53 protein-coding genes and 1 tRNA gene (2 of these 54 only partly in view) are annotated in these 57,671 nt (G+C 38.3%); 24 read left to right on the forward strand and 30 right to left on the reverse strand.

All coding sequences use genetic code 11. The features are described from left to right. Both ABFX33_RS06965 and ABFX33_RS06970 read right to left on the reverse strand, forming a co-directional pair. Window positions 1–7, reverse strand: partial view of a SusC/RagA family TonB-linked outer membrane protein gene (locus tag ABFX33_RS06965; RefSeq protein ID WP_346085126.1) — the 5' end (the start) only. Its footprint begins 3,311 nt before the window's first position; 7 of the gene's 3,318 nt are visible here — the first part of the coding sequence; the start codon lies at window positions 5–7; its stop codon lies beyond the left edge, outside the window. A gap of 32 nt (window positions 8–39) precedes the next feature. Beyond that, complete coding sequence (locus tag ABFX33_RS06970) at window positions 40–1,068, reverse strand: FecR family protein (RefSeq protein ID WP_346085128.1); 1,029 nt, start codon at window positions 1,066–1,068, stop codon at window positions 40–42. 431 nt (window positions 1,069–1,499) lie between these two features. Here ABFX33_RS06970 and ABFX33_RS06975 point away from each other — a divergent pair, with 431 nt between their 5' ends. Beyond that, a complete protein-coding gene (locus tag ABFX33_RS06975) occupies window positions 1,500–2,096 on the forward strand; it encodes an RNA polymerase sigma factor (RefSeq protein ID WP_346085129.1) in 597 nt (198 codons plus the stop codon). Window positions 2,097–2,184: 88 nt separating this feature from the next. Here the strand turns inward: ABFX33_RS06975 and ABFX33_RS06980 are convergent, their stop codons facing one another. From ABFX33_RS06980 to ABFX33_RS06990, 3 genes are all read right to left on the reverse strand, one after another. Then, window positions 2,185–2,517, reverse strand: coding sequence for a 2Fe-2S iron-sulfur cluster-binding protein (locus tag ABFX33_RS06980; RefSeq protein WP_346085131.1), 333 nt, complete (start codon window positions 2,515–2,517; stop codon window positions 2,185–2,187). 148 nt (window positions 2,518–2,665) lie between these two features. Then, a complete protein-coding gene (locus ABFX33_RS06985) occupies window positions 2,666–3,568 on the reverse strand; it encodes a dihydrodipicolinate synthase family protein (RefSeq protein ID WP_346085133.1) in 903 nt (300 codons plus the stop codon). A 27-nt stretch (window positions 3,569–3,595) separates the two neighbouring features. Beyond that, entirely contained in the window at window positions 3,596–4,096 is a 501-nt protein-coding gene (locus ABFX33_RS06990; RefSeq protein WP_120258890.1) for a cupin domain-containing protein, read from the reverse strand. A 101-nt stretch (window positions 4,097–4,197) separates the two neighbouring features. On the opposite strand from ABFX33_RS06990, the gene pdxR reads away from it, so the two are divergent. Next, window positions 4,198–5,619 (forward strand): MocR-like pyridoxine biosynthesis transcription factor PdxR, encoded by a 1,422-nt coding sequence (gene pdxR, locus ABFX33_RS06995; protein WP_346085135.1) that lies wholly within the window; start codon window positions 4,198–4,200, stop codon window positions 5,617–5,619. 189 nt (window positions 5,620–5,808) lie between these two features. On the opposite strand, the gene ABFX33_RS07000 is transcribed toward pdxR, so the two are convergent. The 8 genes from ABFX33_RS07000 to ABFX33_RS07035 all read right to left on the reverse strand — a co-directional run bounded on the left by ABFX33_RS07000 (window position 5,809) and on the right by ABFX33_RS07035 (window position 17,918). Then, window positions 5,809–8,211, reverse strand: a complete 2,403-nt coding sequence (locus tag ABFX33_RS07000; protein ID WP_346085136.1) for an outer membrane protein assembly factor BamB family protein — start codon at window positions 8,209–8,211, stop codon at window positions 5,809–5,811. Window positions 8,212–8,347: 136 nt separating this feature from the next. Next, entirely contained in the window at window positions 8,348–10,162 is a 1,815-nt protein-coding gene (locus ABFX33_RS07005; protein ID WP_346085138.1) for a RagB/SusD family nutrient uptake outer membrane protein, read from the reverse strand. A 13-nt stretch (window positions 10,163–10,175) separates the two neighbouring features. Further along, window positions 10,176–13,538 carry a SusC/RagA family TonB-linked outer membrane protein gene (locus tag ABFX33_RS07010; protein ID WP_346085139.1) on the reverse strand — a complete coding sequence of 1,121 codons (3,363 nt, stop codon included), beginning with the start codon at window positions 13,536–13,538 and terminating at the stop codon, window positions 10,176–10,178. 254 nt (window positions 13,539–13,792) lie between these two features. Then, window positions 13,793–14,893, reverse strand: coding sequence for a FecR family protein (locus ABFX33_RS07015; RefSeq protein ID WP_346085141.1), 1,101 nt, complete (start codon window positions 14,891–14,893; stop codon window positions 13,793–13,795). Between the two features lie 51 nt (window positions 14,894–14,944). Then, entirely contained in the window at window positions 14,945–15,490 is a 546-nt protein-coding gene (locus ABFX33_RS07020) for an RNA polymerase sigma factor (RefSeq protein WP_120258895.1), read from the reverse strand. Between the two features lie 222 nt (window positions 15,491–15,712). Further along, window positions 15,713–16,963 carry a winged helix-turn-helix domain-containing protein gene (locus ABFX33_RS07025; RefSeq protein ID WP_346085143.1) on the reverse strand — a complete coding sequence of 417 codons (1,251 nt, stop codon included), beginning with the start codon at window positions 16,961–16,963 and terminating at the stop codon, window positions 15,713–15,715. 202 nt (window positions 16,964–17,165) lie between these two features. After that, on the reverse strand, window positions 17,166–17,447 hold the full coding sequence (locus ABFX33_RS07030; RefSeq protein ID WP_346085144.1) for a hypothetical protein: 282 nt from the start codon (window positions 17,445–17,447) through the stop codon (window positions 17,166–17,168). A 12-nt stretch (window positions 17,448–17,459) separates the two neighbouring features. Beyond that, entirely contained in the window at window positions 17,460–17,918 is a 459-nt protein-coding gene (locus ABFX33_RS07035) for an energy transducer TonB (protein ID WP_346085146.1), read from the reverse strand. A gap of 565 nt (window positions 17,919–18,483) precedes the next feature. On the opposite strand from ABFX33_RS07035, the gene ABFX33_RS07040 reads away from it, so the two are divergent. The 5 genes from ABFX33_RS07040 to ABFX33_RS07060 all read left to right on the forward strand — a co-directional run bounded on the left by ABFX33_RS07040 (window position 18,484) and on the right by ABFX33_RS07060 (window position 23,119). Continuing rightward, window positions 18,484–18,861 carry a nuclear transport factor 2 family protein gene (locus ABFX33_RS07040; RefSeq protein ID WP_257088214.1) on the forward strand — a complete coding sequence of 126 codons (378 nt, stop codon included), beginning with the start codon at window positions 18,484–18,486 and terminating at the stop codon, window positions 18,859–18,861. Window positions 18,862–18,896: 35 nt separating this feature from the next. Continuing rightward, window positions 18,897–19,262: a hypothetical protein gene (locus tag ABFX33_RS07045; RefSeq protein ID WP_257097472.1), complete on the forward strand. Its 366-nt coding sequence runs from the start codon at window positions 18,897–18,899 to the stop codon at window positions 19,260–19,262. Between the two features lie 253 nt (window positions 19,263–19,515). Further along, complete coding sequence (locus ABFX33_RS07050; protein WP_346085148.1) at window positions 19,516–20,574, forward strand: hypothetical protein; 1,059 nt, start codon at window positions 19,516–19,518, stop codon at window positions 20,572–20,574. Between the two features lie 323 nt (window positions 20,575–20,897). Next, complete coding sequence (locus tag ABFX33_RS07055; RefSeq protein ID WP_346085150.1) at window positions 20,898–21,833, forward strand: alpha/beta hydrolase family protein; 936 nt, start codon at window positions 20,898–20,900, stop codon at window positions 21,831–21,833. A 128-nt stretch (window positions 21,834–21,961) separates the two neighbouring features. Beyond that, window positions 21,962–23,119: a redoxin domain-containing protein gene (locus ABFX33_RS07060; protein ID WP_346085152.1), complete on the forward strand. Its 1,158-nt coding sequence runs from the start codon at window positions 21,962–21,964 to the stop codon at window positions 23,117–23,119. A gap of 139 nt (window positions 23,120–23,258) precedes the next feature. Here ABFX33_RS07060 and ABFX33_RS07065 read toward each other — a convergent pair whose 3' ends face one another. After that, window positions 23,259–24,254 (reverse strand): phosphotransferase enzyme family protein, encoded by a 996-nt coding sequence (locus ABFX33_RS07065; RefSeq protein WP_346085154.1) that lies wholly within the window; start codon window positions 24,252–24,254, stop codon window positions 23,259–23,261. 174 nt (window positions 24,255–24,428) lie between these two features. Here ABFX33_RS07065 and ABFX33_RS07070 point away from each other — a divergent pair, with 174 nt between their 5' ends. After that, window positions 24,429–25,505, forward strand: a complete 1,077-nt coding sequence (locus tag ABFX33_RS07070) for a DKNYY domain-containing protein (RefSeq protein ID WP_346085156.1) — start codon at window positions 24,429–24,431, stop codon at window positions 25,503–25,505. A gap of 168 nt (window positions 25,506–25,673) precedes the next feature. On the opposite strand, the gene ABFX33_RS07075 is transcribed toward ABFX33_RS07070, so the two are convergent. Beyond that, on the reverse strand, window positions 25,674–26,003 hold the full coding sequence (locus tag ABFX33_RS07075) for a hypothetical protein (RefSeq protein WP_346085157.1): 330 nt from the start codon (window positions 26,001–26,003) through the stop codon (window positions 25,674–25,676). A gap of 421 nt (window positions 26,004–26,424) precedes the next feature. On the opposite strand from ABFX33_RS07075, the gene ABFX33_RS07080 reads away from it, so the two are divergent. Both ABFX33_RS07080 and ABFX33_RS07085 read left to right on the forward strand, forming a co-directional pair. Further along, complete coding sequence (locus ABFX33_RS07080) at window positions 26,425–27,147, forward strand: ferritin-like domain-containing protein (protein WP_346085159.1); 723 nt, start codon at window positions 26,425–26,427, stop codon at window positions 27,145–27,147. 21 nt (window positions 27,148–27,168) lie between these two features. Beyond that, on the forward strand, window positions 27,169–28,002 hold the full coding sequence (locus ABFX33_RS07085) for a ferritin-like domain-containing protein (protein WP_346085160.1): 834 nt from the start codon (window positions 27,169–27,171) through the stop codon (window positions 28,000–28,002). Between the two features lie 63 nt (window positions 28,003–28,065). On the opposite strand, the gene ABFX33_RS07090 is transcribed toward ABFX33_RS07085, so the two are convergent. Next, window positions 28,066–28,899, reverse strand: coding sequence for an anti-sigma factor (locus ABFX33_RS07090; RefSeq protein WP_346085162.1), 834 nt, complete (start codon window positions 28,897–28,899; stop codon window positions 28,066–28,068). A gap of 2 nt (window positions 28,900–28,901) precedes the next feature. Beyond that, window positions 28,902–29,468: an RNA polymerase sigma factor gene (locus ABFX33_RS07095; RefSeq protein WP_257088197.1), complete on the reverse strand. Its 567-nt coding sequence runs from the start codon at window positions 29,466–29,468 to the stop codon at window positions 28,902–28,904. 348 nt (window positions 29,469–29,816) lie between these two features. Here ABFX33_RS07095 and ABFX33_RS07100 point away from each other — a divergent pair, with 348 nt between their 5' ends. From ABFX33_RS07100 to ABFX33_RS07110, 3 genes are all read left to right on the forward strand, one after another. Beyond that, window positions 29,817–30,665 carry an NAD-dependent epimerase/dehydratase family protein gene (locus tag ABFX33_RS07100; RefSeq protein ID WP_346085165.1) on the forward strand — a complete coding sequence of 283 codons (849 nt, stop codon included), beginning with the start codon at window positions 29,817–29,819 and terminating at the stop codon, window positions 30,663–30,665. A gap of 101 nt (window positions 30,666–30,766) precedes the next feature. After that, on the forward strand, window positions 30,767–31,201 hold the full coding sequence (locus ABFX33_RS07105) for a hypothetical protein (RefSeq protein ID WP_346085166.1): 435 nt from the start codon (window positions 30,767–30,769) through the stop codon (window positions 31,199–31,201). 87 nt (window positions 31,202–31,288) lie between these two features. Continuing rightward, a complete protein-coding gene (locus ABFX33_RS07110; RefSeq protein ID WP_346085168.1) occupies window positions 31,289–31,618 on the forward strand; it encodes a winged helix-turn-helix transcriptional regulator in 330 nt (109 codons plus the stop codon). Here the strand turns inward: ABFX33_RS07110 and ABFX33_RS07115 are convergent. The 3 genes from ABFX33_RS07115 to ppsA all read right to left on the reverse strand — a co-directional run bounded on the left by ABFX33_RS07115 (window position 31,615) and on the right by ppsA (window position 35,727). Then, window positions 31,615–32,073 carry a VOC family protein gene (locus ABFX33_RS07115; protein WP_346085170.1) on the reverse strand — a complete coding sequence of 153 codons (459 nt, stop codon included), beginning with the start codon at window positions 32,071–32,073 and terminating at the stop codon, window positions 31,615–31,617. The two genes, ABFX33_RS07110 and ABFX33_RS07115, sit on opposite strands and share 4 nt — an antisense overlap. A 103-nt stretch (window positions 32,074–32,176) precedes the next feature. Further along, window positions 32,177–32,977, reverse strand: a complete 801-nt coding sequence (locus ABFX33_RS07120) for a 3-keto-disaccharide hydrolase (protein WP_346085171.1) — start codon at window positions 32,975–32,977, stop codon at window positions 32,177–32,179. A gap of 317 nt (window positions 32,978–33,294) precedes the next feature. Then, on the reverse strand, window positions 33,295–35,727 hold the full coding sequence (ppsA, locus tag ABFX33_RS07125; RefSeq protein ID WP_346085173.1) for a phosphoenolpyruvate synthase: 2,433 nt from the start codon (window positions 35,725–35,727) through the stop codon (window positions 33,295–33,297). A 126-nt stretch (window positions 35,728–35,853) separates the two neighbouring features. Here ppsA and ABFX33_RS07130 point away from each other — a divergent pair, with 126 nt between their 5' ends. Continuing rightward, on the forward strand, window positions 35,854–36,738 hold the full coding sequence (locus ABFX33_RS07130; protein ID WP_346085175.1) for an AraC family transcriptional regulator: 885 nt from the start codon (window positions 35,854–35,856) through the stop codon (window positions 36,736–36,738). A gap of 756 nt (window positions 36,739–37,494) precedes the next feature. Here ABFX33_RS07130 and ABFX33_RS07135 read toward each other — a convergent pair. Together ABFX33_RS07135 and ABFX33_RS07140 are read right to left on the reverse strand one after the other, a co-directional pair. After that, window positions 37,495–37,809, reverse strand: coding sequence for a hypothetical protein (locus ABFX33_RS07135; RefSeq protein ID WP_346085176.1), 315 nt, complete (start codon window positions 37,807–37,809; stop codon window positions 37,495–37,497). Window positions 37,810–37,823: 14 nt separating this feature from the next. Continuing rightward, a complete protein-coding gene (locus ABFX33_RS07140; RefSeq protein WP_346085177.1) occupies window positions 37,824–43,829 on the reverse strand; it encodes an alpha-2-macroglobulin family protein in 6,006 nt (2,001 codons plus the stop codon). A 340-nt stretch (window positions 43,830–44,169) separates the two neighbouring features. Between ABFX33_RS07140 and ABFX33_RS07145 the strand changes: the two genes are divergently transcribed. From ABFX33_RS07145 to ABFX33_RS07155, 3 genes are all read left to right on the forward strand, one after another. Next, window positions 44,170–44,251, forward strand: a tRNA-Leu gene (locus ABFX33_RS07145). A 222-nt stretch (window positions 44,252–44,473) separates the two neighbouring features. Next, window positions 44,474–44,692, forward strand: coding sequence for a PLDc N-terminal domain-containing protein (locus tag ABFX33_RS07150; RefSeq protein ID WP_120258917.1), 219 nt, complete (start codon window positions 44,474–44,476; stop codon window positions 44,690–44,692). A gap of 87 nt (window positions 44,693–44,779) precedes the next feature. Beyond that, window positions 44,780–45,226: a VOC family protein gene (locus tag ABFX33_RS07155; RefSeq protein WP_346085179.1), complete on the forward strand. Its 447-nt coding sequence runs from the start codon at window positions 44,780–44,782 to the stop codon at window positions 45,224–45,226. Between the two features lie 583 nt (window positions 45,227–45,809). Here the strand turns inward: ABFX33_RS07155 and ABFX33_RS07160 are convergent. Continuing rightward, window positions 45,810–46,550 (reverse strand): glycine-rich domain-containing protein, encoded by a 741-nt coding sequence (locus ABFX33_RS07160; protein WP_346085181.1) that lies wholly within the window; start codon window positions 46,548–46,550, stop codon window positions 45,810–45,812. Between the two features lie 119 nt (window positions 46,551–46,669). Between ABFX33_RS07160 and ABFX33_RS07165 the strand changes: the two genes are divergently transcribed. Beyond that, entirely contained in the window at window positions 46,670–47,566 is an 897-nt protein-coding gene (locus ABFX33_RS07165) for a hypothetical protein (RefSeq protein WP_346085183.1), read from the forward strand. Window positions 47,567–47,711: 145 nt separating this feature from the next. On the opposite strand, the gene ABFX33_RS07170 is transcribed toward ABFX33_RS07165, so the two are convergent. The 5 genes from ABFX33_RS07170 to ABFX33_RS07190 all read right to left on the reverse strand — a co-directional run bounded on the left by ABFX33_RS07170 (window position 47,712) and on the right by ABFX33_RS07190 (window position 51,849). Further along, complete coding sequence (locus tag ABFX33_RS07170) at window positions 47,712–48,095, reverse strand: hypothetical protein (protein ID WP_120258922.1); 384 nt, start codon at window positions 48,093–48,095, stop codon at window positions 47,712–47,714. A gap of 129 nt (window positions 48,096–48,224) precedes the next feature. Further along, window positions 48,225–49,193 carry an ROK family protein gene (locus ABFX33_RS07175; protein WP_346085185.1) on the reverse strand — a complete coding sequence of 323 codons (969 nt, stop codon included), beginning with the start codon at window positions 49,191–49,193 and terminating at the stop codon, window positions 48,225–48,227. A gap of 258 nt (window positions 49,194–49,451) precedes the next feature. Beyond that, window positions 49,452–50,192, reverse strand: a complete 741-nt coding sequence (locus tag ABFX33_RS07180) for an SDR family oxidoreductase (protein ID WP_346085187.1) — start codon at window positions 50,190–50,192, stop codon at window positions 49,452–49,454. Window positions 50,193–50,359: 167 nt separating this feature from the next. Next, window positions 50,360–50,818 carry a hypothetical protein gene (locus tag ABFX33_RS07185; RefSeq protein ID WP_346085189.1) on the reverse strand — a complete coding sequence of 153 codons (459 nt, stop codon included), beginning with the start codon at window positions 50,816–50,818 and terminating at the stop codon, window positions 50,360–50,362. A gap of 593 nt (window positions 50,819–51,411) precedes the next feature. Continuing rightward, window positions 51,412–51,849 (reverse strand): GNAT family N-acetyltransferase, encoded by a 438-nt coding sequence (locus tag ABFX33_RS07190; RefSeq protein WP_257088167.1) that lies wholly within the window; start codon window positions 51,847–51,849, stop codon window positions 51,412–51,414. A 213-nt stretch (window positions 51,850–52,062) separates the two neighbouring features. Between ABFX33_RS07190 and ABFX33_RS07195 the strand changes: the two genes are divergently transcribed. Next, window positions 52,063–52,884, forward strand: a complete 822-nt coding sequence (locus ABFX33_RS07195) for an SH3 domain-containing protein (protein ID WP_346085192.1) — start codon at window positions 52,063–52,065, stop codon at window positions 52,882–52,884. A gap of 32 nt (window positions 52,885–52,916) precedes the next feature. Further along, window positions 52,917–53,948, forward strand: a complete 1,032-nt coding sequence (locus ABFX33_RS07200; RefSeq protein WP_346085194.1) for a hypothetical protein — start codon at window positions 52,917–52,919, stop codon at window positions 53,946–53,948. Window positions 53,949–54,029: 81 nt separating this feature from the next. On the opposite strand, the gene ABFX33_RS07205 is transcribed toward ABFX33_RS07200, so the two are convergent. Together ABFX33_RS07205 and ABFX33_RS07210 are read right to left on the reverse strand one after the other, a co-directional pair. Beyond that, a complete protein-coding gene (locus ABFX33_RS07205) occupies window positions 54,030–54,269 on the reverse strand; it encodes a helix-turn-helix domain-containing protein (protein ID WP_346085196.1) in 240 nt (79 codons plus the stop codon). Between the two features lie 12 nt (window positions 54,270–54,281). Continuing rightward, window positions 54,282–54,929 (reverse strand): AraC family transcriptional regulator, encoded by a 648-nt coding sequence (locus ABFX33_RS07210; protein ID WP_306429220.1) that lies wholly within the window; start codon window positions 54,927–54,929, stop codon window positions 54,282–54,284. 338 nt (window positions 54,930–55,267) lie between these two features. On the opposite strand from ABFX33_RS07210, the gene ABFX33_RS07215 reads away from it, so the two are divergent. The 4 genes in view from ABFX33_RS07215 to ABFX33_RS07230 are tightly spaced (at most 60 nt apart) and all read left to right on the forward strand, a layout consistent with a single transcriptional unit that may run on beyond the window. Beyond that, window positions 55,268–56,317: an alpha/beta hydrolase gene (locus ABFX33_RS07215; protein WP_257088163.1), complete on the forward strand. Its 1,050-nt coding sequence runs from the start codon at window positions 55,268–55,270 to the stop codon at window positions 56,315–56,317. 24 nt (window positions 56,318–56,341) lie between these two features. Beyond that, entirely contained in the window at window positions 56,342–56,656 is a 315-nt protein-coding gene (locus ABFX33_RS07220) for a nuclear transport factor 2 family protein (RefSeq protein WP_346085197.1), read from the forward strand. Between the two features lie 60 nt (window positions 56,657–56,716). After that, window positions 56,717–57,442, forward strand: a complete 726-nt coding sequence (locus tag ABFX33_RS07225; RefSeq protein WP_346085198.1) for a carboxymuconolactone decarboxylase family protein — start codon at window positions 56,717–56,719, stop codon at window positions 57,440–57,442. Between the two features lie 4 nt (window positions 57,443–57,446). Next, window positions 57,447–57,671, forward strand: partial view of a cupin domain-containing protein gene (locus tag ABFX33_RS07230; protein WP_346085199.1) — the 5' portion only. 285 nt of this gene lie beyond the right edge of the window; only the first 225 of its 510 coding nucleotides appear in the window; its start codon is at window positions 57,447–57,449; its stop codon lies beyond the right edge, outside the window.

A 57,671-nucleotide genomic window follows, 5' to 3' on the forward strand; every position in this document is an offset into this window, starting at 1 on the left:
TTTTCATAATGTAGGGGTATTTAGATTATATTTTTTTGTTTATTCGCTCGTTTTGATTTCGAAGTGGTCTTTTTCTTCTGAAATACTAACCTTATACAAGTTGCCTATTGATCTCAATACAATTTCCTGTTCGGAGACATCTATCTTGCCACTCACTGTGACCTTCATCATACTTGAAGGAAGCCTGCCAACCACTTTCTTTCTGTAGGTTAATTCCATCCAAATAATAATTTCATTTAAAGTAGTTTTATCCAAATCGAGTATACCTGTCTGCCAACTATTTACCAAACCAGATCGTACCGGCAGTCGCTTCAATACACCCCGGTCTACGTTTACAACTTCACCTGGCTTCATAACCATATTCCGACCTTCGTAACCGGCTCTTACACTCCCTTCATCCAAAGCCACTAATTTAGTTGTCGGTGTATTGATAATATTAAAACGTGTTCCCAGTACTTCAACTTTTAAACCATCGTGTTCGACAACGAATGGTCTTCTCTGACCATTGTGAATCTGTTTTGTCACATGTAGGTACCCTTCCCCAATTAGATCCAATTTTCTACGAGATCCATCTTCCTGATAAGTAGCAGTACTCTGTTTATTAAGCCATAATGTACTACCATCTGGCAAGATAATTTCTTTCTTGTTTGTCGATGTTGCGTAAGTTTCACTCATTCTTGGTGTGGCTTGTTGCAGATAGATCCATAAACTAAACGCACTCACAGCGATCAAAATCGCCGCATATTGCAACCACTGGCGAATTTTTAATTGCCTCAATCGAGGTTGAACAACATTTTTCTCTTTATTTTCTAAATGTGCGACAATTCCTGTCCAAACTTCTGAGCAATAGGTTTCATTGACAGTTACTGTGGATTCATAATATTTTAACTCGTAAAGTTTTCTAGCCACGAGATTCACCTCTTGATACCTCGGATACTCATCAAACCAAAGTTGCCATTGCGCATCGTCAACCAAAACTTGTTGCGCAGTTAATTGCAAAAAGGAAGGTTCTCGGAACAATTCTTCTAAGAGTTGGTCGCCGCCAAACATATCTGTATTAGTTGTCATGTATCAATAATTCGGTTTACTTAATTTAAAGACACCATTTTTCCATTCTGTCACCCAAGAAAAATTAAAAAAATTCATAAAACACTGTAAATGAGATAGAATTATTTAAATTTAAAGTTCATTTCAGCAAAATATAGCAGGGAGTAATGTCAAATTGACTTATAGCTGTTGATTTCGATGGTCAGATGCAGGACTTCTATAACGAACAGTGGCAGCTATTTTAGCTCTTAACGAATTGTTTTTTCATCGGATAAAATGTATATTCTTGATGAGGATCATTTACAAATCTTCTTTTCGCAAAAAATTTTATTTTCGTTTCAACTTCCGTTTCAGGTTACAAATGGCGATCTTGAAAAAGTAAAAATAAAGGCTGTAAATCCAAACGATATACCTGTATATTTGTCTCATTACTAATAGCTAGTCATATAACGATGCAAAATGAAAACACATTAGAAATTGAATGGGAGAAGTTTCTGAAGGGAGATAGAAGCTCTTTTGAGAAAATTTATAATTCCAATTTCAAAAGTTTATTTCTATATGCCCTTCGTTTTTCAAAAGATGATGACTTAATTAAAGATGTAATACAAAATGTTTTTATCAATTTTTGGGAAAAACGGAATTATATTAAAGAGGTGAAGAACGTGACGGTGTACCTACACCGATCTGTTCGCAACGAGCTTTTAAATCGGAAAAGACAGGAGGATAAGTATGCTTTTGATGTTTTGGATGAACAGGTTTACGCGTTTGATTTCGAACTCCCGCTTGAGGCCAGAATTATAAAAAAGGAAGAATTAAAGGAAACGCGCCAACGCCTAAAACATGCATTAGAAAATATTACTGATCGGCAAAAAGAAATATTGTATCTGAAATATGTCAAAGGCATGACTTTCGAAGAGATATCTGACACAATCGGTATCACCGTTAAGGCTTCTTATAAGCTTCATGCTCGAGCAATCAGCTCCATTCGACAAAATTTCGGTAACAACCGTTATTCTATTGCTTTCCTAATATCGCTGTATTTCTCTTGACAAAAGTAAAGATAATATCTGCTTGAATAGCGACCTAAGATGTCGGCTAGTAGCTCAGACAGAATCAACTAAAAAAAATCTATTATAGCTAAAATTCGTCGTAGTTTATCTTGATTGTGTTACTTACAGGCGCCGCTACGCAAGTTAAAATTAAACCTTGCTGTAGGTGAGCTTCTGACAAAATAAAATTTCGTCTCAAACGTACTTCTCCTTTCTCTAGCTTGCACACACAAGTCCCACAATTACCACGGCAGCAGCTATGTGGTGCAGCAATACCTGCATCGAGGATAGCATCAAGCAAGGATATTTTCCTGTCCCAGCGGATCTTGCTGATAGTTTCATTCAAGGTTAATGAAACTAATACACAATCCGATGGTTCGGCATCAGTTTCGGTAGTTTTTGATTCTTCGTCCAGATTCATACTTTTTCACTTATAAAATTACAACAAATTCGGTTTACAAAGCCCGAACGCTCGCAGCGTTTCGGGCTTTAAAATCGTTATTTTAAATCTTCAATAGATGTCCTAAAGCCAATATGTTATACATTTTCATTAGCTCCGTTTTTCTGCTCTATTGATATTGGTATTCTTCACTTTTTACTGAGGCGAGTATCGTTTCTAATGTTGCGATATCATGATCACTGAGCGGTCCCAAAGGACTTTTAAAACCACCACCACCTATTCCCAAAATATCTAATCCGGCCTTAATGGAACGCGGCAACCCTTTTGCTACGATGAATTTGAGCAGGTCAACCTGTTGATAGAAGAGCTTTCTTGCCTTTTCCAGATTATTCACTTGAATTGCCTCGTACAATGCTATATTCAATTCGGGGATAAGGTTAGGAGCCGCAGTACACCAACCGGCTGCTCCAGCCGTAAAAGCAGCTAATGCTAACGGATTGGATCCGTTGAAAAAGGCAACTTCCTCTCCCAATTCTTTCCTTAAATAATGCATGCGCTGAATGTCCCCTGTACTCTCTTTGATCATGGTCACATTGGGAATTTCGAGCAGGCGTTTCAGCAATGTTGGCGACATATCAACCCCGCCTGTTGCGGGATTATTGTATGCCATTATTGGGATAGAAATTTTGGATGCCACGGCATCGTAATGCCTTACTATTTCATCGTCGGTCAATTTCCAATAACTCATCGGTATAATCATCACGGCAGTCGCGCCAGCTTTTTCTGAAAACTGTGCATGGTAAATGGTCTTTTCCGTAGTCAGATTGGAAACGCCGACTAACGTAGGGACACGCCCTGATACCTGCTTCATGGTGGCTTCAGCAATAGCTTCTTTCTCAGCGTCATTCAAATAAGGCAATACGCCTGTACTCCCTAATGGCGCAATCCCATGTGAACCCGCGGCAACTAAACGTTCAACCTGCTTTTTAAACAAAGGAATATCCACGACCTCATTGTCGTCGAATGGCGTAACAGGATAAGCGATTATCCCTTTAAATGGTACATTATCCATATGGTTTCTATTTTAATGTATGCTGAACTAAAAATCTCTTCCTTCTTCTTCGCGCAAAGCAACCCCTAGATTTTGCAGTTGTGGCGCATTTTCACAAGCGATGTATTTTGCACTTTCGGTATCACTGGTGTTTTGGTGTTGATGCCAAGCCCAGGACGGAATATAAACGGCATCGCCGGCTTCCCATTCTACAATTTCATCCTCCACTTTGGTCCAACCTTTGCCCTCGATCACATACAGGACAGTCTCATAGGTATGACGATGTAAATGCGTTTTTTGTCCGGGTAATAGCCCTCCGATCGTCAAACTGACATTTTTGCTTGGTAAGTCTACAAAGAAAACAGGATGCTTTCTTTCCGCTGAGAATTGATTGTGTACCCCAGCGTTTTCAACATTCTTATGGATAACATGTGAAGGTCTTACATAGGTAGGTCTTGCAAAGGTCTGATGAAAATCTTTAGAACTAAATTGCTTTTGTTCGGCATGAATTGATTTTTTCACTTCTGTTGATGCTTCTAATTTTGACATAACTTTAAAAATTTTAATGTTCATTGCATTATTGCATAACAAAAATATGCTAACTTTGGACTAGCGTTATGATACAGTTTTTATAAAAAGAAATAGTCCAGATGTTACGAGAGTGGGAATTTCAAATTCAATTAGATGAACAATCAGATAAGGCCATTTATCTACAGATTGCCGATGCCATCATAAACGATATTCATTCCGGCCGATTAAAGGCGGGTGATGCTTTGCCGGGCAGTAGAAATCTGGCGCAGCGACTGAAAGTCAATAGAAATACCATAGTAGAAGCATTGAGTGTACTATTGATAGAAGGTTGGCTTGTTTCCAGAGAGCGGCAAGGCACATTCGTTGCTTCGACCTTGCCCGATTTTAAGGAAACGCAGACTACAGCGCCAATCGCTGAAGCAACAAATGATGCCACGGGTGGATCTACTCAACTGCAAATTGATGATGGATACCCCAACAGCAAAATTGCACCTGTTAATGAATTAGCTCGGGCATACCGTCAAATTTTCAACCAAAAAGCGAAGTGGCAATTAATGGGCTACAGTAGCGAATTCGGGAATCTAGAATTTAGAAAGGCTGTGGTCCAAATGCTCAATCATCAACGGGGAATGCGGGTGAATGAACAGCATATCTGCATCACAAGGGGGAGCCAAATGGCCATGTATCTTGCCGCTCAATGCCTGCTTTCAAAAGGAGATTATGTGATCATTGAGAATCCCGGATATAAACCCGCTTGGGAGGCCTTTGACCAAAGCGGAGCTAAGTTGTTACCTGCGGGGGTAGATAACGAAGGTGTGATAATCGAGGATATAATAGCGCTTCTGAAATTGCACAAAAACATAAAAGCCATTTATGTGACACCCCACCGCCAATACCCAACTACGGTCACAATGAGTCTAAAAAGAAGACTGGAACTGATCAAACTGTCCAATGAATATGGATTTACCATTATTGAAGATGATTATGACAATGAATTTCATTTTGGTTATCGTCCCATTCTTCCGCTGTCAAGTTTTACGGAGCTTAAAAATTATGTGTATATCGGTACCATGAGCAAGGTCGTAGCTCCGGCGTTACGTATCGGTTATATAGCAAGTAATGATTGTACTTTAATCAACAAGGTCGCTCGTTTGCGCAAGATTATCGATGTGCAAGGAGACAGTATTATGGAACAGGCCGTTTTGCAATTGATCAAGGATGGCACCATAAAACGTCATATAAAAAAAGCAACAAATTATTATAAGACAAAAAGGGATATTACCGAAATATTACTACAAAAACACCTTGGAAATAAAGTATCTTACCTTATCCCCGAGGGTGGGCTTGCCTATTGGATCGTGCCAAAAAAGCAGGTCGACTGGGTACTGATTTCGGAAAAACTCAATATGAAAGGTTTCAGCATGATCACTCCAGAGAGCTACAGCTTTGACAAAATAATGAATGGTATGAGATTGGGATACGCATCGCTGTCTGATCAAGAATTGGAGGATTTTATCAGCGCTTTGGCAGACTTGTTTTGATAAACAGTACGGTCGATATTTAGCGTATATCTATCCCGAGCTTTATTTCAGTAAAATAAGTTGGAGAACTGGGAATTTTAAGTTCTCTATTAAGCTGGGCAATATAAAGATGAGTTGCCCAGCTAATTTTAAGATAATATTATCAAACTATTCCACCTTAGTCTAATTGTGGCTTATATTCAAAGTAATTTATTTTTTTGTTGTCGTTATATTAAAACAATAGATATTACCCGCAAAGTCCGCAACAAAGACTTCATTTCCATGAATGGAGACTTCGGCTAATATCGGTGTGCCCAGATTAACCTTTTGCACCAAAGTTCCATCTAAATTCAACACATATAAATAACCGTCTGATCCGCCGAAAAACAACTTTCCAGCCGCATAGCGGACACTGGATTCGACAGTTGCAACTTTCTTATGAAGATCAGGAGTTGAATAAGCAGAGCTATAAATAAGAGCCTCCTCAGTCTGGAAACTCCATTTTTCGGTTAATGCATTACGATCAAATGCTTTTATCCCATTAGTCGCTGTGGGCATAATCACTCGTTCCTCTGTTAACAAGGGTGAGGCCATAACCTTAAAATCATCATCAGTTTGGCTTTTAGTTAACAGGGTCCCCTTCTTTTGATCCAATCTAAAAAGATTGTTCAGCCCGGCTACATAAAGCGAATTTTCATCTGCACTGGCTCCTCCTGTTCTAAATCGCAAACCATCTTCATTTTTCTTCCATAGGAGTTTTCCTGTCTTACAATCGTGAACAAATAAGGCATTCCAATTAGCACCAGTAATTAGATATCCGTTGGTGATCAGTAGTTCTCCAGGCATCCCTTCACCACCATTCCAGTCACTATTCCGCCATACTGTTTTCCCATCTTCGACTTTTATTGCTGACAGATAATTACCTGCGCCAGTATAATAAATACCATCGCGAACAACTCCAGCACTTACGTATCCTGGAAGCCGTCCCCCACTGAGATCCTTCTTCCAAACGAGTTTACCCTCTTTTTCATCGATTGCATACACCGTACCTCCCATATCTGTAGCCAATACCAAACCATTGCTATAGGCCAACTTCTGCTTGACGGAGTTCTGGGTATGGAAAGTCCAGATGGTTTCCCCCGATTGGGCTTTTAATGCCTGAATTTTACTTTTACCACCAATGGCATCATCGATACTGGCCACATATACCCGCTGTCCCTGTACCAGAGGTGAACTCTTCCACACATTAGACCCTATGTTTTTTGACCAAGCCAATTGAAGAAAAGCGGTAGAAGTGGGTTCATTATGCCAAGCAAATTTCTTAAGCGCCTGTGTGCTGTCGCCATAATTTACTTCCAGCATAATATCATACTGTTGATCGGCACAGCGTGGAACTGTAAAATTTCCACGCCAGTTCCAGTCACTAACGGGTTTCAATTTAGCCGTTTTTATCGCAGTTCCAAATTTATTTAATAGTGTTGCATACACAGAAATAACATTCTTTTCCGTATGATACACACTTGTGCTAATTTCTATTTCTTTTCTGTTTGAAATCTGCATTTGCTTACTTTGTGGGTAAATTAACGCGATGTGATCTGACAAATAAGGATACTTTGGCGTTATTTTGCTAACCCCTCTTTTATCCACATCAATAACCAGGAATTGAGCTGCAGAATTATCTATTCCTCCTTTATTAGGAGCATTTGTGGATATAACCGCAACTCCATCTCTGCTGCCAAAACTATAATTATTGTGCCAATGGCCATACAGGTATGCTTTTAGATTATACTGCTTCAAATCGATAGAATCGGTCTTTCCTCTCATCACGAAATCCTTTCCGACAAGCAGGTCGTGGTTAATAAAAATGAGCGGTTTATCTTTTGTTTTTAGAGCGAGATCTTTTTTCAACCAAGCGATTACCTGATCCTGACTATAGCTGGGTGCATAATCACCGCCAGGCATGGGCGTCACCACAAAGTGTGCTGGTCCTGCCTCAAATGAATAGTAGACCGGACCAAATAAATCCTCAAATAGTTTTTCACCATACTCACCTTTGACAAGGTCGTGATTGCCTACTGTATAATAGGTCGGAACACCCATCAGTTCCGTGTTTACCTGTCGGGCATGAAACTGCATCCCTGGCTCGTAGCAGATGTCGCCCGTGTGCATAATCAGTGTCGCATTTTGTTGCTGCGAAAACTTACGAATATTGTCTATCCATTCCCCATATAGTGGTGTTTCGGTATCTGTAATCTGAATAAACCGAAGCTTATCCGCCTCTTGCTTTTCATCCTGGATTAGACCGAAATCATAATTTTCTCGTTTTGGATCAATCTTAATATAATGAGTTCCACTTGCTTTATAACCAGCTGGAACCCGCACGAAGAGAAATCTGGCTTTATCGTTCTTTTTTAGGTCAAAGCTTCCATCTTCAGCAGTTTTTGTCACCTCGTAGCCATCGGATAATACAATATCTTTCATTCCTTTTTCAGCGCTTTCCATCTTTTTGTTCTTATCAAGATCCAAAAAGACATGCCCCCTATATTGAGCATAAATGGCATTACTACATAGTAGTAGCAGTGATAGTATAAATTTATGTGTAAAACTTTTCATATAAAAACTCTAATTGCAAATAAAGATAGGGTGCCATCCATCGATTGGATGTACCCTATCTTTAACCTTAAAATTTGTAAAAAATAACTCTTTTAAATTAGTCTTTTAGCATATTATCTAGCATAAAACCAATTCCTTACCAAAAGTTTGTCTGTACCAACTTGCTACCATCCAGAACCATCTGACTATTAGCAACCGGATAATAGTAATACTTTGGTTTTTCAAATGTCTTCTTCTTATCTCTGGCTACAGTAAACATAATATGTCCATTGTTCCCATTTTCAAGATAAATTGAAGTATTATTACCATTGGCATCTTTTAAATAATACAGTGAAATGTTCTTCTTTTCCTCTTCTGTCAAGTCTTTAATCGGACCGGTATCCTTTGCTGATTCAAGTATCGCGATATCTATTTTACCGTCTCCGGTTACATCCATTGGGCCTAATGCCTTTACATACATCCCCTGTTGTTGATCGGCCAGGCGCTCGCCCACTTCCCAGCGAAAAACGTCCCTGTATCGCTGGCCTTCACAAGCCAGTTCGACACGTCTTTCTCTGCGGATTTCAAGGATAAGTCCCACATTGCCTCCTTTCACATTTGAGTAGTAAGCTTGCAATACCGGATCCACATTGGCATTTGCCTCGCCCAGCTGCATGCTTGGCATCCCAACACGTTGACGTAGCAGGTTGACCGATTTGTCAAGATCAGCCTGGCTCGTGAGGATTCCCAGCTCCGCTTTGGCTTCAGCAAAGATTAATAAGATTTCGGCATAACGAAATACAAATGCATCTGTATAGGCTGCCTCCCAACTGATCATATCTGCTATTTCGGGATAGAATTTGATCTGGTTGTACCCTCCGAGCGTTGGTTTGAGGCGCTGTGGTGTTGTTGCATTGACTGACTGAAACCCAGGCTTCATAAAAGTCTGCTCAAGGCGCGGGTCTCGGTTAACAAAAATTTGATCTATATTCTTCGTTTTATAATCCGCTTGGTCCGTAAAACGCTTTCCATCTTTCATCAGATAGTTTTCCATCAGCGTTTGGCTCAAGGCCCATTCATAATCCAATACCGTGTGTGTATTACGTCTTCTTCCTAAATCCTTATCGTAATCTATAAATAAGATGGTCTCAGGATTCGCCTGCAGGTTAAGACTTATAAATAGATCCCGATAAGCACGGTTAACGCCACCAGCATTACTGATTGAAAATTTATTTGACTTCATAATCTCCTCAGTAGCAGAAACCGCCCTTTGCAGAAAAGTATTGGCCGATCCGCTCAGATTCAAATAAGAGTGATATTTACGGAAAGTTCCTTCTTGCAAAGCGAACTGTGCTAATTGCGCCAAGGCTCCCCATTTCGTAACTGTCGACTTGTGCCCATCGGGTTTGATATTGGCAGCGGCAAATTCGAGATCAGCCATAATTGAATCCACAACAAGCGACCGGCTGTCTTGTTTTTTGTGCAAGAGTTCAATATCTGATGTTCCCATTGTCTGACTATACCAGGGAACATCACTGTACTGGTTGACCTTATCGATATAAAACCGTGCACGAAAGAACTTTGCAATGCCGATGTAATGGTTCACATCGGCGGCACTAGCCCCTTTCACACGCCCAGCATTTTCAAGAAAGAAATTAATATTTCTCAATGCGGACCAACTCCATACTGCTGCATTCTGCGCGCTCACGCCACCACGCATGATCTCATCAATTGTACTCCCAGAATTGTAATGTGCCAGATTATCTGTCCCAAGATCCGCTATCGGCGCACTCAAACTACCGTAGAAACCATCGGTATAAGTTTTAAGATCGTTTACATTGCTAAAAAACACTTCCGGTGTAACCGATGTCGTGGGATACCGATCCATGAAATCATCGTTACAGCTCATGATCAGGAACAAGGCCCCCAACAACGCTCCAATCTTGATAATTTTTCTTTTTATATTTTGCATGATAATAGTCATTTTAGAAATTAAAGTTTAACCCAAACGAGTAGGTCCTTTGGAAAGGATATGCCGTCCGATCGCCAACAATTTCAGGATCGAGATAATCCATTAGTTTGGTAAACTCAAAGAGGTTTTCACCGCTGACGAACAGACGTAACCGGTCTATCCCCCATCTATCTGTCATCAACTTGGGAAGCGTGTAACCCAAAGTCACATTTTTTACCCTTAAATAACCTGCATTCTGCAGATATTTGGTCTGCGTCGCGGCTAGTTCAATACCACTCTGTTCGGCCACATAGGATTTTGGTCTTGGCAAATACGCATTTGGATTTTCAGGCGTCCAATGGTCCAAGTTAAACTTAGTTAAGCTCGCCCAAGGTTGAGCATATATACCCCAAAAATAGTGGTCACCACCTGGAGGATAATAATTTCTTTTTCCGACACCTTGCAGGAACACGCGCAAATCAATTCCGTTCCAGCTTGAATTCAAATCTATACCGTAACTGTAACGCTGTCTCGAATTACCGATAATTTTATAATCTCCATGATTATCCAAGGTCCAATCCCCCCGGTTTATTTTGCCGTCACCATTGATATCAGCAAATTTGAGGTCACCCGGTTCCAATCCTCTCGTACCAGGATAAGAAGTGACATCATTTTGATTAGCATGTGCCTTGATCTCTTCCTGAGATTGGAAAAAACCCAATGTAGTTAGCCCCCACATCTCACCTAATTCCTGTCCAACATAATAATCGCTTAAGTTATTTTTAGGATTATTGTATTTTGTAATATAAGCTCTACTGTCTGCTAAATTAACTCTTGCGGAGAATGAAAACGGTTTGCTAGCCACCATAAACTCTTTATTATATCCAAGTGTTAATTCCCAACCGTTGGTTTTGAGGTTCGCCGCATTTTCAAGAGGAACCCCCGTACCAAGCACGATTGGCAGTGTCCTACCTGCTGTCAACATATCCTTGGTATCACGACGATAGATATCAAATGAACCAAAAAACTGATTTTTAAATAAGCCGATGTCCACCCCAAAATTAGATTGTGTGATGGTTTCCCAGGTCAGGGTCGATGACACTAAGCCCGGACTACCCACAATAGGTACAATCTTGCCATCCAAAATTGCTCCACTTCCTTTGGACATATTGGCAATGTAAGGGTAATAGTTGTCCCTTAGATCCTGATTTGCCAGTGAACCATACGATCCACGAAGTTTAAAATTGGACAGGGTCTCTTTAATTGGCTGGAAGAATTTTTCTTGCGAAACTACCCATGCAGCAGATACGGAAGGATTGAATGCAAAACGATCTTTTTTAGGGAATCTGGAGGAGCCATCATAGCGGAGGTTAGATTCCAGGATATATCTATCTTTATAAGTATAGTTTAATCTGGCAAAAGCCCCTCTTACCGACCAGGCATAATCAAAAGCACCAACAGAGGGAGTTTGACCAGTCGCGAGTCCTATTGTCGGTAGCGAATTGGAAATCAACTGATCCCGGGATGCCGAAAATGACTCGTATATCCGTTCTTCCTGATTGAAGCCCAGCATCACTGAAAAATAGTGATCATTGAGTGTCCGCTGATATTGTGAATAAATATTGTACACATTATAGCGCGTTTCATTACTTCCATTGGAGGCATAGCTATTGAAATTTTGCCTGTTCATCACATTTGGCCCTGTACTGTAGGCAAGCGGCACCTGAAAGAAGTGTGATTTTCCTGAAACCCTTCTAAAGGTCGCGTCCCCATTTAAGGTCCAAACATTTTTGATGAAGTCAATTTTCGCACCAAAGCTAGTCTGAAAATCGTTGATGCGACTGATACTACGGCCCCCTTCGGCTACAGCTCCGATCATATTCACCCCAGCTTCTGTATAGGTACCATCCGGATTTCGGACGGTATTTAGCGAAGGTTGACGGTTAACATTATGCCAGTAGAGATACCCCTGATCAATTGCTGAGGGCTGATCATACTTATCATTTGTAAAGGTTGTATTATTTGATAAAGTAAACCAGTCCGTGATTTTGTAATCACCTTTTGCCCTGAAATTATAACGGTCATAGGTATCGGGACTGATTCGCAGCATACCATTTTGTCTGTAGTATTCACCAGAAAGGTAAAATGAAGAGCGTTCGTTCTTCTGCGCGATGCTTATATTGTTGGTATATGAGGGTTGTATATTTTTATAGACTTCCTTAAACCAATCCGTAGATCCTAAATAGATATAAGCATTTGGATTTTGTGGATCGACGATCACACGAGGCAATGAAGGGTTTTCACTCAGCTGTTTACCATATTCGAGCATTTTCTCATCGTAAAGATTGTACCATGGTGCTGACATGATATTCCTGTATTTCATTACCTGATACGGATCATCCTCTATCTCTACTGTACGTGTTATTGCTTTTGCCGCAAAGATTGAGTTGGCCGTGACCTTAATTTCCTTCGTTGTACCCGATTTAGTCGTAACCAGTACAACCCCGAAAGCAGCGCGACTACCATAGATCGCTGCTGACGCGGCATCTTTCAATACAGTAACGCTAGCAATGTCCATTGGATTCATACGATTGAGCTCCTCGTTCGTTGCTGGAATCCCATCAATAACAATAAGTGGCCCACCACCTGACAGTGATGTATACCCTCGCACATTGATCCCTGGCGAGCTATTGGCTCTTCCAGAGGTCGGTGTAATATTAAGATTAGCCATAGCGCCCTGCAATGCTGTCCCCACATTTGTAATCGGTCTACTTTCCAAAAACTTTTCACCAATCTGATCTACAGCTCCCGAAAGATTGATCTTTTTCTGTGTACCATAACCAACAACAATCACTTCGTCTAGATGAGACTCAGCAGTTTCCATCAACACATCTACTCTGTTCTTGTCAGAGACATTGATTTCAACATCTTTATACCCCATAAAGCGAAACAAAAGGATTGTTTTCTCTGGAACACGTATGTTGTAACGTCCGTCTTTATCGGTTTTTGTTGATATTCCCGCTACCCCCAATACAGTCACGGTCACTCCTGCCATTGGTCCGGAAGCATCTTTCACAGCTCCTGATACTTCACGATCAGTCTGCTTTTTTTCTTTAATGACAATCGTACTTCCCATGATATCAAAGATCAAATTGCGACCACGCAATGTCTTTGCCAATGCAGCCCTTACATCAGATCCTGCCACAGAAATATCTACACGTGAGGCATTTTCAAATAACCTTTCGTCGTAAAACAGTCGCAACTTCGTCTGGTTGGAAATCTCTTTAAGGACAGTTTCAATTTTGGCATTCTTCAAGGACAGATTTACTTGTTGCGCATATCCAGATGCTCTAACACCTACCGTAAATGCCAGCAACAGTACACAAATCAACTTCATAGTCAAAATGACTTTAATGCTTAGGGTATAAGAATGACTTCTCCGGTCCCCCCATGCTATTAATGGAGAAAAAAATTTCATAACTTTGAATTGTTAAGGGTTTAATAATCTATAGAATTCGTACTTCGATAAATTTGGCCTTTTACAACAGGGGATGCGTCAACATCCCCTTTTCTATTGTATAGAACCTTTTGGTTAATTCGTCTGGTTATATCATATCTTATAAATTTTAATTGGTAAAAAATTTAACTGTGCTAACGAATGATTATATGCCTTCCATCTATTTCAAACTTTCGGTTTGTCGCAAACGACAGAATGTTCAACACCTCTGAAAGTCTGGATTCCCGGCTAAGCGTTCCATTAAACCTATTGCTTACGGAGATATCCTCCACATTAATAAAATCCACATTATACCACCTAGAAATTTGACTAATAATTTCCGAAAAGCTGCTACCCTCAAGTGAAAACTCTCCCCGTTGCCAAGCTGTATTTTTTTGTATGTCTGCTGGCTGTATGCGTATTTTATCCGTACTAATGATGGCTTCATTTCCTGGGAGAAGATAGGCTTCGTGCCCTTGACTTATAATTTTCACCTTACCTTCTACCAATGAGGTATTGATTTCTTTATGGTAGGCATTTACATTAAAACTTGTACCGAGGACCTCAATAACAGAGTTTTCAACTTCGATCCGAAAAGGTTTTTTGGCATCTTTGGCTACTTGAAAAAAAGCTTCTCCAATCAATTTTACTCGTCGTTCATGCCCTTCGAATTGATCAGGGTACTGTAATGTTGAAGCAGCGTTTAACCATACCTGGGTACCATCGTTCAACACAATACTATAGGTGCCCGCTGCTGGTACCTCTAATTTCAGATTCCCCTTAAGTTCTGCGGACTTTATGTTTTCGACCTGATCTTCCTTTCCCAAAGAATGTGTTTCCCCATGCTCGTTGGAAAGTCTCGCATAACGCTCACCAGGCAGAATATCATTTTTATACAGGCCTGTTGTATCCGGAGCGATGGCCGCAAGCTGTGGAGCAGGGCTCGTTTGTTCTCGTTGCAAGAATAAAACAGCAATAGTTAACACAAAGAGAACTGAAGCTGCAATGGCAATCCGTTTCCAGGTAAACACATTTTTGTTAGGTTTCATCTTATTCATCTCCCCTTCAAATTTGTGCATCAAAACATCTTTGGATCGACCTAACAACGCCTCTCTTTCATCCTTTGGCAATGTTGGTTCATCATCTAATGAATAGAACCATTTGGTTACAAGCTGTTCTTCTTCTGGATTGCACTCCCCTCTCAAATATTTTTTTAGTAATTTTTGAGCATGCTCTCTTTGATTATCTTCTGTCATATATCTATATAACCTTAGATAACGGATAGAAGTACCGAAAAAAAATGATTTTTATTTCGCCTTAAGCTTTAACCGACTTAAAGCCAGTGAAATATTATTCTTCACGGTCTGTTCGGATATTGATAGTCGAAAAGCGATTTCTTTAATGCTTAAGCCTTCGATACGGCTGAGATTAAATGCTGACTGCATTGTGGAGGGCATCTTAGCAACTTCATTATCCAGCAAAAATGAGAGTTCTTTAACCATCAATTTCTCATCGCTGTTACTTGCACCAACTGGTTCGTTGGTCAGTGGAAACACAAGTCGCTCGAAATATGAAATCCGTTTTTGATCCCTTGCCATCCAGTCAATGACTTCGTATTTAGCAGCTTTGAAAAGATAGGGGTAAATAGATTCCTCGATTTCTATTTTATAGCGTCTGTTCCATAAAGATGTAAAAACCTCCTGAAGGATATCTTCGGCATCTGTAATAGAACCAATCCGCTTTAATATAAAACTTAATAAAATATCCGCATAGCGATCAAATAACACCGAAAATGCCTGTGTATTGCCTTCTCTCACAATATCAAACAATTCTTTATCAGACAGATCTCTCATGACACATTGATTATTATGTACACTATATCAGATTTCCAGAGGATTTTTACAAAGGTATAATTGTGATGTTAATATAACATTAAATTGTACATCCTGCAAGCTACAAAATAATAAATTTTAAAATAGAGCATTTAAATTAGGTGAAGATCGAGTAAGCTTATAATGCTCCATTTCTGATCAAGTACAAGTTTTCCAAATTCTACAGTTATGCTGTAAAAAAAACTAGGAACTACTGGGAACTGCTATTATTGGGGCAGAAATAGCTTCATATTGACAAAAAACATTGTTCAGAAGTATGACTAACGAATTATTCAAGGGACTTACCAGTGTTAATTTTATGGAATTACACCCATTAAAAGTGGCAAACTTTTTTATTATTTCTGCAAAAGGCTCTACCCACAATTCGAAGTCTATAGACTGTTGTTTTTCTATATGCAGATGGATCAGTTCAAGTTGCCTATTTTTTCGATGTGCTTTGCAGTCTACTCTGCCAATAAATGTATTGCCAAATAAAATAGGTAAACAAAAATATCCGTATTGTCTTTTCTCCTTTGGTGTGTAACATTCAATTCGATAATCGAAATTGAAAAACTGCTGAACCCGATCACGATGAATAATAGCATTGTCAAACGGTGATAGCAAATTAATTTCCTCACGAACCTTAGCTATTCTTCTGTCTACTAAATCTCGGAGAACATAAACTGACGGATAGCCTTCAATAGTAACTTTTTCTATTATATCATCCTCAATCAGCGCATTTAAAACGCCATTTACATTTTTCCTGATCGTTTCGCCCGCTTTAAGATGAGTAATCTGTTTGACAGTAGTCCATCCATATGCTCTTAAATAAGTTTTCACTAAATACTCGGCAAACTCAAGTGAACTTGGCTTTGTCAGGTCGATATCATTTGGTAGCACCCTTTCTGCGATATCATAGGTCTTTTGCATTCCTTCGCGTTCAGAAATCATTAAATCCCCCTGCAGGAAAAGCCGTTCCAAAGCAATTTTTGCAGGTTTCCAATTCCACCAGCTTCCCAGTTTTTTAGTTTCATTTTCGAAGTCTCTTGCTCTTTTGGGACCTTCCGCCCGAATGGTATCTATGATATACTGCATCATTTTAGGGTCCGCATTATAGTAATGTGATTCATTTTGTTTTACTTCCAACATTCGTGGTAAAACAAAGCGAAAATCTTTCATCGGAAGATAAGATGCAGCGTGAAACCAATATTCAAATACCTGATGCTCCTTTACGAGTTCATCCAAATAACTTGTTTTGTAATCTGGGATCCTTGTCCAAAGCGTATGGTGATGGGCCCTTTCAACAATTGATAATGTATCTATCTGTAAATAACCGAGGTGATCCAGTGCATTGAGCACGGCCTTTTTTCCTTTTCCGAATGCTGATCTGCGAAGTAAGCCCTGGCTTTCCAATGTGATATTTTTCAGCTGCTGTATGGTCAATTTTCGCTGCATTTCTTTAAGTTTATTTTATTACAGAAAGATAGGTGTCTACTTCTGCACGCTATCCAACATTCGTTTAGTCTTTAACTAGTGCTAACATCGATATTAATCCCGACAACCGCTATGTATTGTTATGGCTCAATGGAAACGATCAATGAACCTTCTATGATTCAATCAAATTTACGAAATAAAGTGTGCCGGAATTACCATTTGTTTACTCTCCTATAATTTTTATCTCAAAAATAGCAGTTCGATCTTTTCTATAGGCAAAAAAGCCGGGTTCCATAGCAGAAAGAGATAACAGATCCTCATCTATGTTCAATATCTCTTCCATAGAAATAACTTTATAGTCCGATTCCCCAACTTCTCTTTCACCAATAAACTCCCACATACCATCCGCTAGATGATGATATACTCTTGTTATTTGATCTGTTTTATTCAAGACAAACGATGTTGTCAAAACGACCGCATTAGGATCTGAAAAATAATTATTCACTATGATTATCTATTAAGAGCTAAAATAAACTGGTATTCTGAATGTAGTTCTCACAAAATTGTTGTTCTTCTTCGCAGGGATCCACTTCGGCATTTTTTTGATAAGACGAATGACCTCCTTGTCACATTCTTTATGAAGGGGCTTGACAATTTTTATATTTGATAGTTCACCAGTTGGCTCTACAACAAATTCCACCAAAACATTGCCTTCAATACCCAGTTCTAATGCCTCATCAGGATATTTTAGATTGGTTTGGATAAATTTTTGAAGGCGTTCAATTCCACCCGTATATTCTGCAGGGACGTCAGGGATAACACATGTAGTGTCAGGCGATGACTTTGAGACAGGTTTGACCGTATCATTTAGCACGTTGGGATACTCCTTTTGAGATTGTCCGTTTACACCAAAAATAGTAAACAATACAATAACAAAAATTGTATTTAACCCAATCATAAAATATCTTTTTTTCATCTGTATAAATTATTTGATCATCAATTATTTTTAGATTAAGGCATTCACGCTGCCTTCGGCGGTATAAGTGTTTGTCTCATCGGTATAAATGAGCTTGTTTTACTCGGTTTGAATAAATCATGATAGTTTCATCTATCTCAATTTTTGATATTTTCAAATGGGCCAATATTTCCCCTTGGATAAAAAAGGAGGTATTACCCGTCAAAAATCACAATTATAGAGACCATTCCGCTCGAATAGATTAGTCTGCGTTTTTTAATTATGATGGAATATAAAGGTAATTTACAATAGATAGCAGGTCAGTTTACAATTCGTTAAGGAATATTTTAAATTCGATGGATTTAAAAACTAGACAAATATAAAAACGCTAGATTTTATCGAATAAAAAAAGGAATTAAAGAAACAAAATCTGTCTATAGAAATAACCTTAGAACGCTCACAATGTTTTTATTACAATTTATGATCAGGAGATTATATCTCAAAAAAGAATCTGCAAAATCGGAATAAAACAATAATGATTTATTATTTTTAAAGTAAATAATGTAATTGATTATATAACCAGTATATGGACAAAATCACTAAAGAAGACGTTTCTGAAGCAGAAAACCAGCTTTTCCAAGCTCAGCTAACAAGCAATGTAAATGCCCTTGACCAATTATTGTATGATAATCTCATTGCAGTTGCACCAACGGGACAAATGCTAACCAAAGAAATGGATTTAAATGCGCATAGAACAAAAGCAATGATTATTGAAGAGGCTTCCACAGAAATTGATGATATCAGAATAACCGGAGATACCGCGCTTTCCGTCGTTACGATGACGGCAAAAGGCAAAGTAATGGGAGCTCCATTGGAAGGAAAATTCAGGTATTTCAGGGTTTGGAAATATGTTGATGACAAATTAAAAGTCATTGGTGCAAGTTTCATGCAATTGCCGGAATAAAGATGTGATGAGTCGCTTGCATCTATAGCTCGTTGATGTTAAACCAGACGCTATATGGAACCAATCGGTATACCTTAAGAATATCATGTGACGCACTTGCTTATAATGCGATATCTGACACAACAAATGACTGTATTGAATTTAAGTTTGAACTTGACACAAAGTATTACATTATCTTATTGATTAGATTATTTGAAAACCGTTTAATCTACAATTTACTTCCTCCGACCTTTAGTGAATACAGCCCTTATCGTGCGGGGAAATGGACTTCACATAGAATAGACCGCATCCTCACACTCTTTGGGAAAATAAATGATGCCTATGATGAATATCGTGCTTATGGGGATACTTGTATGGATTGTACCGTCGGTTATTCAAAAGAAGAACTCGAGGACATGTAGGCCAGTTATATACTAAGACCTAACAAAAGTTGAGTTAAAAAGTCATCACAGTATGGAATGTTTAATTGGACTCTGCTATTTCGATAGCACAACCTGTGTATGATTAAAACCTTTCACTGATTGCTGTACCTTTAACACCCCAAAAATCGATTTTGGACATTATTTGCTCAAAATCGAAGGACACTTTAATTAAACAACTGAATAGTTATTGTTTCATTGATTGAAAAACAATATTTTTGTCAAAACCCAAATTATGAAGAAGTTTTTTAAAATTCTTAAGTACGCATTTGTTTCCATATTAGCCGTTCTTGCACTGGCTTTTAGCTATATATTTATTTCCAACAAGATTTTCATCGGAACAGTTAACAAGAAAAATACAGATTACCTCAGCTTGCACAAAGTGCAGATTGCGGATAGTATTGCAAGTAAGTTATTCGACGATAACTTCTATAATTCGGACGTCATTTTGCTTGGGGAAATCCATGGTTATGCGGATAACCAAAAACTGGATAAAGAGCTTCTTTTATACTTGAATAAAAAACTCAACATTAGGTACTATATCGCTGAGATGGATAGTACGAATGCAGACAAATTAAACTGTTTTCTTTCAAAATCCGTAAAAGATGAGGCATTGCTAAAAGAGGTTGTTACTGCTATACGCAAACGCATCCCTCAACAATCGAGTGTCGATTTATATCGTAAATGGATCGAAATATATGACTATAATCAAAAGCTAGCTGACGGTGCAAAAATCAGCGTCATTGGCATTGACAAAAGCTTTACAAACGATAAATTGACTATATCCCGAGATTCGGCAATGGTGCTGAATCTGGAGGACTATATTAAAAAGCATCATCTAGAAGGTGAAAAATTTTATGGATTATTTGGCTTCTTCCATGTATTGCAAAAAGGAAAAGATACAGCTAGCCTCCCTTTCGCTACAAGGTTAAAGAACAGCGGGCGCAAAATAACAAGTTTCGTAAGCTATACCCTTGATAGTGAAATGTATCTCCCCAAAAATCCGCAATTCCCAACGCCTCCTGACGAAAAAGTAGATTGGATAAATGCAGATGGCCCCCTGATGCTCGTGAAAGGAATTAACGATCTAAAGGAAATGAGCCAGCCGAATAGCATTTCATTATTTAAGCTAAATGCGAAGGATTCGCCTTATTTGGATTCTCAAGATCTAATATCGGTGAAGTCACGAATGTTTGGTGAAAATATTATCCCCAGCGATAAGACCCATACGACAGATTATTTTCAATATGTATTTTTATTGCGAAACTCTAAAGCGCTTAGGAAATTAGATTAGGGGCTGATTTTATTGCCAATTTGGCCAAATTTGATTATTGATAGCGGTTATAAGATTATTTTTACAGATTATATCTAGATTCAATTTAGATGGTCACTTCGCCCCGGAGACCGATGATCTAAAACCTCTAAAGATTCGGTAATCTATTACATGAGAAAAGAAAAAGTCTTTTTTTTACCGATATATTGGTGCTTTCACCGATTAAAACAAACACTTCACCTAAATAATACCAAGAAGGGAACTCGAAAATAACTAAGTTAGATGCACAAAATAATAGTTCACCATTGACATTTAAGCAACATAACTTTAAAAATAGATCCCCAATGAAAAAACACTTAAGTATAGCGTATTCTTATCATAAATCGCCGACTCAATATGCGAAAGAGAGATTATATAAAAGCGTAATTTTATTCTTACTTTTTCTATTATTTACAACCAACATAATCGCCCAGACTACAATATACACCGTAAAAGATATAAAATTTAAAAGTAAAGGGATTGAATTAGCGGGGACAATTTTCACCGCTTTAAATTCGAAAATTGGAGTTGTCATAGTCCACGGATCTGGACAAGAACTTAGATCGAATAAGTTTGCAGCACTGTTGGCTAAAAATGGGATATCTGTATTGACTTATGATAAGAGAGGGGTTGGTGAATCAGGAGGGGAATATGCCGGTCCCGAAGTTGGTACGAATAATATTGACTCAGCAAACCTCAATCTTCTAGCGGAGGATGCCAGTGCAGCAGTTTTAACCCTTAAAAATTATTTTGGAAAAAAACTAACACATATTGGTCTCTCGGGGGGCAGCCAAGCTGGCTGGATTATTCCTTTGGCATCAAATAAATCAAACAATGTGGATTTTACGGTCATTTTTAGTGGACCAGTAGTTCCTACATTGGAACAGCTCCGTTTTCAATTTTTTACCCAAGGAAAGGCAAATTTTTGGTCAAATCACACCGAGCAAGAGGTAAGGGACCATATCCGAACTGCCCCCGATAGATATAAATTTATTACAACCGATCCGCAGGTATCCCTCCGCAGTTCAAATACACCAGGAATCTGGCTTTTTGGTGGACAAGATGTCCAAATCCCTGTCGGTTTATCCATTGATCATCTCAATTTACTTAAAATTGAAGGGAAACCCTTTGAATACTGTCTATTTCCAGAAATGGGGCACTTTCTAACAGCTTCGGACTCTTCAGCTCCTATTAAAATAGCTATAAATTGGATCAAAAAGCTAAGCGAAAAAGCAAAATAGAAGCGAAAAAAAGCTCATTTCTTAAATAATTAGAAATCAACAGATCGTTCTGATAAAGTTCCACCACAGCAAAAGGTATATGTATACAAATTTTTAAGTATTTTTATTTAAAAATTATAACCGACATAATGACTTTAATAAGAATCTTGGCCCAAATCTGGTTTACAATAATACTGATTACTGTCAATTTATTACTCCATACACAAGCCGCTTCTGCGCAACAGGATTTCCAAATTATGGGGATCGGAAAGACAATGTCAGATAACGATATTATCTATCTCGTCTACAAGCAAGATGGGAAGCTTGTTATAGATTCGACAAAGGTCAAGAATAATTCCTTTCGATTTAAAGGAAAAATTGGAAACTCTCCCCTTTCCGCTTCATTGTCCAGAAATCAGAATCCTACCAATAATAATTATAATTTCATAAGTGACAGTAAGAGCATTTTCCTGGAGGCAGGGAAAATAATCTTGAGAAGCAATGACACCCTCAGCAATTCTGTTCTTTCAGGTACAGACTTAAACCGAATACTTCAGTTGAAAAATGAAAGGTTGTTTCGTATCTTAAATGAACTAAAAAGTATAAAAGACCCCTACTTTTTTAATGCCCAGGAATTGAAAGATACTATTTTGGTAAAGCAAAATCAACGGATTGTAGATTCGTTGTATTTCATTTGGAAAGATCAGGAATTGGATTTTGCCCGAGATTTTCCCGACTCCTATATTAGCCTTGATCTAGTCGACCAGATTTCAAAAATAAACAGGTTATTAGATAAAACCGAAATGGTCTTCAATGGATTGAGTGAGCGACTTAAAGCGATGCCACAAGCAGATATCGTGAGAAATAATATCAGAGAGAAAAAGAAAATAAGAATAGGAAATAACGCGCCTTTATTTGACATGAAAGACATTCATGGAAATATTGTTCAATTGTCATCCTATAGAGGGCAGTTCGTCTTAATCGATTTCTGGGCCTCCTGGTGCCTACCATGTCGAAACGAACATCCCAACCTGATTGAAATCGATAGATTATATGGGAAGCGAAATTTTTCTATTATCAGCGTTTCCATTGATCATAAAGAAGATGACTGGAAAAGAGCTGTCAAAAAAGATGGTCTCACATGGACCCAATTGTCCGATTTAAAGGCTAGCGATAGTGACGTTTACAAGCAATATGGAATTACAACAATACCTGCTAGTTTTTTGATAGATCCTGACGGAAAAGTAATAGCGAAAGATCTGAAAGGTGATGCGCTAAAAAATAAAATTCATGAAATCGTAAAGTAAATTTAACGACGCTCAATTTCACAAATTTCTACCAGTCGAGGGGCCTATTGAATATGCTTGATAAGAAAAGAGCTAAACGCCATCCCAAACAGAACGATAGGGCAATTTATCTTGGACGCGATCATTTAGCTTGTGAAAATTAGCACTTATCCCAATAATTCTTCACGATGTGTTTTAAGAAGGCCGTGTAAAAATTCAAATGTGGGGGTTGGCTAAATACAGAGAATTGATCATGAGAGGTGTGGAATCCCATGTAAAACAGCCAAAACCCCAATGAAAGATAGGGTACCAGCGCTAATTCCTCATCTTCGACAGGGCGTATAAGACGATATCCATCCAAGAAGATGCGATAGGAATCATGAGCAGCCTGCTGTGTCATCCTCCCAGTATATACATCTAAGATGAGGTGTTGCCAAAAGGTCATGATATCATTCACCAGCCAGCCGTACCCCATGAAATCAAAGTCAAAGAAAGTCACCGAATCATTTTCGAAATGAAAATTTTTGGGTAGAAAATCAAAATGGCAATAGCCTTTTGAAAATACCGATGGATCTATTTGCGACAGTTTTTGTTCAATACGATGAGCCATCTCACACAACCAGCTATATTCTCCAGCGTTTTCTTTAAAAACAGGTCTCAGTTTTTCCAAAGGCTTAAAAACTGTTGTCTCAAGATCGAAAGTCCATCTTTCTCCGCCCAAACTAACTGTGGATGAGGTATGGTGAAAACGTGCCATTTCGTTTCCCAAAACACGAAGCTGATTTTCATTCAAAGACCGGACGACCTGACCTCGCGCAAAACTGAACAACACCGCATAACGCTCCCCCTCTACTGCTTCAATTTTCTGTATTGATTCTCCCAAAATATCAGTGATCGGATAGGATATGGAAACCTTTGCCTCCTTTAACACTTGCAACAATTTCACTTCCTCTCCTATCTGGGGTAAACTTCGATGTGATGAACGATAAACCCGCAATATAAACTTGGCTTCAGAAGCTTCTACAAGATAAGTATCCCCTACCCCGCGAAGCAGAAATTTACATTGAACATTTTCAAGTCTATATTTCGCTGAAATCAGCGAAGATAATGCGATTGGACAGAGTGTAGAATAAGTAGCAAGAAAAACAGGTTTCATTTCATAAAGATACCTGAATATTTGGCAGATCACAAATACACATCCATTGCAAAACCAAATATTCCAAAAGGTTTATTGACCTAATATTAGATTTGGTTCTTTATAATTTTACAAGAAAATTCCCTTTTTTAAATTCCACAGTGTAAATTTATATAAATGAACAATATAAAGAAGATGGCATCGATTCTACCAAACAGGCAAGTGAAAAAATACTTTTTTTTCCTGGCTTGCATTTTACTCAGTTTTTGTACCTCATGTAAAGATATTGGCAAACTGGTTGATAAGCAAAAATCGAGTTCCTATTTTATCGATTCCAAAGGACAGGTAGTCTATTGTCAGAATGGCAATTGGTTTAGCTTGGGCATATTGCAAATGCAGGCTGATGCGAAATCGTTTGAGGTTTTGGCGGAAGATATAGGCAAAGACAAAGACTCCGTATACTTTCGTAATATGGCACAAAAACTGGTAGACAGGAATTCCTTTTATGTCGACAATCAGGTTCCTAAAGATCGTTTTCACGTATATTATATTGATCAGGTCTTGGGCTTTAATATCATTGAAGGAGCGGATCCAAAAACCTATGAACTAATCAGCAATCATATCAACTGGGCCCGGGACAAAGACCATTACTTCTACTCTAATGATATGATACAGGCCGATCGGAAAACTTTTGCATTCGTCAATGACTTTTTTCTGAAGGATAAAGATTCTGTTTATGTTTCGCCTAATATTGGGGACTTTAGGTCAGTCATGCCTAACACCGGAAATATTGAAGCCATAAATAAGTATTACATGAGAGTCGCAAATACAATATGCTATCCGCCTTTTCAGCAAGGCTCTACTGCCCTAACGAAATCATTTGATTCCATACATACCATTCGGGTGCTTGATCAGGATATAATTTGTGTCAACAATAAAACCATCCTATTCCGGGGCAAAGATTTTAAATACACAAATGTTGATGCCTCCTCCTTTCAATTATTTCCTGTACATGAAAAAGATGGAATATATGCAGACAACCCTTATTCAAAAGACAAGAACCATATATACTATGATCAAGAAATAGTTCCGGATGCGGATGTAAAGACATTTATACCCGTCGGTCGTGATTTCGGAAAAGACACGAAAAATGTATATTATCAGAAACAACGGCTAGAAGGTGTAGATGCAGCAAGCTTTAAGAAAGACGGGGATTTTTATAAAGACAAACGAGGTAATAAATTCAGCGCTTTAACAGGAAATAAAGTGTAAATAAATATCTCCTCCCGAGGGAGCTTGCAGGAGGGAATAAACTTTAAATTATGTTCTTTAAAAGATCAAATACTTGCTTTTGATTCGCGAAAGTAGCGTCGAAAATACAATCCTCCAATACTTACTTAAAGTTAAACTGCTGCTGCATCTATATTTAAAAAGTCTCTCCTAATTCCGAAGCAACATATTGTATGTGGCCAAATAAAACTCATCAATCAGTTGCTTAATTAAATCATCTTTTTTACAATCTACGGCCAGTCCGACCCAATTTTTGGTTGGAAGATATTTACTTCGAATCCATTGAACAGGCAATTCTACTTGCTTTTCCGTGCGCAACCATTCTAATCCACATTCGTTGAAATAGATCTTTTCATTAAATAAATCCATAACAAGGAATGGTCTTTTTTTGAAATAGAAAATACTCATATCAAGATCAGCAAGCTCATTGAGGCTGATATATTTTTTTAGATGCATATAGGCATTTATTTCGGTCAACATAACGGTCTATTTATTCTATTGGTTCATTAAATTATCCATTGGTCCAGATCACTAATCACAGTTGATTGGCTCGCTTATCAGTTGGGATTAGTTACCAGTTTCCCTCTTGGAATTTGGATTATAATTCAGTTACGAATCAAATCTAGGTGAATCAGAGCTGTTGGTTGGGGTAATTTTTGGTCTAATAGGTGGAAAAACACAATTTTATATTGCCAATTGGTTTCTTAACTGAAATGCATTTGAATATCTTGGTATTTGAAATAGTTAGGGTGACAACATCCATTCTGATAGGAAAAGCGATAGTGGTATTTTTTCAGTACAAATTTTTTTTTAAAAAAAAAGAATCTCCGCAATCCAAGCAATCCAAAAAGTCGTAAATGCTTATAAGTACAGAAAAATTATAAACTAAAAGACTTTTGTTATGAAAAAGATAACACCAAACAATGAGTCACTATTGACCTCCGATAGTGAATTTGAAAAGAAAGATCTCGGACGTAGAGATTTTCTAAAATTTGCAGGCGCCAGTGCCGCCTCACTTGCCATTCTTAGCGTGGCAAGCTGTAAAAAAGATCGCGATGACGATATGGATAATGGTGGTAAAGGCATGTACTTCGGTAGTGGGGACATAGCCATCTTAAATTATGCCTATGCATTGGAACAGCTTGAAGCTGCTTTTTACATCCAGTTGGTCAACAATCCTTATTCAGGCATTTCGGATATGGAAAAAGCCTTCTTTACAGATATCCGTGACCACGAGATTGCCCATCGAGAGTTTTTTAAAGTGGCTTTGGGAGCAAAAGCCATATCCAGTCTTGAATTCAACTTATCAGGTATTAATTTTAGCAGTCGAGCATCGGTCTTAGCTACCGCTAAAACATTTGAAGATCTGGGTGTTTCGGCCTATAATGGTGCCGGTTGGTTGATTAAAGATCCTAAATATCTCCTTTTAGCAGGTAAAATCGTTTCCGTGGAAGCCAGACATGCCGCTTGGGTGCGTGATATGATCGACAATGGTAGTTTTGCCAACCAGGAAGTTGTCGATTCCAATGGACTTGACCTGGCCAAGAGCCCTAGCGTAGTTTTGAGTGCAGCGGCACCATTTATCAAATCAAAAATAGATGTAAAGGATCTACCTACCTATTAATTCACTTAAAATCTAATTATCATGAATCTCTTAAACGTATTTGACCAAATAAATGCTGTAGATCCAGAATTTAGCGATCGCATCAGCCCACGTCGTGAAGCTATCAAAAATCTGGCCTCTATAAGCGGAAAAGTCACGCTAGCGGCAATTCCTTTTTTAATCAGCGAACTCTTTAAAAAGGCTTATGGGGCTACCGCACCCACTGACGTCAACGGTGTACTTAACTACGCCTTGACCTTGGAATATCTCGAAGCGGAATACTATACAATGGGGGTTGCCAAAGCTGGTCTTATTCCATCGGGTAGACCACTTGGTGCCATCACCACCATCCGCGACCATGAAGTTGCGCATGTCAATTTCCTCAAACAGGTACTTGGCAATAAAGCTGTTTCCAAACCTACATTTGATTTTACTGCTGGGGGTACTTTTGGTAATGTCTTTAGCAATTACGACACCTTTTTAGCTGTTGCACAAGCTTTTGAAGATACTGGGGTACGCGCATACAAAGGACAGGCTGGTATACTCCTCGGTAATCGTGTTGTGCTTACAGCAGCTTTACAGATTCATTCGGTAGAAGCGAGACATGCCTCCCACATCCGTCAGATGCGACGGGCCCGTGGTGGAGGTGCAACTGATCAAAAACCGTGGATCACAGGAAGCAATGACACCGGTATCGGCGCAGTTGTAGACCCTATATATGCTGGTGAAAACAATATTACACAAGCTGGAGTGGACATCACAGGCCTCTCTAGTACTATGGGAAAAATATCAACAAATGCGGCTACCCAGTCTTTTGATGAACCACTTTCTGCAGAAGCTGTACTTAATATTGCAGGTTTATTTATTAAAGCATAACAAAAAAAACGTAGTTTATCTGTTTAGCATGTCCTGGTTTGTTTATCGAATCAGGGCATTTTTTTAGATACCGCCCATAACATAGAGTTCACTAAGCGTAGGCACATCTTTGCCGCCTTCATCCTCCAATGTAACAGCAAAAGCTTGCGCTTTGGGTATGTCCAGCATTTTGCTTGTGCCATCTACCTTTGCATCCAATGGAAATACACCCGCATTCACCGGCTTACCATCAACCATTGCCCACAATTGATATTGCTTACCTTTAGGAGCAACAGGCATCTGCTCAAGATTTAGGTACACTGCTTTCGAAAGTTGATCCCAAAAAACCAAAGCATGAAGGTCTGGTTTATTTTCAACCCCTTTTAGCGGAATTGTTTTTATTGCAGGATTTTGCACAAGGCGCCATTTATCTTGTAAGGTGGCTAAGCTCGCTTGTTGCTGATCAAACGAAGCACTCGTCTTTGTCAGTTTATCTTTCGTTTCATTGTTTTGCTGATACAGCAACACATTAGCGCCGACACTGAGTACAAGCAACACGCTCGCGGCTATTGCCCAATTGTAGGACTTACGTGGTACAATTATATTACTCGGATCCTCCTTCGTATTCAGTTTTCTACTGTTATCTATTTCAGTCTCTTTTCCTTTGGAAAGATCATTAGCAGCAACTAGATTTTCTGTATTTAGCTTATTCCAGATATCCTCTTTTAGAGACACAGGCATAGCCATCGCTTGGATATCAGCCAACTCTTCGAGCGTTTTCTCCGCCTCGGCGATGGCCTGTTCCACTTCGACATTATTTTTTCGAATACAGTTCAAGATGCTCACTTCCTCTTCCGAAGCAAGCCCCAAAACGTATGATTCAATAATCCCTGACGATATGTATGCTTTAATATCCAAAACTAACGATACTCCTTTAATAATTGTTGTAGCTGTAAAAACGCAGCTCTGGTACGTGTTTTGACCGTTCCCAAAGGAACGTCAAGCTGTTCGGCAATTTCCTGTTGCGTATAGCCTTCATAGTATGCCATCTCGATTAAGATACGCCATTCAGGCTTTAATTTATCCAAAATATTTCTGAATCCAATAAAATCTGCTTTGCTGCTCTGTTCGATTTGAGCCTGATCCTGTTCTTCCTTACTATTTACGATATTTGAAAGCGGTTGGTTTTTTTGTTCGTTTAACACAGCCTTGGATTTTCGGTAGTCTAGGGCGGTATTCCGGGCAATACTGATCATCCAGGTGTAGAGCCTGCCTTTTTCAGCGTCGAAAAGATCCACATGCTTCCAGATCTTAACAAATACATCCTGTATCACTTCCTCGGCATGCTCACTTGAAGCCACCATACGACACACCACTCCATAGAGTGCCTCCGAATAGTTATCATAAAGATAACTAAAAGCCTGTTGGTTCTTTTTTTTCAATAAAAGAATCAGTGTTTCTTCAGGAAGGTTGTGTAAAGGACTCAAATTTTACGTTTATAACTGGGTAAAGATCAAAATTATATATTATAAAACCAAGCCGCTGTTATAAAACAAGTTAAAATACCTAACCAGCCGCATAAAATACTTAAACTGCAGATCGATTAATAATGATCTCATCCGTTTTATTGTTCTCTGCTATAATCCATTTTTCTCATCTGAAGAACATTCTAAAATAGACTTCAAATGATCAACGTTAGAATATAATATCTCTGTAAAAAAGAACAACTGATAGCTTAGTAAAAAATGTAGTGAGAAGAGGACAATGATCTGGCTTCACTATTTTAAATAGTATTTGTAATATCTTTACTTTTATTCGCAAAAAAAAATAGAAAGATGCGCATATTAGTAACAGGTTCAGCGGGAAAACTAGGAAGTACAACAGTTCAGACGCTACGTCAGGCGGGACATCATGTCACAGGAATTGATTTATTGGAAAGTAACACGACAGATCACTTTCTAGATATCCAACAACTTGATTCTGTCATCGAATTTACTGTTGGTTATGATGCAATTATTCATACGGCAGCACTACATGGAAGACATATGGATTTAAATTATATTCGACAACATTTTATAGATACAAATATTACGGGGACATTAAACTTGCTAAATGCCTGTGTAAAAAACGGTATAAAACGATTTCTTTTTACTAGCACAACTTCTATATATGGCAACGCCATGGTTGATGATGAAAAAGCGGTATGGGTTACGGAAGAACTAACAATCCAACCACGTGATATTTACGACATCACAAAACAAACCTGTGAAGAACTCTGTAGAGATTTTTTTGAAAAAGAACAAATAATGACTAGCGTCTATCGTGTAGGTAGATTCCTTCCCGAACCTGAGAATCTCATGTTAAACCATCGTTTGTATAGGGGATTAGATGAAAGAGATGGCGCTGAAGCTCTTCGACTCGGTGTTGAATTCAACTTTACAGATTTTCAGATTTTCAATGTGTCCAGTGGATCCCCTTTTGAAGTTGATGATTTAATTGAATTAAAATCTAATCCTTTGCAAATTATCACTAAGCGTATTCCCAAAGCCATTGAAATATACAAACAAAAAGGCTGGAACTTTCCAACCTCAATAGATCGAGTATACAGAAGTGATAAGGCAGCTCATGTACTTGGCTATAAGCCACAATTCACATTCATGTTTCTTTTAAATCAACTATCCTAGAATTTTAGTTATTTTCAATATCTAAAATTTCATTTAATATAGCTTAGTTTTGGACAATAATTACACAAAGTTTTATTAGTGAATTCAATCAAGGAAAAATTATGATACATAAAGTTCTCATTTTGAGTTTAGGAATTTATAGTCTGGCAAGTTGTATCTCCCAAAAGACTGTTAATACTTATGGAAAAGAAGTAGAAAGTATACATCTAACTGAGGGACAACAAAAAATATTGAAAGAATATCCATTGCAGATTAAATTCAACCGTATTGTAGAAGAAAGCCGTTGCCCCGAAGGGGTGGATTGTATATGGGCCGGAGTTGCTGTTGCCGAAATTGAATTAACGGATAAGGCTACCAAACCCGTAATTTTGAATCTCGCGACAACGGATATGCAAACAAGGGATTATCAGAAATCTACTTATTTTAACGGCTATACCGTTACATTACAGAATGTTGCCCCCTATCCCACGGCAGAACGCGGTGCACAAGATTTAAAAGGAAACTATAAAATTTTCATTTCTGTACAAAAAAAGTAAAATAAACGATGTTTAATAAGTGAATGATGATCACCGCACTGTGGGATAACAATGAACAAAAACGTGGTCTTTCAAGATATAATACGTATGCGTAAAGAAAATTCGACCAATGCCGTCAATGAAAAAGCACTCCAACAATATTGCAGTGCCTTTAAGACATTATCATTAATTAGCGGACGCTGGAAGCTTTCCATTTTATTCAAACTGCTTAAAACCGAGACAAGCTATTCGGAGTTCAAACTCCTTCTACCTGAAATAAGCGACCGAACGCTTTCTAAACAATTGAACGAATTAATGGCGGATGGATTAATTTTAAAGAATAAAAGCAAGGTTTCGTCGATATATTCATTGACAGATAAAGGCCTGAAGCTCGAAAAAATTCTAATAGACCTTTCCGCATTTCATGATCAAGATTAACCAAAATCTATTTTTTCCAGAAACTCTATCACTTCCCCATTAGGACTGTATACCAAACTATTTCTCACAGGAATAGTTTTTGTACCATTTGATAAATCTAGCTCAAACAAGCCTTGACTTAGGTCTTTGGCCCCATATTCAAGGGCTTGTTTTCTTGCCGCATCCGCATCTTTCACAACGAAACATATATGAAGCAAAGCATTTTCTATGTATTCGTCATCCGGTCTTCTTTTTCTGCCCTGTGTTGGTATAGCTGCATTTTCATCACATATCTCCAAATAATAATTGATGGCTCTGTTATGAAGCATAACACATTTTTCTAAATTGAAATCGGGTAAGGACCAGCTGTGTACTATTTCGAAACCAAAATTCTTATAAAAATCCACAGTATGCTCAAAGTCCTTAGCTTTAATAGATATATGATGAAAACCGATGATGTTATTTTTTAAATCCATATTGCTAAGTTTTGTATTTTCAAAGGTACCCATCAATAGATAGCAATAAAAGGACTTACAAAATTGTTAGTACATGAAACCAAGGGCTAAAGTATAGCAATCTTTACCTTCTTGGCTTAGGGAGCTCTTTGATCCAGATATTCTTAAAATCTACTGGTTGCCCCTCACTCTGCAAGGCGATAAATCCGCTACTCAACAACTTACCATCAATCTTAATTTTGGGGTCATACCCATTTGCTGTTCCCCCTCCGATCTGCGGTTTTGAGTATTCAAGAACGGTATCGCCGTTAATAATATGTTTAATAAGTGAATCACCCAATACTATCAATTCTCCCTTAACCCATTGATCACCATCATAGGTCTTGGAAGTCGAATTTAAACAATGTGAAGAAGCGATCTTACCCTTGTAAACCACGTTAGTCCCCGGAGAACACATATTACCTGTAGGCCGTGGCTCGCCATCACTTAATCCGCCCAAAAGCTGCATTTCTACAGAGATGGGCCAATCTTGTTCTTTCAGCATCGTGCGGGGATCTTGTGAATGAAACATGACACCACTATTGCGCAATGTATACGAAGGTGCTCCTTTGTGAAGATCACCCACAAACCGATATTCAAATTTTAAGTGATAATAAGAAAACGGTGTTTTATAATATAAATGACCAAACTGATCATTGAAATCACCATATTGATCGTATCTGATTTTAATAATTCCATCTTCAACCCTAAAGGTGTTCCCATAATTCTCACCAACTTCATGGTGATGAATTTTGACAAACCAATCATTAATATCCTTTCCATCAAATAATGGTTTCCAGCCTGCGTTATCAGACTTACCTTTTATGCCGGCACAACCACCAAACACCAGAGCGGCGGCTAAAATTATATAAAACAATCTTTTCATTGAATACTTATTTGGTTTAAATCGGATGGCAATATACGACATATTCCATTAAGCCTCATTGAACAGGCTTGTTCTTCGTATTTAATAATTGCTTTTAAACATCTTATCTTGATTTATAAAAGTTTCGAGTGTAAACAGCTCCAAGGCGACACTGCTGAAAAATTTCGAATGCTTTTCTCTGCGGAGAAGAGCAGGTATCATTTTTCCCGGATTTAGCAAATCTGACAGAATTCAAGTAACTATAGGAAAAATCACAGTAGAATAATTTTTATATAAGAGATACTCCCGAGATTTTGATCCCGAGAGCATTTTTCGCGTTAATAGGCGACCAACTTCTCTTCGATTTCCTTGACGGCTTTCACTGTTTTCATAAAGGAATCGGGTGTAACGGAAATAGAATCTATACCTTCTTCGACCAGAAACTGGGCAAAATCTGGATAGTCGGATGGACCTTGACCGCAGATACCTACCTTGACTCCCTGTCTCTTTGCAGTGCGAATAAGGTTCGCAATCATTATTTTGACCGCAGCATTGCGCTCATTATATAAACCGGAGACTAAGGCCGAATCGCGATCCAATCCAAGTACCAACTGGGTAAGATCATTCGATCCAATGGAGAATCCATCGATATAACGAGCGAACTCTTCAGCGAGGATGATATTGGAAGGAACTTCCGCCATCAGATAAACCTCCATACCCTTTTGGCCCCGTTTAAGACCAAATTCATCCATCACCTGATAAACCCGCAGCAACTCATCTACTGTACGGCAAAATGGGATCATAACAACGACATTGTCTAGCCCCATTATTTCGCGAACCCTTTTTATCGCTTTACATTCCATCCCAAAGGCCTCCTTATAGGCCGCTGAATAATATCTCGAAGCTCCCCTCCAACCAATCATTGGATTTTCCTCTCCGGGTTCAAAGTGCTTTCCACCGGGCATATTATAGTATTCATTAGTTTTAAAATCTGAAAAACGAACGATTACCTTATTTGGATAATAGGCCGAAGCGATTTTACCGATTCCGTAGGACAGCTTTTCAATGAAATATTGCTGCTCATCGGCATAACCGGTAATAAGCGAACTGATGTAGTTGCTCAATTCGATATCATTCAGTTCCCGATGTTTTAAGAGCGCCATCGGATGAATCTTGATATAGTTGTTGATAATAAATTCCTCCCGTGCCAAACCTACTCCTTTTGCCGGATACTCCGCATATTGAAAGGCGATGTCCGGGGATCCAATATTCATCATTATTGGCGTACTCACATCAGGTAGGTCAGAAAGATCATGTTCATGCTTACTATATGGAATCTGTCCTTGGTAAATGAACCCGGTATCCCCTTCTGCACATGAAACAGTAACTTCCTGTCCGGTAAGCAATGTTTCTGTCGCTCCATCACAGCCCACGATAGCGGGCACCCCCAATTCACGGGCAACAATAGCAGCATGACATGTCCGCCCACCTTTGTTGGTAATTATTGCAGCTGCCTTTTTCATAATTGGCTCCCAGTCGGGATCGGTTATCTCCGCAACCATGATATCACCTGTATTAAAGTTGATCTCTTGTATATTTTGCTTATTGACGCCTTTGAAATTATGAACTCTCCCGGAAGCAATCTTGTCTCCCACCGCAATACCTTTTAGCAGAACCTGCGAGGACCTATTTTTCGCATTGATTTTGTATTCCGTGATACAATTGGATTTTTTTAGTGAATGAATGGTCTCAGGTCTTGCCTGAACAATATATAAATCGCCTTTCAAACCATCAAGAGCCCATTCTACGTCCATAGGACACCATTTCCCTTTGAGTGCGGTATAATACTCTTCAATAATACACACCCATTTGGATAACTGAAGGATTTGCGCATCGCTTAGACAAAATCGCTCCGTGCTTTCCACTGGCGTATCGATCACCTTCACTGTTTCACTTCCTGAAACACTGTAAATCATCTGTAATTGTTTGCTCCCTAGCTTCTTTTCTACAATCGATGCGTAACCTCTTTTTAACAAGGGCTTGTATACAATAAATTCGTCCGGATTCACCATCCCCTGAACAAGAAGTTCGCCCAATCCATAGGATCCATTGATAATCACGGCATCTTTAAAACCACTTTCTGTATCAATAGAAAAAGCAACTCCTGAAGCCCCTAAATCGGATCGTACCATCTGTTGTATGCATACAGAAAGTCCGATATTAAAATGTCCAAAATTAAATGCTTCTCTATAACTGATCGCTCGATCCGTGAAAAGAGAGGCAAAACAATTTTTAATCGCTACCAACAGATCTTGCCGCCCCCTAATATTTAAATAGGTATCCTGCTGACCAGCAAATGAGGCATCAGGGAGATCTTCAGCGGTAGCAGAAGAACGGACCGCAACACCAAAGTCCTGTATATGCTCTAAACCGATAAGCGCTTCATAGGCGACCAGGATCTCCTGTTCCATTGCCGACGAGAAAATACCTTGCTGAATCAATGTTCTGATCCTAGCCCCACAACTGGTCAGCTCCCGCAGGTTTGTACTGTCAACACCCTTCAGTATATCTTTGATTTTCTGATCCAGTTGATTGTCGGTGATAAACTGAAAGTAAGCCTGACTGGTCACAATAAATCCATCGGGAATATTTACTCCTAAAGGTTTCAAATGCTGTAACATTTCTCCTAAGGAAGCACTCTTCCCTCCTACCAAATCAATATCCTCAATAGAGGCTTCAATCAGGCGCATTGTAAATCTGTTGTTGTTCATTATACCATTATTTTATACGAAGTTAGGCTGCATTTTTTGAAGTCATTTGTTAAATATTAAGACAAACTGATATTATTTTAATAATTTTATTTACATCATAAGAATATTTGTATTTATATTATATAAATGGAAAACTACTTTGGGCAGACCATCCTAACGAAAAACTCGATGTTTACCTTAGCTACGGCTGATGTTTACCATGCCGCAAACAGCTTCCATAGTCATCGTGAACTCGAGCTGATTTATATCTGTTCGGGGGAGGGAACTTTTTCAATAGGTCAATCGTCCAAAAGAATTTCCAGCGGTACGATCATCCTCATTGGCGCAAATGCGCCACACATGTTCAAATTCGAAACGAACCGCTATTATGACTATGCCATGAAGCACGGCAGGACGCCGGTACCTCTCAAGCTGTTCACATTACATTTTGATCCCAACAAATTAGGGCAAGATTTCCTCAATCTCCCTGAAAACAATTTATTAAGCAAGCTACTAACCGCTTCAAAGGTCGGATTGCAACTCGAAGGACGGACAAAAACGCTTGCAATAAGGAAGCTCAAGAAGCTAGAAAGCTGTAAAAGCTACGAACAGCTCCCTTTGTTACTACTGCTAATAAATGAAATCAGTGCAAGCCAAGATATTCCCCAGAGCTACGAAAATGACGCTATCAAACCCTTTAAGAAAATAGACGAAACACGTTTAAGCAGGATCTACTTGTACACCATGGACAATTTTTACAAAGACATCAAGCTAAGTGACATTGCCGGTATAGTATACATGGTTCCGAATGCTTTTTGCCACTATTTTAAGTCTCGTACCGGAAGAAGCTATTTTGACTTTCTCATTGAAGTTAGAATCGAACATGCCTGTAAGCTATTGCGTGACGGAAATGAGAGTGTCTCTGCCATCTGTACGAGCTCAGGATTTAACAATCTTTCGAACTTCAACCGCTATTTTAAACAGCAAACCGGAAAATCTCCGATTGCCTATCGGCAAGAACATCGGCAATAAAAGTATTGTCATAAATAGCTGCAACTCGTTATCTTTGATATAACCCTACCTGATATAGTCATGCCTGCCAGCAATAACTACGACTCTTCAATCGCCAAGATTTCCAACATTAACTTCAAGCTGATATCTTCTATCATACACAACCATTAAACAGGCACGGGATCCAATTTACATCCGATATTGAGAAAAGCATCTCTATCTTCAGGCTGTTTTTGGTAGCGATAAATAATTAGCTGATAATCAAATTGAATAGTTTTCAATTTGGAAGTATGGTTGTTATTAAAAAAATGAATTAACTTTAATATAGTCTTTTTTTGTTCATTTTAGACAGTAACCGTTATGAAGCTATCCAGTCGCAAAACCAAGTGATGATCCTCAAAATTTATCAATCAATCTAGTCGTAACCGGAGAAAATGAAAATGTCAATGCTATAACTGCCTTACGCAATAAGTTTGAGGCCTGGAAAACAGATGTTAAAAAAAGATAGTGCATAAATTTTAGTCTACCATCAATAGTCGTATGGATAGCATAAATCTGTTTTTTATCCAGCGAATTGACCATGGTTACAGACTGAAACTCTGTAAGGGTAATTTGTACTGATTTGACCGAACCTTTAATCTAACAAAGTTCCTCCATGGCGATACCATTATACGGAAGATACTGCAATTCTTTAATAGCTAATTGTTGACCATGTGCATAAATTGCCAGGCACAAGATAAAAATGAATGTTAAATTTTTTATAGTCATCTTTATATTTTAAAACATCGGTGTTATTCCATTACGATTATTATGCTTTCTTTTTTTTAGCCAGCGACCCACAGTAGTAAATACAAGGGAAACAGCAAAGGCAAAAACAACATCTATGAAAAAGTGCCAGGGGTGAAATTCCGTTAACTGTCCAATTGAATTAGTTGTTACGAAAAAAACATAGACTGCTTTATGATAAATCACTAATGGGAAACCGAAACTAAGGCTACCATCATTATCTGTATCATTATGATAGCTCAATGCACAAAGAGCTAAAAATACAACTGTGGCATACAATAACCATTTGAGCATTGTTTTCATCATCTATTTTGTAATTGTTAATTTACTTCTATTTCTTTCAGCTTTTCATTTCCATAAAAAACAGGAAAATACATCAGTTCTGCTTTAGCCGGATTCAATGTATAAGTTCCGGTATAACGTGGCAATAAGTCAATCTCAAATAAGTGTGCCCCTTTGCTCAGTTTATTGCAAAAGATAACAACGCGATCTTTGAAATGTTCACGATGTGCTTCTTTCCAATAATATCCATTTAATTTGCTCTCATAGGAGCAACCCGCTGGAATTGGCACTTCAATCTGTACATATTCGGCTTCGCCGGTTAACTCTAGCGAAACTTCGAGTTTGACCGGCTTTCCCTCTTTTAACAAATTACCCTGTCCCGAATTGCCCTTAAATCGTGTAGAGATCTTGAAACCTTTCGTTGTCTCAATAGTAGGATTCGGATTCCAAAAGCGCTGATATGCGGTAACAAATAATGGTCCTGTTCCCTCCTTACTAACTTTAACCTGATCTGATGGCGCAAATTTCTGGGTATACGGGAATGTAGTTACACGTTTGCCATTGACTATTGCTACTGGAGCTTGAAAAGTCGTCCCATTGGCTTTCAACAAATCAGGAAGGATGGTTTGTATAATACGTGAAGACTCATATATATTACTCCAACTGCCTTGTTGCCGCTGTGCGAAAAAATAGTTTCGTATTTGCTCCAGCACTGACTCTTGCTCCCCAATTGTTTTTAAAACTCGGTATGCCAATAAGGTATTCTCGGTATTAGTCTCATTAGGACGAAGGAATACTCCCAGTTGCTGATCCGCAAGCTGTCTATTCGTCCAATACATTCCTCCTAAAATAGTTTTTGACGCATATTGGAGTACAGTATCAGCAATACCGAGTTCGTTTGTAATCCCCAATTTAGAAATCAACAAAGCACGTAATAATTTATCTTTGATAGTTTTACTTTTTAGCCTTTTATCGATCGTGTAGAAATACTCCTTATAGTTTGCTTTGGGATCCAAACGATTTAGAAAAACCAAGGAACTAAACAAGTTTTCTTTCGCTACCGTTAATCTATCTTTATCTAAAAGCACCTCCAGCGAAGCTAAACTATTTTTAAGATTCAATTCCTCCTGTTCAATATATTTACTTCTATCCAGCACGGTTTTATAACCTGCATCTTCGGCATCCAATAGCACACTGACCACATAATTACTGATCCACGGAGTGGTTTCACTTTTGTTCCACCAGCCCCAGCCTCCACTCGTGTTCCTGTTTTTTCGTAATTCCTTTAAGAGACTGAGTATCTTTTTTTCCTCTCCAAAAGGTTTGCTCAAAAGAGTCGAAAGCATTTTTTTCGAAAGGAGCGCACTTAATTTAGATGCCAGTTGCTCATTACACAAATATTTATAAGTTCCTATCTGCTCGATTTCCCGTTGGACCAATTCCAATGAATTTGCTTCTGCATGCACTGTAATCTCACCTAATGCAGAGGATGTTTTTAGTTCATAAGGATTGGAATCATTGAGTACTTTAAAATCTCCCTGATGTTGTTCAAGTCCTTTCTCGCAAACAGGAATACTTCGTTTTTCGCCATCAAAGTAACCATTGGAAAGTCCAATAGAATAGGAAAGCCGCACACTGTCTCCTTCGGCAACCTGAACAGCGAAGGGATCGCGATATGATTTACCTATTTTTAGTTTCGCTACAGTTGAATTAATCCCATTATTAATGGTCCGGGATACCTCCAAAGTATCTAGTAGATAATTAACGATCCGTCCCATCGCCATAAATCGATCACCCCGAATAGCGAATCGCGGGATAGCCAGATGGGCTGAAACAGCTTTGAAGGATTTAATTTGCAGTTCCTTAGTATCTGTAAAATCTTTTGCCCCTTTAGCGATAAAAAAAGTCTTCCAGTTTGTGATATCATCAGGATAGGAAATATCAAAGCTCGCCTTACCCATGGCGTCAGTTGTTAGTTTAGGCTGCCAGAAAGCGTCATCATGAAAATTGACGCGCATGGCATTTACAGATTCCAGGTATGGCATAGTGATGGGTGCTGGCGAAACCGCCGCACTGCCACTTTTCGTTTGTACCATGATTACGCCATTCGCAGCGCTTGATCCATAAAGTGCAACCATAGACTGATCTCTTATGGTATTCAATGAAGCAATGGTTCCTGGAGCAAGGTTAGAAAGATCCCCCGTATAAGGTACTCCATCTACTAATATCAATGGCCGGGCATTTCCGCCAGTATTGCTCCCACGAATGGTCACTCCCGCAACACGTCCCTGTAAGGATTGTGAAATATTATTTTCCATATGCTGTGAGCTGATCGTCGTTACTGATCCTGTCATTGCTTGCTTCCTTTGAATTCCGTAACCTACGACAACCACCTCCTCTAAATTATTTTCAGATGGTCGCAATTCAACAAAATAATCCTTGCCAGTAGAAACCTTTACAATCGAGGCAATATAACCAACTGAGACAATCTCTAGGGTAGCATCGTTTGACTCCGTAAGATTCAATTCAACACTTCCTTCAAAATTCGTAACATATCCTTGCTTCGATCCTTGTACTTTTACTGTCGCACCTATCAGAGGTGTATCACCCTGATATACCAAAACCCTCGTTTGCTGTTTATCCTTACGTTTGGCAATAAAACCTGCCCGATCTAATTTTAGTCCTGTCTCCACTCCCGTTACTTCATACTGAATAGAATCCCGCAACGGATTTGCCACCCGCTGTATAGTGGTTTCATCACGAACAAGTTTGTAAGCTAAAGCGGCAATATCTGATGTTTGGCTCCACGAAATAGCATCTAATTTTAGATAGTTTTTACCATGAGGCTTTAACTTTACTGGTAGGCTGTATGATGTAGAATCATCTTTAACAATATGTACTATAATATCGTTGACAGGCAGGTTATTGAAATTACGTTCAGCGCCATAATACAACCTAAAATAACCGCGATCGGCCTCTTTTGCTGGCTCGATAAAAATCAATGTTGGCTTAACGTCTTTTCTGTCTGAATCCTTTCCCAGGATCAGATTTAGATTAAATACTTTGGACTTTGGGTCCTTTTTTATCGTAACAAATTGTGCCAGTCCGCCACTATTTTGCATGAGCTGAGAAAATTTATCGGCTACGTTTTTCCTGATGTCTCCAACCGCCCATATTTTTTCATCGAAAGTCAGTTTTGGCTTAAAATCATAGGCGTCTTTGCGAATATAATTTGCATCCCAGTTTTTGAGTTTTTGATAGTCCCGGTAAAGAGTGTATTGGTACCCGCCTTCAATTTCAAAACGTCCAATTTTTGTCGTATCTACGATTAGCGCAGCTACTTTTGGAATATTATTATATATGTCTGTTCTTGGGAAAGGGCCTACCAATACAGGTAAAGGAACCTGGGTTCTCAACTTATTGTTATAAATGGTATTTGATTCAGGATTTAAATAATAAAGATCACCTGCCGTCTGGATAAAGGCAGGTAGCTCGATCTGCGCGTTTAGATTAGGTAATTGCCAAGCGCCAAAGTTATTCGTTACTGAAATAAGCTGTTTTTTTAGTTCATTGATTTCAGCAGTACCAAGATTTCCGATCTGTTCTTTGGGAAGCATACGTGTTATAATCTGTCCTTGTCGCAATGTCTTGTCCGAATAGGAAAAAACAGTATCTCGCGCAGCATTAAAAGAGGCTACTATTCTTTTTCCTTTTTCAACATAAAAGCCCTTGACAGAGATCTCCCTATCCTTGGTTCTAAAACGGAGATCATGCTGCCCGGGATAAATTGCAAAGATATAATCAGCCTGATGTTGTGTCTGCCTTGAGTAGATCAAAGTACCGTCGATCCATAACATGTGTACCCCCTGTACTTGACCATCTACCACGATATACGGAGAAAGTTGGCTTTGATTTCCTGTGAGCGGCCGCGTTGCCTCATAATAATTAGCTGGAAATAGGAATTGATAGAAAGCAATTGTATCCAATTGCATTTCCTTCGACCATCTCGCCCAATCTTTTAATGCTTTATTGTGCTGTATCTGCTCCTCATCCAAGTCAAAGTCGTCATTTTGAATTGGTCTTGCACTCCGCATCAGACCTCCAATGGGAATATTCGGGAATCTGGTATTCTTGAATTTTGAGGTAAAACCATATGCAGTAATGTCAATATCCTTGACCGGCTTACCTGTCATATCTGTTACGGACAACTGTACTTCGGCTTTCTGGCCCGGATAAACTGTTGTTGCTGTATTGATGTCCAGATTCAGTTTTTTCTGTATAAAAGGTAGCTCTTCCTTAATCACCTGTGACCTTCCCCCAAAGAGATACGTAATCTGCATACTATAGCCATCGTTTCCTTTTCCGGCAAATGCCTGATTTAATTGAGTTGTATAACCCGAAGCAATGGTTCTTTTTGCCTTGCGTACCTGATACCAAAAAGGGATAGCAGCAGGGTTATGGACATTTAATATCACAGAATCAGCAGCGCGATAAAACCGATAGCTCAATTGTCTTTTTTGTTCATCCTCCAGATCTATTGTCTTGGTTATTCCGTTTGTTTCAACAGTTATGCCCGAGGCCTGCCAAGGAAGCGGAATAGTTGCGGGTAGCTTGCTGTTTTCTGTTCTTAAAATTTCACCGCTTTCGCCAAAGACCTGAACTTTTGCAGTTCCTATTTTTTCTATCCCCCGCTCAAAATATTTTGCTTCGGCAATTCCATCATTGGTTGAGAGTTGAATTTCCTTTTCTGTTTCCAACACGGAAAGATCAAGTGTTTCGCTATATCGCTCATTATCTGAGCTCAGATAGGTGCCAATTACCTGAAAAGAAAGACCAATATCTGCTGGAAAAATAGTATCGGGCAATATGACTTCTTTTTCAGCTACTTCCGTGAGCGATATGCTTGTATTCCAGAGTGTATCGGGAACAAAATTTACACGATTAGATTTCATACTTGCGGAAAATTGTGGCATGGGCAAAACCGTTAATTCTACCTTGCCATCGTAAATTGGCATATCGTTTTCATTTACAGCTTTTAATTTTAAACGGATACTGTCACCTTTAGCATAAATAGTTTTGTCGGTTTTCATGCTAAAGGTGATGCTTTTTAGCTCATAATCTTCATAATGTAATACTTCTTGATGTAATATTTCTTTGTCTCTGGTCGATTCCAATACAATCTGGTACGATTTATCCAACATAAGTCCTAATCCAGCATTCAGGTCAAAAGAATAGCTATACATTCCCGGACGATATGGTCCGAGCCTAGTCAAAACAGTATCTTTGGCAAATCCATATCCACCCATTAGTCGTACGTTAACTGAATCTCTATAGGGTTTCCATTTCCCTTTTTCGAGATAAGCTTTAAATTTGACCTGATCATTTGGTTTATACATAGGTTTATTAAACACTATAAAACGCTGTGTTCCACGGGGATTTTTCTTACGAAAAATATTACCAATCCGATATTTCGTACGTACCCAGCTATTCTTCAAGCCTCTCCATAGGGATTGTCTATATTTATAGGACGAGTTTTTTTCTACACTGAGATAGTGATAAACACCTTTATGTAAAATCTTAACAATATCACCATCGTGAGCATTTTTGGTACTATAGTAACTATGCCTTTTGTCATAGGACATGCGATGTTTGCCTAAATTCAGTTTTGCATCTGTGATCAGCTTGCCCAATGAATCATATAAACAGACCGCAAATTTCTCCCCTGGTATGATTTTAGCATATAGATCATCCACAACAAATTCGCGGTACAGCAGATTGCTTTCCTCAGCCCGAACCTGTACATAGTTCCCCCTGGGTAGATCTACTCGCCTTTCTTCTTTTTTAGTTTTAAGTACAAAATCTGTAAGCATCGACTCTTCAAATTTCACTTTATCAATATGGATCTTTTTTAAAACTTCAGGGCTGAGTTTATAAATGTAATATTCAGAAGATCGACGTTTGCCGTCAAACAAATTAGTTTGGCCAAGCAAGGCTGTTGAATAAAAAAATGCTAAAAGGCTAATTGCGAAGAGTCTCCAGTTCATATTTAATGCTATTGGCTATAGTTTATTTAAAAATAAAGAAATTAAATCAAACAAACTTATTGATTTAGTTTCGCTCAATTCGATTTTTTCAAGAAAGGGATGCAGCAAATTTTCAAATTCCACAACGACAAAAAAATATTTTTTTGAAGACCTAATATAACAACCTAAACCTGTCAAGTTCGATAGCTTAAAAAAGAGGAACAATAAAGTCCATTCATTACCAGAAAAGCCCACATTAAAAATATCTAACTCATAATCTGCCCTGTACAACGAATGTAAGCAGAATACTTGCAAGATATCGCTGAGGTTTATATATTTGCGACATCAAAGAAATCCTAATGCGGAAGTGGCGTAATTGGTAGCCGCACCAGACTTAGGATCTGGCGCCGCAAGGCGTGGGGGTTCGAGTCCCTTCTTCCGCACTTAAATCCTCCTGAGTATAAAATCTCAGGAGGATTTTTTTATTTTAGAATATCCCAGAATTATCTGAGCCCCCCTACTGCCTTAATCTATCTCTTATTCAATAAGATATTTTGAATTACGATAAAACCCAATAAGGCGAACAATTACAAAACTAAATTCATTATATTAGTGTTAATACTATTAACTTAATAACCTAATTATTAGCTATAACCGATTTGGATATGAACCTTTTATTTTTAAACATTGGAACCCAAGAACTCATTCTTCTCCTCTTGTTTATTCCGCAGTTCTTGGTCATTTATACACTATACAATATTGTTACCAACAATAAGTTTACTAATGACAAGAAACTTCTTTGGGTTGTGGTTGTTTTCCTTTTCAATATTATCGGCAGTATCTTATACTGGATGATTGAAACAAAAAAGCCAGAAGCTTATTAACAATAAATAGCCATTCTCGACAACTATTGACATACTGGTGTCATCGTCGAATTTATCTTTGAGGTATTCAACTAAAATAATATTATCATGGCATTATTACACGCGTACTTAAATTTCAATGGCAATTGCGAAGAAGCATTTGACTTTTACAAAACAGTATTTAATACTCCACTAATGGGCGTTCATCGTTTCGGCGACATGCCTGCGGATCCCGAACATCCTATTGCAGAAGCTGATAAGGATAAAATTATGCATACTGCACTCAATATTAACGATTCGGTTATGCTAATGGGCTCAGATTGTTTGGAGAGTTTCGGACAGAAAGCGACCTTTGGAACAGGCAGTTATTTGATGTTGGACGCTCAATCTGCAACAGAGGCAACAGAACTTTATGATAAACTTTCGGCAGGCGCCCAAACTATGGAAATGCCTTTGGGCGAGCAGTTTTTCGCCGAATTATTTGCGTCCTTTCAGGATAAATTCGGCATTGCATGGATGATCCACTTTGAAGGCAATAAAAAAATGGGAGCATAAGGAATCCCTTCAAACAATACAGCTAAACATATACGGTCTATTACTCTATTTCCTGCAAATACATCGTTTGTGGGGAATGGATTAATAGTTATTTGCACTTGGTTCGGGAGTTAAAATATCATCAGACCTCTCTCTGAGTTGTTCCACCAATAAAACCACATAGGCGTATAGCGACAAACTGTATTATTAATAGGATGATAAGATAACCAACTGGTTTTCCTAAAAAAAGGCCAATTGCTATTTTTATCATTCCTGAAACAAGAATGACCATCATAAAGTAAAATGTTGTGTTCGAACCAGTCTGCCGTAAATAGTTAAGACTAAAAACTGAAAGGTAAAATCCGGATAAAAGGATCAAATAAAACTTTAAAAATTCAGGTCCTTTCAAAGAAAATGGATTGTAAGTTTGATGGTTTATTACAAGCCAGATCATACTTATTACAATTGTGGCCGAGTGAAATAGTATTCTTTTCATCTGTCTGAATTATTTGTTCATCAATTATTTTTAGATAAGGTATTATTCATGGGCTCAATCGTTCAGCTCACTTGGCTCAGGTTGCCTTCAGCGGTATAAATTCAGGTCTTAACCTCCACAGCCCCCGCAACCGCCACAGCCACCGCAGCCACCACCACAACTTCCACCTCCGCTACAGCTTCCCCCTGTAGTAGCACAACTTCCGCCATCAGAATTAGTATTGTTACCATTTTTTGGATTTTTCGTGATAGTACCACCAAAAATCCAGGAGAAAAAACCTAGCAAGAAGAAGATACTAATCACCAACACAATCATGGCTGCCAACGTATTAATCACTTCTCCTAGGCAAGACGTCATCATCAACAGCAGCGCAAAAAAGGGAACCAGCTTTAATCTTTTAAACCAACTCAGTCCCGAAGGTTTCAGATTATTATTCCAAATATCTTGGGGTGCATCTTGATTAAAAATTTCTCTATAGCTGGCCAACGTATCTCCGAACCATTTTTTGTGCCTACTTTTTTCTGTGACGCCACCTTTTGATGGGTGATGATGTAACTTTCTTTTCAAAATCTCCGGACAGAATTCCTCCCAATAGTTTTGAGTATACATAAGATGCATATGCCAGACTTTATCTACGGTTTCACTTGGTGAAGCACCGTCCGGCAAAATACAGCAGAGATAGACAAACTTCTTATACTCTTCTATCGCTTTTTTTGTAAAGTCCAAAGTCCAGTTTTCTTCTTTGGCCAGTTTCTTTGAAAAAGGAAGATCAACATCTGGACTGTCTAACGAAAACTTCTGAAGCCTGCTCCAGAGAGAATCGTTCTGTAGTATGGTGTTTGTTTCCATTGTTTTAAATTTTAAGTTCTATTTCTTATTCAAATATGCTTTGATTAGAAAATATAAAAGTCCTACAACAGTCTCTTTATGTTGTAAATAAATCTTAAATTAGTCTTATACAAAGACGGATGAAAAAAGAAGATATCCTGCATCTTGAGAAATTAATGAATTTTCTGAGCATGCATTTTTTGAAGAAAAATCATTGGGAAGATGTCACAAAAACCGAATGGTCTTACATCGTTGCAGAGCTTAATGAATTAATTATCAAGGACAATACAGAAAAAAGCATCACCAAAGAACCTGAAATACTGGGTTCCAACTATCTTTATGAGCACCTGATAATCAACAAACTAAAGAAGTATTACCAGAATAAGACCACCATTCTAAGCAAACCTAATTTAGCAAAACTGAGCTTAATCGTCAGAGTTTTAGGCTATGCAAATTATATTGATTTTATTAATTCAAATACGGAAGCATTTAATTTTAATGATCTACGGATTAATATGAACAATGCAAAGCAGAACACATTGCTTTTGGATCGGTTGGTGGGATGCTGGTATTCCTATAACAGGAATCTTCCAGACAATATTCTACAGGCTAAAGAGGATCGGATATGGCGTTCCGCGATGGAGATCTACAAGTCTGAAACTTCTGATGAATATTTTATTGAACGAAGTGGTGGTGATCATCACAAATATTTTGGGAAGGTAACAGCATATTCAGACTTTGTCTTTATCATAATGAACAGCAATACATTTATTCGTCAGCGGCATTTTATTTCAAGAATAAAAGACATCAATGAAAAGCTTAAAAACCCAGAATATAAGCTCTTTGAATTGCATTTTATAAGTACCTGTATCAGCTTTAATCAGGAACCGATTGCGCTATTTGAGATATTTCAAAAAGCAGAAAGAAAGACCTTTATCTCCGATTCGATCAGCTTCCCCATTGACAGCGATGAAATTCCTCAATCTATTTTAAGGCAGCTTGAAGATACTGAGGCAAACAGAATAGATTACAGATAGGTATTAGGTGGGATGATATCCGGAAGGTAATACCTCAAATTGGTGTTCAGTATCTTTCAAAAAAAATCAGCATGGAATCTTCCATGCTGATTTTTTTCAATCGCTGTGCGTGTTAGCTCCACAGATTCAAAATTGTTGTTATAACTTAAGCTGACCAGTCGAAAGGTTTTGTACAGGGGTCGCACTCAAATTTTAATACCTTACCCAGGCTCTTTGCTTTTTTACCTTTTTTTACAAACACGTAAGCTAGGTCTAAATATTCTTCAACTTCCTTTCCACTTTCATCTCTACCTTTTAATATGACAGAATAATATTTTCCATCGCTATCTTTTTTAAAAAACACCTCGTTAACGGTAACTTTTTTCGGTGTTTCATTATCACAACAGCTGCACCACAAAACAACAACTGCTTCCTTCTTGAGATATCCAACAGCTTTCTCGGCCTGCGCCTGTGTTAGTGCCGAAAGTTGATCTGCTTTTGAAAAAAAAGCAGTGCAGAGCAATACAAAAAATAAAATGGTCTTTTTCATCTATTTAAATTTGTCTTTTAATTGTATAGAAACTTTTCAATTTTTTAAAGAATAAGTTAAGCAAATACTATGCCCTTTAATAGTAAAAACGCTGCCCCCTCTCCACAAATTAAATATGCATTATTATAATTACTTTTCCCAAACCAAAGCACTGGCTCCTAGAATGGCTGCATCTGCTTCCTCCAGTTCACTGAAAACCAGTTTCACCTTATTTCTAAATAAAGGAAAAAGATTTCTTTCCATGTGCAACTTTGCAGGTTTTAAAATAAAATCACCAGCTTTTATTACCCCACCAAACAGCAAAATAGCTTCTGGAGAGGAGAACATCACAAAATTTGCCAATGCTTCCCCCAGTTTCTGACCAGTATACCTAAAGACTTCAATGGCAATGGGGTCACCTTTTTCCGCACATTTATGAACAGTTTTGGAGTTGATGGCGTCTTCGGGATATTGATTCAGCATTGACTCCGGAAATTCAGCTCTCATTTTTTTCGCAGTAATTGTGATTCCCGTTGCAGACGCATAGGCTTCCAGACTTCCTTCAGAACCCGTGCTCCAATGCTTTCTTCCTCCAGGTTTGACGATCGTATGCCCCAGTTCTCCTGCAAATCCATCATGTCCATAAATAAGCTTCCCGCCAGCAACAATGCCGCTTCCAACACCTGTTCCTAAAGTGATCATAATAAAATCCTTCATTCCTCTTGCTGCACCAAAAAGCATTTCACCATAGGCTGCGGCATTTGCATCGTTGGTGATTGTACAGGGAATATTGAATTTGGCAGTCATTAAATCACTAAATCGAATCACGCCTTTCCAGGGAAGATTAGGGGCATGGTCTATTGTCCCAGTATAATAATTCGCATCGGGAGCACCAACTCCAATTCCATCAAAGTTCTCTTCACCACCAAACATTTCGATAAAAGGATGGGCTTTCTCATACAAAGCGTCTATAAACGCTTCAACATGTTCATAATCATTCGTTCTTATACTTCCTTTTTCAAGTACCTCACCCCGATGATTGACTACCCCAAATTTCGTATTGGTACCTCCGATATCTATGCCTAGCGCTACACGTTTTGATAAATCTATTAATGACATTACTATTCCTTGTTTCTAAGTTTTAAACTTAGAAAAGATAGTATTTTATAGTGAATTAAACAAGGGATTCGTGTACCAGTTTGGATACTGACGATGAAACAATCGAATACAATGATGGTCTGTTTAAACAGATATTACAATAACAGCCTGTCGATTGTCGATGCTAGTTCGATTATTTAAGATCATGAGCCTGGTTTTTAACGCGTCGAGTTCGACGCGTTAAAAACCAGGCTCATGTATAGATCGTGCTTTATGTCTCTAGTTCGTATTTTCAACATAATAAAGATCTGAAAAGATCTTTGCTAGCTTTGAAGGATCTTCTCGCCAGGTATTGTACATCCCTTGCCCCATCTCATCAGGCACAATATCAAGTTTACCCTTAGATACATATTCCAATATTTTTAAGGCTGTGCTATCCGGATCCGGCATATCCCAATCACTCCCTTTGTTCATATCCGTATCAATTGCTCCGGGATTGACCGCAAAAACAGCAATCTCCTCTCTCGCCAATTCGATTCTGACAGACTGTGTTGCTGAAAAGAGGGCTGCTTTTGAAGCAGCATATCCCGCAATAGATGGTAAGGGTGAATAAGCTGCAATCGAAACAATGTTGATCATTTTTGATGGCTTATTTTTTCTCAGAATAGGTGCAAACGCACGCATCATCTTTATTGTTCCAAAATAATTCACCTTCATATCGTTATCCATTCCCGACAGGTCGCCATCCAAAATATTTCCTGCACTTAAAACGCCCGCATTATTGATAAGGATTTCAGTATCCTGAGTGGCAGCTGCAATCGTTGCGATCTGCTGATCATCTGTTATATCCAAGGACAATGGTACGACACGGCTATCATCAAATAACGGCATTGTGCTCAAATTCCTACAGGTAGCATATATCTTTCCTGCCCCATTGTTTAGCAGCGCGTCTACAAGCGCCCTACCTATCCCTCTGTTGGCTCCCGTGATCAGGATGACCTTATCTTTAAAAATCTGCATATCGATTGATGTATTAGTTAATACAAATCTATCTGGATAGATAAAAAGATAAAATCCGAAACTTGCTACATTTGTTATTCTTCACTTTGAAGTCAATAAAAATTCCTCCAAAAAAATCGAGCATTAAAGATCACAGCACTGATTTTGGTCACCTGCGTTTTTTGATCCTATTTTTTTAAAGTCCAAACCTGCGTTTTTTTATCATATTGACCTGATTTATCATTTTGCTTCAAATCCGTTAGTTTATAATCTCTGCATGGATCAGCTTCATCAATTTTAGCTGTATAGTTTATTCTGTCTATTACACCGGGTTTGAGTTGTATATAGAACGTTCCATTTTCCATTTTTTCTAAATTAACGGCAATAAACTTTTGCCTTCTGTTTATTGTAAAAGAAAGGGAAATATGTTGGTCGTTTGGCGCTATTTTATATATTTTAATTCCTTCGGCAGGATAAAGCGGGTTGTCACTAAAAATTAAATCCTTTCCATTTTCATTTAGGTAATTAATGTTGCTTACCATTGGAATATAAATCTCGGCACAGTATACGTTATCGTCATTGCTTTTACAAGCTCCAACAGTAATAAAAACTAGGGATAGGAGGAATAATTTTAGATATTTTTTCATCTGTATAAATTTGTTTTTAGTTGTAATGAAGCTATCAGATTTATTCATAGAGTGTATGCTTTATGCGGCATTCATGAGCTCGCTTCACTCGGTTTGAATAAATCATGATGGTTTCATAATACATCTATTTGATTAGCATAATATCAAACGCCAGTTTCCATTGATTCGCTACAACATGAAGTAACAGATAGATACACCCCGTCAATAGCCCCTGCAATAAAGTTGAAGCTGTTGATTGAAAATTATTTGTGGCAATTACGTAATCTTAATATTTCTCTATATATTCAATATTTAAATAAACAGATGTTTATTTAACAAGATTAACTCCCTACCATTTAGAGGTCTGGGAAGTGGCTAAGCCTACCATTTTATCCGACATTTAACACAAAAAAATACAACAAAAAGTTAACTATGTTAAAAAGCTTACCTTCCAGGTCATTATTGGTTGTTTTGACAGTTTCACTCTCACCTCATTATAAAATGTATTCACTGATTCCATTCCAGTCTGAGAACTATCATGATAGGACACATATCTTCGGAGTTGAAGCTGGTTTAATCTTTAACATTCGCAAATAAAATAATAGCACTACAGTTTAGTAGCTTTTAGCTTCTAACCCCATGTGTAGGATAGGGTATTCTTTACCCTGTCCGTCCAATGCGGACCTTTCAAGAACTTTAAATCCGATATGCTTGTAGAAATCCACGGCTTGGATATTTTGCTCATTTACATCTACTTTAGCCACCTCCAGATGTTTTATTGCATGATAAATCAGTTGTTTACCAATTCCTCTACCACGAAAATCATTGTGAATAAATAACATTTCCAGGTTCTCTCCAGCAATTCCCATAAACGCAACTAATACGCCATTTTCCTCATAGCCCAACAGCACAACATGCTCAAAATAGGTTGGAATTTGCGCCTTATAATAATTAAAATCCTCCTCTTTCAGAAAATCATGTGTGTTCAACACAGCACTCTCCCATATTTGGATCAGATTTTGATAATCGCTCGTTTCAATTTTTCTAATCATACCTGTAAATTTTGAAGGGTAAAAAAAGCACCCCGCCCATTCATTGTAATTTAAAATAAAATTCTTTAGAATAAAATTACAATTATAGCTATATTTCATCTGTATAAATTTGTTTGTTCATTCGTCAATTTTCCCTTTAAGGCATTCATGCTGCCTTCGTCGGCTTCAATTGTGATGAAGTGATCAGATTGATTCATAAAATAAATTATCTCTATGGCAAGCCTCAAAACATTCATTCATAAAAAAACTTGGATTTTCAGTTTTTTAGCATTTGTTTTTAGCTTAAATGCATTTGCACAGCAAGTACCCAAAACCTATTATGCGACACTGTCTGAGGGAGTGAAACTTTATGAAAGTCCCAGCGAACAAGCAAATGTCCTAACGATCGTCACCTATGGTTCTAAAGTGACCTTCAATAATTCAGATGTAGATAAGCTGACCATGCTAGACAATTCAGTGGTCGTAAATGGAGCAAGAACTTATTGGATGAAAGTAACACATAATAATGTCAAGGGGTATGTTATAAAAGATAATTTGGCAACCATACAGCCACCGAAGGAGAATACGGATAAGCTTTCTGATTGGTTGAAACAATTCGCTCAACCCTTCGGCAATAAATGGGAAAGTGGCAAAATAGCTGAATCCTTGAGCGAAAGTGAACATGACAATTACATTTCAAGGCAAATATTTCAAAACGGAATACTTCTAACGGTGACCTCAGGTTATGACGTAAATTCCTCGGAGACTGTGCAGATACCAAATACCAATATATTCGCAGTTTATAACCTGATACAACATATCGGAAGTTTTAAATCGGTTTTTAAATTAAATACAGTACTGCGTGAAGGGACATCTAGTTTTAAAGATAGCGAAGGCAACGAATATAAATGGGAGGTCTTCTATCAGAAAGGAGAAGAAATTGAAGACAAAATCCTACAGTCAGTTGTAATAACCTGGAACAATGGAAATAACAATACACTCAAAATATCCACGCTTGGTAATGATATTGTTGTTTTTTATGAAACCACACTGTAAATTCTGTTACGATCCAGTATAATTTTTAAAATATGATAAACCTGAATTACAGTCTTTTTTCCCGTTTCATCGGTATCTTAGTATCCCTTGCTCCAATGACCGGAAGCGCTCAAGTACCATCTTTCTATCTGGTTACTCCGTTTGAGATCGAAGGTTATTTCACAAAGACAATATTCCCGTTTAACCCAACTTTTATGAAGGAAAATAGGGTAAAAAATGCAACCCTCAAAAGTCAGGAAAATGGAATTGCCAATCACTATGCATTTGATTCCAATGGTCTTTTGGCGAGCATAAGTATGACCCGATTCAATAAAGAAAAAATAGATACTGTTTTTTATACAGCATATCACTATAATACCAATGGTCTTGTCGCTAGAGAAGCGAGAATTGATTATCATAATGGCACCGTAAAAATAAAGCTGTATGGGTATGACGAAAAAAATCGAATTGACAATATCAGTATCTTTTCCTTGAACGCTCAAATGCCCAATAGAACACAAAATAATGATTGGATGGGCGAACCTGTTCCCGGTTTAGATCAAATCATTCTCAAAGGATCTTGGCCGGATGAAAATCTATTAAACAACATGATCAATGAAAATAAGTTTTCTTCCTGGCGATATCGTTATTTTACAGAGAATAAATTTGAGGCAGAGGAACGTACAGAATTCTTCGATTTTGTAAAAAATGGGGGTAGTCAAGATACCTGTCACCAAAAGATAACGTATTATTATCTAAATAATCAACCTATTGTTCAATTTCTCCATGCTGGTTGTGCTGCCAAGACCATACCCTCCGAACAATATGATTTTAAAGATGGACTTCTATTGGCAATAAATGAAACAAATGCCAGTATTGAGCCTAGAAATGAAAAATATACCTATGACAAAAACAAAAATCTGGTATTGATGGAAAATAGCTGGAATGGGCAAAAAGTCAGCGAGTTGATTATGACGTATAATAAAAAAGGCTTTCTAACGACAATACAACGAAAATCTGAAACAGCTAAAATGGCTCATTATTTTGAAGATCGCATCCTCGATCTGAGCTACTCCTTCTATTGAAAAATAACATCATATTAACCGGTTTCGTTGAAATATCCCTTCAAAAATCTTTAGATAGATATCACCACGAATTGGTCGACCTTAATTTAAATTTGCAGTTCTGTATTCCCCCGGAGTTTTTCCGATTGTCTTTTTGAAAAACCTATTAAAATGTTGTGGGTATTTGAATCCGAGTTCAAACGCTATCTCACCAATACTTTTTTCAGTATCAAATATTTTCTGTTTTGCAAGTTCGATCAATTTGAATTGAATAAATTCCTGTGGTGATTTGCCAGTTTCCTTCTTGATAAGATCGCCAAAATAGTTCGGAGAAAGATACAACTGTTCAGCACATTAAGATACTGTCGGAAAGCCATTCTCCTGAGGTTTTTCAGAATTAAAATAGTCGTCTAAAAGCGTCTCAAATTTTTCTAATATTCCTTTATTTACATTGTCGCGGGTGATAAACTGTCTATCATAAAAACGCTGACAATAATCGAGGAAGAGCTCAATATTGGAAACGATCAGCTTCTTGGTATGCTTGTCGATGTTATGTTTTAATTCAAGTTTGATTTTCTCCAGACAGTCAATGATGGTCTTCCTTTCCTGCTCTGATAAATGTAGCGCTTCACTGGCGGAATAGGCAAAATAAGAATAATTGCTAATGTCCTTGGCGAGCGAAGTCCCATATAAAAGCTCCGGATGGAAAACCAAAGCTGTACCCTGGGGTTGATAATATTCATTTCCATTCTCCCCGATCACCTGTCCCGGTGCGAGAAATATCAAAGTACCTTCCTCGTAATCGTAATTCTTCAGTCCATATCTCAAGTCTCCACATTTCACTTCTTTAAAGAATATGGTATAAAATTCATACCTAAGCTTCGACAACTTTCTTGGATCCGCTTTGCTCAAATCAACAATGCTAATCAAGGGATGCAACGTTTCATTATTATTGAAATTGTTGTATTCTTTGATTGTTTTAAAATTGATAATCTCTTCCATGGCAATTTCTTATTTATTCAAAATTACAAAACTGAAATCCAGTATTTTATTAAACAGGCTATCATCAGTAATAATGGTATCAATATAAGTAATCCATATACCATATTCCGCTGCTGTAAACCTGAGATTTGTATTGTGAGCACATTGTATCAGGATAAACAATTAAAAACTAAAAGTTTGGATAAGTAATATTGGTAGTAATACCTGTAATCCGTATACCCAAAAAGCAAGCCAACATGCTGAACTTTGCATAAACACTGAAAGCAGCGATGAAGGCACTAACGATAGATTGGTTTGTAAAAATTAAATAACAGGAAATAACTTTAAAATCACATCAAATGGAACAGATAAAATATATTATAGTAGCCATGTTTATGGCAACGGGCATGATCACAGAAGCCCAGAACAAGTCCAAAAACCCCTTTGGTCTTGTCTATGGGGATGCCATCAAGGAAAATATAAAGGGTGAAGTAAATATCCATCCCGTCAGCTACAAATTGAATGGAATCGATATCGCTGCCAACGTATATACTCCTGCGGATTACGATAGTTCAAAGAAATATCCGGCGGTTGTTGTCGCCCATCCTAACGGTGGTATCAAGGAGCAAACCGCGGGCCTATATGCACAGCGTTTGGCAGAAGCGGGGTACATTACCATTGCTGCCGATGCAGCTTATCAGGGTGCAAGTGGTGGCACTCCACGTCATACAGACAGACCCCAATTCCGTACCGAAGATATCCGTGGAATGGCAGACTTTATAAGTTTGTATGCTGGCGTAGATGCAAACAAAGTAGGTGCGTTGGGAATTTGCGGTGGTGGTGGTTATACACTTAAAGCAGCACAATCGGACAAGCGTCTAAAAGCCATAGCTACCCTGAGTATGTTCAATTCTGGTGAGGTAAGACGTAATGGTTTTCAGAATTCCCAGATAAATACCATTCAAGAGCGCCTAAAACAAGCTTCGGATGCCCGCGCGCAAGAAGCTGCCGGTGGAAAGATCAAGCTTTCGGGGCTCGCCAGCGTAACGGATGAAGAAATTGCCAAAACACCAACCGATCTCTATCGTGAAGGATTTGTCTATTACTACCGAACCCACGCTCATCCCAATTCAACCTTTCTCTATACAACAAGCAGTTTGATGGATCTCATGACATGGGATGCTACTGATCAGATCGAACTTATCGATCAACCGCTGCTCATGATCGCAGGAAGTAAAGCTGACACAAAATATATGAGCGACGAAGCTTTTCCAAAAGCAATCAATGCAAAAAACAAGGAGCTTTTTGTAATCGAAGGGGCCACACATATTGAAACCTACTGGAAACCGGAATATGTTGAAGAAGCTGTAGGAAAATTGACCAGCTTCTTTGGTGAAAATCTGAAATAAGGGATTTAAAACGAATCAAACAAGATGAAAAAATTAATATTCAATATGCTATTCATCGTCATGGGGCTACAGTTGTCCTTTGCACAGCAATCTTCTCCCGATCAGGAGATCATGGCGATATCCAAAGAAAAATGGCAATGGATGGCTGATAAAAACACCTCCGAATTAGATAAGCTCTTTCATGAAAAATCCATGTTCGTCCATATGGGTGGCTCCTGGGGGAAACAACGGGAACTCGATGTCATCAAAAGTGGCGGTATCTGGTATAAAAAAGCGGATGAAACAGAACGGTGTCTGGAAATTGGGCTCTTTGTCATTCACAAAGCTACTTGTCCCTGATAGCAGGTAATTGAAAAAGATCAATATTCCAGAACGCAGATTGTATAATCAAGAATAACAATGACTAGCAATAAATTAAACAACATACTACTTATCTTATTTGTATCCTTTTCCTCTATGTTGAAAGCGCAAACAAACCCAAAGAAAAGCTTATCTTTAAAAGAACAGCATATTGTGGCCATCGCCGCATCCACTGCAAAAGGAGATCTCGTTATGCTCAAAACAGAACTGGAAACAGGACTTGACGCCGGTTTGACGGTTAACCAGATCAAGGAGGTCATTGTGCATATCTATGCCTATGCTGGGTTTCCAAGAAGTATCCGCGGCCTACAAACATTCATGGTTGTACTGGACGAACGAAAAGCAAAAGGTATAACAGATCCACCCGGAGCCGAAGCTTCGTCTATTGATAATAGTGAAAGTAAATATGCACGTGGGCGGACAATACTGCAGCAACTAACGGGTGCCCCTGAAATGGGAACGAAAACTGGTTATGCCGCTTTTGCCCCTATTATAGAGGTTTTTCTGAAAGAACATCTATTTGCTGATATTTTTGAACGGGATATTTTGAGTTATACAGAACGGGAGCTGGTCACAATTTCGGTACTCGCAAGTATCGGTGGCGTCGAGCCCATGCTTCAATCCCATTTGAAAATATGTCTGAATGTCGGCCTGACTGCCGAACAATTGCAACAATTCGTTACGATCATAAAGTCAAAGATCGGGGAAGGTGAAGCAATTGTTGCTGGCAATGTACTGGACGAGGTGCTGAAGACAACAAAGTAAAACAATGAAACAGCTATTACAAATGAAACACTTAAAAATAATTACTCCACTGATATTCACCACCCTGCTTTCGGCATGTGGAAACAAGGTACAATCCATCAATACTGATATGAACAGAACTGAAAATCTGATTTTTGCCAAAGGGAAAAAAATCGAAAATGATAATTTCACGGGAACAGCCTGGCTTAACAGCCTGGTCGATGCGGATAATACCAACCAAAATGCTGTT

It is taken from the genome of Sphingobacterium ginsenosidimutans (genome assembly GCF_039536865.1).
In the GTDB taxonomy this organism is placed as follows: Bacteria; Bacteroidota; Bacteroidia; order Sphingobacteriales; family Sphingobacteriaceae; genus Sphingobacterium; species Sphingobacterium detergens.

Coding starts and splice junctions, on each gene's coding strand:
- ABFX33_RS07025 (WP_346085143.1), bottom strand. CDS start 16,963: ATGCAGCGAAAATTGACCATACAGCAGCTGAAAAATATCACATTGGAA.
- ABFX33_RS07215 (WP_257088163.1), top strand. CDS start 55,268: ATGGAACAGATAAAATATATTATAGTAGCCATGTTTATGGCAACGGGC.
- ABFX33_RS07210 (WP_306429220.1), bottom strand. CDS start 54,929: ATGGAAGAGATTATCAATTTTAAAACAATCAAAGAATACAACAATTTC.
- ABFX33_RS07200 (WP_346085194.1), top strand. CDS start 52,917: ATGATAAACCTGAATTACAGTCTTTTTTCCCGTTTCATCGGTATCTTA.
- ABFX33_RS07050 (WP_346085148.1), top strand. CDS start 19,516: ATGAAGAAGTTTTTTAAAATTCTTAAGTACGCATTTGTTTCCATATTA.
- ABFX33_RS07020 (WP_120258895.1), bottom strand. CDS start 15,490: ATGAGAGATCTGTCTGATAAAGAATTGTTTGATATTGTGAGAGAAGGC.
- ABFX33_RS07045 (WP_257097472.1), top strand. CDS start 18,897: ATGTTAAACCAGACGCTATATGGAACCAATCGGTATACCTTAAGAATA.
- ABFX33_RS06975 (WP_346085129.1), top strand. CDS start 1,500: ATGCAAAATGAAAACACATTAGAAATTGAATGGGAGAAGTTTCTGAAG.
- ABFX33_RS07165 (WP_346085183.1), top strand. CDS start 46,670: ATGAAAAAAGAAGATATCCTGCATCTTGAGAAATTAATGAATTTTCTG.
- ABFX33_RS07140 (WP_346085177.1), bottom strand. CDS start 43,829: ATGAACTGGAGACTCTTCGCAATTAGCCTTTTAGCATTTTTTTATTCA.
- ABFX33_RS07055 (WP_346085150.1), top strand. CDS start 20,898: ATGAAAAAACACTTAAGTATAGCGTATTCTTATCATAAATCGCCGACT.
- ABFX33_RS07035 (WP_346085146.1), bottom strand. CDS start 17,918: ATGAAAAAAAGATATTTTATGATTGGGTTAAATACAATTTTTGTTATT.
- ABFX33_RS07100 (WP_346085165.1), top strand. CDS start 29,817: ATGCGCATATTAGTAACAGGTTCAGCGGGAAAACTAGGAAGTACAACA.
- ABFX33_RS07105 (WP_346085166.1), top strand. CDS start 30,767: ATGATACATAAAGTTCTCATTTTGAGTTTAGGAATTTATAGTCTGGCA.
- ABFX33_RS07150 (WP_120258917.1), top strand. CDS start 44,474: ATGAACCTTTTATTTTTAAACATTGGAACCCAAGAACTCATTCTTCTC.
- ABFX33_RS07130 (WP_346085175.1), top strand. CDS start 35,854: ATGGAAAACTACTTTGGGCAGACCATCCTAACGAAAAACTCGATGTTT.
- ABFX33_RS07175 (WP_346085185.1), bottom strand. CDS start 49,193: ATGTCATTAATAGATTTATCAAAACGTGTAGCGCTAGGCATAGATATC.
- ABFX33_RS07040 (WP_257088214.1), top strand. CDS start 18,484: ATGGACAAAATCACTAAAGAAGACGTTTCTGAAGCAGAAAACCAGCTT.
- ABFX33_RS07085 (WP_346085160.1), top strand. CDS start 27,169: ATGAATCTCTTAAACGTATTTGACCAAATAAATGCTGTAGATCCAGAA.
- ABFX33_RS07000 (WP_346085136.1), bottom strand. CDS start 8,211: ATGAAAAGTTTTACACATAAATTTATACTATCACTGCTACTACTATGT.
- ABFX33_RS07120 (WP_346085171.1), bottom strand. CDS start 32,977: ATGAAAAGATTGTTTTATATAATTTTAGCCGCCGCTCTGGTGTTTGGT.
- ABFX33_RS07010 (WP_346085139.1), bottom strand. CDS start 13,538: ATGAAGTTGATTTGTGTACTGTTGCTGGCATTTACGGTAGGTGTTAGA.
- pdxR (WP_346085135.1), top strand. CDS start 4,198: ATGTTACGAGAGTGGGAATTTCAAATTCAATTAGATGAACAATCAGAT.
- ABFX33_RS07115 (WP_346085170.1), bottom strand. CDS start 32,073: ATGGATTTAAAAAATAACATCATCGGTTTTCATCATATATCTATTAAA.
- ABFX33_RS06990 (WP_120258890.1), bottom strand. CDS start 4,096: ATGTCAAAATTAGAAGCATCAACAGAAGTGAAAAAATCAATTCATGCC.
- ABFX33_RS06985 (WP_346085133.1), bottom strand. CDS start 3,568: ATGGATAATGTACCATTTAAAGGGATAATCGCTTATCCTGTTACGCCA.
- ABFX33_RS07180 (WP_346085187.1), bottom strand. CDS start 50,192: ATGCAGATTTTTAAAGATAAGGTCATCCTGATCACGGGAGCCAACAGA.
- ABFX33_RS07110 (WP_346085168.1), top strand. CDS start 31,289: ATGCGTAAAGAAAATTCGACCAATGCCGTCAATGAAAAAGCACTCCAA.
- ABFX33_RS07185 (WP_346085189.1), bottom strand. CDS start 50,818: ATGAAAAAATATCTAAAATTATTCCTCCTATCCCTAGTTTTTATTACT.
- ABFX33_RS06980 (WP_346085131.1), bottom strand. CDS start 2,517: ATGAATCTGGACGAAGAATCAAAAACTACCGAAACTGATGCCGAACCA.
- ABFX33_RS07075 (WP_346085157.1), bottom strand. CDS start 26,003: ATGTTGACCGAAATAAATGCCTATATGCATCTAAAAAAATATATCAGC.
- ABFX33_RS07155 (WP_346085179.1), top strand. CDS start 44,780: ATGGCATTATTACACGCGTACTTAAATTTCAATGGCAATTGCGAAGAA.
- ABFX33_RS07225 (WP_346085198.1), top strand. CDS start 56,717: ATGACTAGCAATAAATTAAACAACATACTACTTATCTTATTTGTATCC.
- ABFX33_RS07190 (WP_257088167.1), bottom strand. CDS start 51,849: ATGATTAGAAAAATTGAAACGAGCGATTATCAAAATCTGATCCAAATA.
- ABFX33_RS07135 (WP_346085176.1), bottom strand. CDS start 37,809: ATGATGAAAACAATGCTCAAATGGTTATTGTATGCCACAGTTGTATTT.
- ABFX33_RS07160 (WP_346085181.1), bottom strand. CDS start 46,550: ATGGAAACAAACACCATACTACAGAACGATTCTCTCTGGAGCAGGCTT.
- ABFX33_RS07080 (WP_346085159.1), top strand. CDS start 26,425: ATGAAAAAGATAACACCAAACAATGAGTCACTATTGACCTCCGATAGT.
- ABFX33_RS07005 (WP_346085138.1), bottom strand. CDS start 10,162: ATGCAAAATATAAAAAGAAAAATTATCAAGATTGGAGCGTTGTTGGGG.
- ABFX33_RS07060 (WP_346085152.1), top strand. CDS start 21,962: ATGACTTTAATAAGAATCTTGGCCCAAATCTGGTTTACAATAATACTG.
- ABFX33_RS07070 (WP_346085156.1), top strand. CDS start 24,429: ATGGCATCGATTCTACCAAACAGGCAAGTGAAAAAATACTTTTTTTTC.
- ABFX33_RS06970 (WP_346085128.1), bottom strand. CDS start 1,068: ATGACAACTAATACAGATATGTTTGGCGGCGACCAACTCTTAGAAGAA.
- ABFX33_RS07195 (WP_346085192.1), top strand. CDS start 52,063: ATGGCAAGCCTCAAAACATTCATTCATAAAAAAACTTGGATTTTCAGT.
- ABFX33_RS07015 (WP_346085141.1), bottom strand. CDS start 14,893: ATGACAGAAGATAATCAAAGAGAGCATGCTCAAAAATTACTAAAAAAA.
- ppsA (WP_346085173.1), bottom strand. CDS start 35,727: ATGAACAACAACAGATTTACAATGCGCCTGATTGAAGCCTCTATTGAG.
- ABFX33_RS07170 (WP_120258922.1), bottom strand. CDS start 48,095: ATGAAAAAGACCATTTTATTTTTTGTATTGCTCTGCACTGCTTTTTTT.
- ABFX33_RS07220 (WP_346085197.1), top strand. CDS start 56,342: ATGAAAAAATTAATATTCAATATGCTATTCATCGTCATGGGGCTACAG.
- ABFX33_RS07065 (WP_346085154.1), bottom strand. CDS start 24,254: ATGAAACCTGTTTTTCTTGCTACTTATTCTACACTCTGTCCAATCGCA.